The organism is Bradyrhizobium sp. Ken51 (assembly GCF_055807435.1).
The window spans coordinates 1-57,354 of sequence record NZ_JBVVPB010000022.1 but is presented as its reverse complement, the minus strand read 5'-3'; the positions used below and the strand labels follow the sequence as shown (position 1 = coordinate 57,354).

The following is a 57,354-nucleotide window of genomic DNA, read 5'->3' as shown; positions in this document are numbered from 1 at the left end:
CGCTTCCCTGCGGCAGCGGCGCGTCTCGCGTCGCCGCTCTGCCCTTGACGTTGCCCCCAAGTTTTTTCAGTTTTGAGTTCGCTCTTGCCGGCGGATTTGCCCGGTTGGGCGGTGCGAGCGACGGGAGCTGGCGCGGAGCCTTTCGGGTAGCGCAGCGCCAGATCCTGGCGCGGGCGGCAGGTCATGGCGAACTCGGACGGGTTCTCCATCCGAGCTGCGAGTGCAGGCGGCGTTCGTGAGCAATCGCCCTTAGGCGCTGGCGGCGGTTAGCAGCGTCAGCCTGGGTTGTCTGATATCTCTTGGTCATGCGGCAGCAGCCGCTTTACACGCCCGCCGTTCGTTCATCCCGTGAGCATCCACCAGATGAGCGACAGCTTTCCACTTCCCCGCGAGTGTCACCATTTCCTCCCAGGAGATCCTTCAGTGCCGCATTGTCAACATGGCGTCAGCCAAAAGCCGCTTCAGCATCGTGTTCGCTTCCTTGTTGCCGTCTCGCGCTTTTCTGTGCATTACGCGCGGCCATGGCCCCGCGCCGTCACGCAAGAGCGGCCCCGCAAAAAAGCCTAATTTTACTCACCAACCACGCCGAGGCGCGTGTAAAGCGAGAACGGGCATCCACTCTCAGACGTCGTCGAACATCTGCTGCATCCCAGCTTTCGGTAGGGACGCGGATTTGGGCTAGGGTGCCGTCCATCTCGACCCTTTGCGCTCTGGCTCCGCAGCCGATTTCCACAGCACCTGGCAAGCGCATGAGCCTCGAAGTAGCTGACGTGCACGACGGACGGGTCGGATCGACCAGTTGAGACTTCAGCGTCATCGTCCCGTGCTGGCCGTTCGGGGTCTGCCACTTACGCGGCCCGACCAGCCCTTAGGCTGCTCATGTTACATCCGAGCTCGATCAGCTCAGCGACCTCCCCGGCCCGGGAGCAACCAAGTTAGCGACGCTCGGGTCGACATGCGCGCGCTTAGACTTCGTCCATTGCCGGCCCGCGTGATCATGCCGCGCCGAGGACGCTGCAGCCGCGCCTCAGTGTCTCGTACTAGGCATTGAACAGGAATGTGAACCGCTCATCGAATGGCCGTAGTCCGTCAGATCAGCGAGAGCAATCGCCACAAAAAGCAGGTCGCGTATGTGAGGTGCCAGTTTCGCAGAGCCCGCATCGGTCATCGACTGCGTCCGTTGCGCCCGCGACGGAAATCGGTTCTCCGTCCTACTCGTTCGTGTGCCGGACTATCGCTAGAACCGCTCAAGGCCACCTGAGCACGAGCGCCGATTGGAACGGATCCGCAAAGGCAGTTGCAAGTCCTCACGATGAATTCAAATCGGCCATTCAACGCGCATAGACTCGCGCACGCCAAATGTCATGGAGTGATCCAGGGCCGAGAATCTGAGGCCTTCCCCGGCCGTCCAAACCTCACCACCTTGTCGCGTTCTGAGCGACCTCGCGGGAGCGGCGAGAGCACTTTGCAAACGCTTACGACACACCCGCCGCGGGGCTGCGCGCGCGCCGCATGCCACCGACAACGCAATCGCCCGTCAGGCGGCGTTCTTGCGCGGCAGCTTCCATTGTGGACGAACACGATGGCAAGTGTAGCCGTTCGGATAGCGTTCCAGGTAATCCTGGTGCTCTGGCTCCGCCTCCCAGAAATCGCCAGCGGGCGAAAGCTCGGTCACCACTTTGCCCGGCCACAGCCCTGAGGCCTCGACGTCGGCGATGGTCTCCTGTGCAACGCGGTGCTGATCCTCGTTTATGTAGAAAATCGCCGACCTGTAGCTTGCACCCTGGTCGTTTCCCTGCCGGTTGAGAGTCGTCGGATCGTGGATCTGGAAGAAGAACTCAAGCAGGTCGCGGAAGCTAGTCTGACTCGAATCGAACCTGATCTCGATCGCTTCCGCGTGTGTGCCGTGGTGGCGGTACGTGGCATTCTCGACGTCGCCGCCGGAGTAGCCGACCCGCGTTGAGATCACACCGGGCAGGCGCCGCACCAGCTGCTGTATCCCCCAGAAGCAACCGCCTGCCAGGATCGCGCGTTCTGTAGTCCCTGCCATTTTCAGGCCTCCTGCTTTGCAAAGAACCTCACGTACTTGCCGGATCGCTCACACCCCAATTGGTCGCGGTGGATTACGCGAAGGGGGGCCGAGTTGACGCAGTATCTCAGCCTTCCTTTTGGCAAGGCCCCCGTCAGGTAAAACATGGCCGAGGTGGCTGTCTCCGTGCTTGGAGCGGACCTCTGTCTCCGTGTATGCCTGCGAGCTGTCACCGCTCTCGAGGACACTTGCGGCCTCGAGATGCCGCGTTTCATTTCGAGCGCGGCGCAATCATGAACATCGCCGGTCATGTCAGCGCTCCCGGCATGAAGCAGCGAATGTGCGGTTGGTCGGTCATCTGAAAACCGGAGCTGTACCACACCCATACCAACGTGCTATGGTCCAAGTTCGGCTCGGTAATGAGGGCATCGTCGGGAACATCAACCCACTCGGTATCGCCCTTCTTCATGTCCTGACCGTTGGAGGCGGATCTGTAGAGGTCGGCGGTCTTGGGCACCATAACCCTGTAATGGCTTTCCTTCTTGTTTTGAGTGGTCCATTCGACATCCCGCAGATGTAGGGCGTCGGAGCCATCACAGCAGGGGCCAGACTTACTACGGAGCTTCGCAAACCACGGGTTCAGCTCCGAGTGCATTGCATCATGGCCGTTGGAAGATGGCAGGTTCATCGTCAACATTAGGGCGCTCGCGAGCACGCACCTGACGATCAGGTAACAAGCCGAAATGAGAGGACCGCAGTTCTCTTCGGGGGTAACACTCGACACTACGGTCCCCTTCATCCGGGGTTCCCAAAACCGGCTCCTTTGGATTGGGGCCGTCGGGGTGGAGTCAGTCTTGGGTGTGTCAACCATCCAATCACTCGGCCATACTCAAGAACGACTCACCGGGATAGTGCAGAAGCGAGCGGAAAAAGCCGACGTTCTGGTAGAGTGAAGTCAGGACCGCTGCTTGCATTCCGCTTTCGCGTCGACCAAGAAACGGCGTACGCAATGGGCACAAGACGACTTCAAGGGCGTGAAGTTCACTTCGGGCTTTGGCGGGCGCTCGCGCTTTCCGTGAATCTCGGTCATCCCGTTTCGCTGTCGAGCTCGTCGAAGCATGCGAAGAGCGGCTCGCTGGAAACGTCGACGCAGAGACCAGACTACCTGTTGTCCCAGGATTTGTTCCAGAAGGGAGCGCTCGATCCGATCAGTCTGCGTCTCGCGATACTGCTCGGCAGTCAACTTCGAGACCGCTTCGGGGTTGTTCCTGTAGGTCGGCATTCGCCGTACTCCGTGGTGTGCTACATTGAAGATATGTACCGGGTCGTCGTCCGTCCAATCACCTCCGGCTATCGAAACGATGCCATGAGGATCGACATTGGAGGTGTTTCAATCTGCAAGGTCCTAGGAGGCGGGTCCGAGACTGCTGCAACAGGACTTTGAATCGGGCTACGGCGAAGGCGTGTACCAGGGACTGCGGTACGGCGTCACCGGGCGGAAGTCTTTACGGAAAGCGAATCCAGCCCGTTCGCGCGAGCGGTCGCCGGCGGCGACGTCGTCAGCTTCAACCCTTTACCGGCCGAGGTCGGGTGAGGCTCTTTGCGTCCTGCGAAATACCAGCCAGGCGAGTTTGTTCTCGGGCATCTCCCCAGGGAGCGGAGAGCATCGACCCGCCGAGGAGAGTTGAAACGCATGGAAAGCTGCACTCGAGACCGCAGTTGACGTTTTTCGCTTCAGCCGGGCACGGCGACTTAGGATCGCTCCCGTCTGCGGTGAAGTGGCGGTCACCGCCGCGCTCCATCGTGATCCTGACGGCCTTCGCGCTCGCTTCTGATTTCGTGTAGCTCGCCACGAGCGCCTCGAGAGATAAACGATCGACTCTCGTCACTCACACTGTTCGCTCGACGCGGGGCACGCCGGCAAACTTCTCCAGTGCCGGTTGGGAGTGCGGCCTGTTGCCTCTGCATCCGAGCTGATCGTCTCGCTCGGGGAGGACGTCGGCTGTCGGCGCCAGGTACCGGGGAGCGCCCTCGCGGAGACCGCCACGAAGCTCCACGGCTCACCAAACGCGATCAGAGCGTGGCAGTTGCCTGGCCGCGTCGACCTCGCGGTCGAGCGGAAGGTGTGCTAGCTGCGTGGAAGACAAGGCGGGACGTCTCGGAGGCATGGAGCCGGCCGAGCAAACCCTGCTCGTCGACCTCAGACGAACGCGCCGCTCACGTCGGCTTCAGGATATGGATGAACCCACCGACGGTTGCGCTCCTGACTCCAGGGCAACGGATAGCGGACGCGGTCGCCGCGGTCATGGGACCGTGGACCTTTATCATCGTCCAGAGCGTTATCCTGTGCATCTGGGCATCGGCCAACCTGGTGGGCGCGATCAGGCGCTCGGATCCTTACCCGCTCACTCTTCTCAATCTCGCGCTTTCGTGCCAGGCGGCCTACGCCGCGCCCGTCATCATGATGAGCCACAACCGGCAGCAGGACATCGATCGCGAGGCGGCGGAGAACGAGTACCGGATCAACGTGAAGGCGGAGCTCGAGATAGAGTTGTTGCATGAGAAGATCGACCAACCGCGCGAGCGTGAAATCCTCAAGCTAACGGAGGCAGTCAGGATGCTGACCGTGCTGTTGGAGGAGCCGGCGTCCGGTGCACGCGAGTCCGATGCGGAAGGCGGAGGGCGGTCATAACCAGCGACTATCGACTTCATGGCGTGATGTCATTTTTCATTCGCCGCGCGGAATTGCATAATGGTACCTTGCTCATCCGGCGCACGGCCGCTTAGCGGGCTTACGCGGCTCTCGCCCGCAGAGAGCAGCCATACGCGAATGACTGAAGCGGTTCTCGCAACCCGGGCGATGGCAGAGCTGCGCGATGGTCGAGATCCCGGAGGACGCCGCTATGAAGAGCTTCTTTCGCATCCGTATCCGAAACGTCCGGCTCCACCAAGGGACAGCATGTTTCCGTGCGGCTGATGGGGCCAACGGCTACACTGCCGTGCTTAGATCCTCGATCGACCGGGCAATTCTACGTCGAAAATCGACTGCGTCGCAGCACTCTAGGAGCGAGGTACGAGTATGTTTTCAGTGATTTTTGAGATGCTCCCCAACAAAGAGAGCCTGGATGACTATTTCGACAACGCCAAGAGGCTGCACCCCGAGCTGGAGCAGGTCGATGGCTTCGTCGACAATATCCGATACAAGAGCCTGATTCGCGAGGGCTGGATCCTTTCGCTTTCAAACTGGCGGGACGAGAAGTCGCTTGTCCGCTGGCGCTCCCGCCGGCGTCATCATGAGGTTCAGCAGAAGGGGCGCGAGGAAATCCTAGCGGACTATCACCTGCGCGTCGGCCAGATCACTGCCGACAATCAGGTGCCGACGGGGTACGCAGTCACTGAGCAAAGGCTCGATGAGACCGAAGTCGGGGTGGGAACGACGGTGACGCTTATCAACGCGACTCGCCCCGGGGAGTGGAAGCAAACCGACAACCCGTACGATTGCGCCGAGTGGCTCGGCCTGAACCCGTGGGCTCCCGACACCACGTCCTGGGACATCTTCGAGGCCGTACTTACGCCCGGCGACCTGATTCTGCTCATAATCTGGAAGGACGCCGGTGCAGCGCGGGCCTACGAGGACGCTTACGCGCCGAATGAGACGGCACGGGTTCGGACAGTGCGGATCGTACGCGATTACGGCAAATACGACCGTCGCGAGGCACCTCAGTACTATGCAGAGGCCCAGGGCGGTAAGACCCTCTACGCCTGAGACCGCTCCGTCGTGAAGGCCGCCCTGCTACGAATTAGACCGTGCGTCGGCGAAGTCGCGAGCCGCGGAGCAGCCAGCGTCGCTCTCGCGAGGTGACAGCGGCGAACACGATCAAGGAGACCCGCCGAAATGAGGACGGGTAGGCCGAGGCATCGCTGAAATCCGGGTTCTGCTAACGCGTCGCTCGTCTGGCTCCTCATCGTGTTCCGCTCGAACATCATAGCGGCCTCGTTGCGCTGGATTGGGCACTCTCTCGAAGCGTCCTTCTGTCGTCCAGTGGTGATCAGGGCTAACGTGCTCTCGTCGTCAGCGAGCGTGAGCCGGAGGCGCGCGGAACGGTCCGTGTAAACCGATCGTGCACTGACCTGCTCTGGCTCGCCAGCTAAGACCCAAGTCAAACTCTGAAAGGAAAGCACGATGACGAATTCGAACGATGATGGACCTCTCCGCCACAGCCTGAGGTGGCCGGAGACCTGACGACGCTGGCACGCTTAACGGCCTGCCGGCGCATCGGTGTTCTCAATCGCGGGCCCGACAGCAGGGGCGGCACCGGGGGGGCGGCCCCGACGAGTTGCTAGGTGCTTCGCTCGCCGCATGCTCGGCGATGACCACACGGCTGCAGGCGCGAAGGCGGAAAATGCCGCTATCCGACGTCGCAGTAGCCGCGTCGTACCACCATGTCGGGAATCGCGGCTGCGACTGCTTCGAGCGCTCCATCAAGCTCGAAGGAACGCTTGGCGACGAGGCCGCGCACAACTGATGCAGGCTGCGAACATGTGTTTCGCCGGCGGACGCTGGGCCTTGCGCCGACATCCGCGCTAACGATAACGTCGGCATCGGGCCGGCGGCAAGCTATGACGACTTGAGCGAGCTTCCGATTCCGTACATCGCTCCCGATTAGCGGGCCGCGAGATAGTCCGCGAGCACTACGGCGTTGTTGCGCTTGGTATCGTGCGCGCCGAAGAGCAGCGTGACTTTGCCCGTCAATGCAAGATTTGTCAGGTGCTCGACTGCGGCGCGATTGGCGCGGAGCTCCTCGAAGTATCGCTTGTGAAACTCGCGCCACCGGTTCCGGTCATGACCAAACCAGGTCCTGAGGCCGCCGCTCGGAGCGATGTCCTTCAGCCACACGTCCACGCTGGCATGCTCCTTCGTGAGTCCGCGCGGCCAAATGCGATCGACGAGCACCCTCGTGCCGTCCGAGCCCTCGGGCAGCTCGTACACTCGTTTAACACCAAGGCGACAGGAGTGTCGAGACATTGGTTTCTCCAGTCCTCTCCTCCGTAAAGGAGGGCAACTCGCATTAGGTCGCCTTCGCGGGACTGACCTCGGGAAAATCGATCGGGGTCTGCACCGCATTGTTGATGAAGTTCGTCAACAAGAACTGAGCAGTCAGCGCGATCATCTCGACGATGTTGGCGTCTGTCCACCCCGCATCCCTGACGGCCGTAAACTGGGCGTCGGAAACTTTGCCGCGCGTCTCGATGAGCGCTTTCGCGAAGGCGACCGCAGCCTGGCGCTTGGGATCGGTTGAGCGGCCCTCCCTGTTCAACTCGATTTCGTCCGCTGGGATTTTGGCTAGATTGCCCGCCATAAAGCTGTGCGCGGCCAGGCAGTAGTCGCACCCGTCCGCCTCAGACACCGCCAGCGCGATTCCGTCTCTCGTCTTGATGTCCAGCGTCTTCGCAAGTGATGCCATCAGGGTAGCCCAGCCGGAGAGCACGTTCGGGCTGATCGACATGAGGCGGTGCAGGTTGGGCACGAAGCCCAGCATCTTTTCGACGTTGTCGAGGATCGGCTTGGAGCCCACCGGAGCGTCCTCGCGTTTCGGAATGGAAATGCGTGGCATTTGATCCTCCATTAGACCGCCAACGATTATTCGGTTGGTGACGAAGCAACCAACGCCGACGTTTCAGCTACCGGTAGCGACCGGACTGCCTCGAAGACTAGGACGCGTCGCACCGCGGCGCTCATGCTTGTTGATCATGCAGTCCATAACGGCAGGTCATCGGCCGAGCGCCGATCGGGCACTGATCTCGCAGTCCCAGACTTCGTGCTCAGCTGCTCGCCGCGCTGACCGGGGTGGAACCGGCGGCTCTGAACGCCCCCATCTCGCCTTCCAGTCTAAGATGCAGTACCTGACCGGATCGAGCGCTTGCTCGAGCTCGCGCAAGCGGGGTGATGTGCTGCGGGCACTTTAAGCCGCAGCAACACCCCGTGACCAACCTTCGCTGTTGCCAAGTGACGCGACGCGCCGCGCCAGATCGGCGTCGTGTTTCAACTCTCTCAATTCCGCGAGCGCTTTAGATCTCGAGACGCCGGCGGTTGGGCTAGTCCATCAACATGACGGCGGCACCGTCGTCGGCCCCGCCATTGCCGATCCTGTACTGCGCGTCAGCCCTTTGCATCCGTTACTGTTGTTCAGGCATGCCGGCACGTGATATGGACCGCGGCGGCGCTCGCCTCGGTCACCGCTTTGATGGCTCTGGCACCGGGCTCGGAATGATCCTTCAGAGCATCAGGGGGCGAATTGACCCCCGCGCTCGCTGCGCGGGCGGTGCGCAGACGTCGCACGAAACCGCGCAGCCTTTCCTAAACCCGCGGTGAGACCGGGGGACATGCCCGAGAACAAACGCGACAACCTTCTCGGCCGGTACTTCGCAGGACGCAAAGAGCCTAACCCGACCTCAGCCGGGATTGAAGCAGACGCTGTCGCCGCCGGCGACCGCTCGCGCAAACTTATGGCATCGTTTCGATAGCTGGAGGTGATTGGACGGTCGACGACCCGATACATATCTTCAATGTAGCACACCACGGAGTACGGCGGATGCCGACCTACAGGAAAACCGCCGAAGCGGTCTCGAAGTTGACTCCGAGCAGTATCGCGAGACGCAGACTGATGGGACCGAGCGTTCCCTTCTCCAACGAATACTGGGACAACAGGAAGTCTGGTCTCTACATCGACGTTTCCAGCGAGCCGCTATTCGCATGCTTCGACAAGCTCGACAGCGAAACGGAATGACCGAGTTTCATGGAAACATCGTGCGCCCGCCAAAGCCTGAAGTGCACTTCACGCCTTCGAAGTCGTCTTCTCAATATACCCAAAGCTTGAAGGACTACCGCGTGCGTACGAAACAGCAACGGCCCGTCCGAAAAGCCGCAACGCTGACACGGCGCGGTCAGTCTAGCGGAGGTCGACGTGACGTTTTTCTATAAAGCTGTTGAAGCACCGGGGGACCCCCTCAAACTCATGAGCCACAAAACCTTAGCAGTGGCCTTGGAACACTTCGATCTAAAGCGCGTGCGCCTTGGCGAACTCTTGGAGGCTGTTGACCACCCGATCCTTGAGCGCGCGGAGGACCAGCTCAGCCATTTCTCGGCGGTCACACGGAGGTCCTTCCACATCGAGCCTCGAACTCGTCGGCTCCGCATTCCAGAAGGGCATCTGGAAGGCACTGCTAGTGCTTCACTTCGCCAAGACACGCTGATACGCGATGATCGCAAGTGCCGTTGGCGATCCAAAGGCGGTCCGCGTCGTAGGTGCGGCAAACGGCAAGAAGTCGCATCGAAGTCAGCATGCTCGGCGGTTCAGTCATACATAGCGCCGCTTCGCCAATGCGTGGTGAGTATCAAAAGCAGATGCAGCAAGCTCCTCGAGACCGCCTGTGACCCCTTTCGGACCGAACGTCATTATATGCTTGAGCCTGGCCCTAAATGGCTGGGTACGCATGGCGTGGTAGCTGAAAAGCGCTCTCCACGCCAGCGTCCCAATGGCTTTGATCCGAGACCGTACCGGTTCCGGGCGAATGCCCGCCACTACTGGACGATCGAGCCAAACTCTTGCTAACTAGATAGGAGAACTATCATGACAAAACGTTCGCTTATGATCACAGCCACAAGCTGTTTCATTGCATTTGCACCGGCAGCATATGGGCGCTCGGCCTACGACGGCTCTTGGGACCTCGTCTTCGTGACGCAAAGGGGAACCTGCGATTCCAGTTACAGCTTTACTGTCGATGTGACCAACGGAATTGTCACGCATCCCAATCTCGTAAAATTTCAAGGTTACGTCGCAAGGTCCGGCGCGGTTCGCGCTTCGGTAACGGTCCAAGACAAAGTTGCCGCCGGTGCGGGCAAATTGTTCGCAACGTCCGGTCGGGGGACCTGGAGCGGCCACTCAGGAATGGCACGATGCTCGGGCTACTGGACCGCGCGCCGCAATTGAAGGACGCGACGGGGCACGCGACGGGGTGCGAGTGCGCGAATGCTGTTAACGCCAAGTCTTACGCAAAGGAGCATTTCCTCGGTGAACTGGAGACCGTAATGCAATGACATTTCCCAGAATACTAGTCGGCATCGCAGTCCTGCTCGGCTTGTTCTCAACCGGCCTCGACAGGACAATGCGGTTGGAGACGCCTCGGTCTATGAGCGCGCCCATTGGGTCGGGTGAGTCTGCCCCCTTCGGTACTAATCGGCTAGCTCTAGTGATTGGCAATTCAACCTATCCCGATGCCGACTCTCCTCTTTCTCAAATGACACGCGATGCGGAAGGTTTGACAAATGCTCTTCGCAACGACGGTTTTCTGGTCGACGCCGTTGACAATGCGGCGCGTCCCGACATTACCCGCGCAATTGACCGTCTAACGGCAAAAGTACATTTGAACTCAATTGTTTTAGTGTATTTCGGAGGTTACGGTGTCCAATCTGACGGACAGAATTATCTGATTCCGGTCGATGCGAAGATCTGGACTGAAGAAGATGTCCGCCGACAAGGCGTAAGTATTGACCGCCTGCTTTCGCAACTCAAGACTTCCGGAGCACGCGTACGGCTCGTAGTGATTGAGGCCTCGCGGCGCAACCCCTACGAGCGACGCTTCAGGAATTACTCACACGGACTTGCGCCTTTCCAAACGAGTGAAAACGCGCTCATCCTGAGCTCAGCGGCGCCTGGCCAAGTCGTCGAAGACATGGACGAACTACATAGCCAGCTGATGACCGCTCTTCTTGAGCGCATCGGGTCTTCGAAAGGAATCGAGGAGGTCTTCAACAACACGCGAAACGCCGTGGTGGCTGCTACCCAGGGCCAACAGATTCCAGCTGTGTCGTCTACGCTGACCGACAACATTAACCTTTCGCCGATACGCAACGGCGCGCTGCCGTGTGCTCTGTCAGCTCCGCAGCTGGCCGCCGCCGCGAGTCATCAAACAGAGTTCTGCTGAGATCTAAGGATCAAAGGGCTCACTTTTCCTGGAGTGCACCATTCACTCATCTCCGCGTTGTTTGGGACCTTCAACGCGCTCCGACGCCGTCCCGTATCGACGACGCCGCATCACCGGAGGTCTCTTGCGCTTCATGATCGTCTGCTCCTGCAATGTCCTAAGCGACCACGATGTTCGCCACGCCGTCAACACGGCCGATGACGCGCCGCGCAATGCCAAGCAGATCTATGACTGCCTTGGTTGTAGCGCTGAATGCGGCCGCTGCGCCCGCACCATCAAGACGATCATCAACGAGGCATACAGGGAATGTGCGCTAGCCTGTCAGGCCGGCTGCCCGCATAGCCAGATCATGGATGACGCGGGGGATGAGCCCAAAGTCGCGTCCGCAGCGCCCTGACTTCGGTGGATTTGCCGCTCGGTTCGCGCTTGGAATGCCTGCTTGCTTGTTTTTTGCCAGAAGCATTCTAAACTCCTAGGCTCCAGACCCGCCTCAACTGTTGGAGTTCATCATGCAGGGCGACCCCAAAGTCATCGAGTATCTGAACAAGGGATTGCGTCACGAGCTCACTGCCATCAACCAGTACTGGCTGCACTACCGGCTGCTGGCCAATTGGGGCCTCTCGGCGATGGCCAAGGTCTGGCGCAAGGAATCAATCGAGGAGATGCAGCACGCCGATCGCATCACCGACCGTGTAATATTCCTAGAGGGCTTTCCCAACATGCAGATACTCGATCCCTTGCGGATCGGCCAGAACGTCAACGAAATCATCGAGTGCGATCTCGCCGCCGAGATGAGCGCGCGTGCGCTGTACCAAGAGGCGGCGACGCATTGTCATTCCGTGAAGGATTATGTCACCCGCGACTTGTTCGAGAACCTGATGACGGACGAGGAACACCACATCGATTTCCTCGAGACGCAGCTTGATTTGATCAACCGGATCGGGATCGAGCTTTACACCCAGAATCATGTCGGTGAGCTCAAGAGCGAAGAGCACTGAAATTTACGTCGATATTCCCTTCTGCCAGTCCTAAGTTCGCGTTCTGCGCCTGCTTTGCCTCCGCGTAGGCTGCGAGCGGTTGCTTCAGCTCACTGGTTCTACTGGCGGAGCAAGGAGAGAACCGGTCCAGGGTCCCCTCCGTGACGTTTCCGCGTTCACGGAACGTGAGTTCATGGCGAGGCAAGTGCCATTGGCACTCAGTGGTGGAAAATCGCTGCTCAGCCGGACCAAATTCATCGGGTCGGCCGAGTCTTTCGGTCATAGATGGTGAAGGTGGGATCGAACGGTATCCGCTCGTCACATTCTCGCAAAAGACAGGGGATGGCGTGGACAGTTCCGACTATCGCTACGCTCAAGAGCGATGGATTGCTTCCCGAGCTAACCGACAAGACGTGAACTTGGTCGGCCATCTCTGTAGCCGCTTGTCGCGAGAAGGTCATTGGGAGTCTTCGGCTCGGATCCGCGCCGTTGACAATAAGGTGTGCGACACGACGAGCTAGCGTGTTGGCTTTGCTCCACGGCGCTGCTCGGGATTGAGTTCACCAAGATTTGTTGCGGCTGTCGGCAGGCTCGGCTCCTTCAGAGAGAATTGGAAGCCTACGCTGGAGGACAACGCTCCGCTAGCCTTAACGCTCCGCGAAGGAGTGATCTGCGTCCGATGACAACGAATCGCGGTGTGCCACCGGTGCGGTAGTGGGCCATGGTGGTGGTAAGGACTCCCCGCGACGAATGGCCCTCGTGGGCAACGGGTCCGGGGCCGTAGCGCTACTGGTCGAAGGGCAACTTGTCGCGCGCATTGACGTAGGCCCCCTCGATGCAGTCTGGACTGCGGCGTTTCCGAGGTCCTCATTTGCGGGGATCGTGAGCCAATCCCTGGAGAATTGGAAATCGGTGCGAGTGGTAGCCACTGCACCAACAGCGAAAGAAGAGAGAAGCCTGTGGCGCGCGGCGAGTTCCTCGTGAGGGGCGAACGTTCCTTTCCCCGAGCTTCGATCCAGTAGGGCTCGAGTTCAAGGGCAGGCTGTCCTGCGATGCTTGCGCATGGCTATACTCCCAATTCTAATTGCGGCGGGTGTACGGCGGCGCTTCGGCCTCACGACCGCGCTCGCGGCACCAATGTCATTGCCATGGAATGGACCGGTAAAGCTATGATCGTCTCGATAACCGCTTTAGGCTTATCCAGATAGGCACGTGGAACACCTTTTCGGTGGCCGAGAGTTCTGGTCGGGCGAGGCGGTGCAGAGGGCAGCGCTGCGCGCCCGCGGTGGCGCCAAGCGTCTCTCTCGAGCCGATAACGGTCGGCTATCGACTCCATGGCAAGAGGTGATTTTCCTTTTGACCGACATGGACTCAATCTTCGACCCATGGTCGCCGGCCCTCGGGTAAGAGCCGAAATCGGCCTTCCGTTGAACAGTCGCAAGCCAGGAGGTCCGACATGCAGATCAAAGAGACAACCGGCGTTTCATTCCCCGGCGCGGTCGAAAGCCCGCCGCTGGAGGATGTCGTCGTGCTCAGGGACCGCGCCGGGCTTGCGCTTGGAGTGCAGCGTGCGAGCAACGCAAGCGTGCGGGGCGCACGCAATGACGGTAGCGGCCTCATCGCGTCCAGGTACGTTGAGATCCCGCTCGTCGGGTCCGACGGCAAGATCTCGGGAATTTTGTGCCGCACCAGTCCGCGGCCCGACACCGGAGGGGCGGTCGCGGCCGGCGAGCGGGCAGGGGTGAGGGCAGCGGACCTGAAGCAGTTCCTCCACGACATCAATAACCTTCTCGCCGTTATCGGGAGCGGACTGCAGCTGCTGGAGTGCCAGAGCGAAGCCGCGCACCGAAAGGCCACCGCCGACAAAATGCAGGAGGCGATCACGAGAGGCGCGTTGCTTTCCCGGCAGCTCCTCGACGCTGCGCGACCGCGCCCCAAGTCGACCGATGAGTTCGTCTCAGGCAGTCGCCTCACAGCAATAGCGGGCACGCTTGACCGGGCGTTGCGTTCGGATATCACGGTGCGCACCGAGATTGCCTCTGATTTATGGAACTTCAACGCTGATCCGGAAGAACTGTACTTTGCGCTGCTGAATCTCTGTCGAAACTCGGCCGATGCCATGCCGGACCTCGGCGTGATCACCGTCGCGGCGCGGAACGTCGAACCTTCCTCCGGTGGGGCCGCGGCATTCGTTGAGATCATCGTCGCCGACGACGGGGAGGGCATGCCTGAGGAGGTCCTTTCGCAGGCATTCACCCCGTATTTCTCCACAAAACCCATGGACAGCGGCACCGGTCTCGGGCTCCCCCAGGTCCAGCGCTTCGCCGAAGGCCGCGGCGGCGCGATCAGTATAGAGAGCAAGCAGGGATTAGGCACCTTGGTGCGCCTCTTCCTCCCGCGCGTACACGCGGCTGGGCTCCCCAGCAGCATCGTCGGCACGAAAATAGCCTACACGCCGTCACCTGACGGCGGTGTATTCCACGTCATCAAACCGGCGACAGCTGCGCCGACGTCGTAGCCGGCGCGAACACCCGACCGTTCAGTGATGCAGCTCATGATCCCCCCGCGCCGTCTCGACCGTCCGGTCGACCAAGAGACGGACCACGTGCTCGGCGCCGTGGATGCTGAGATCTCGCTCGTCGAGTACGGCAGCTACGCCTGTCCGCACTGCAGGGCTGCCAACGAGCGCATCGCGCAAGCACGCGACCAACTTGGCAACCGCGTCTGCTATGCCTTCCGCCACAAGCCGCTCGCGGACAACAGCATTTCCTTTCGGGCCGCCGAGCTCGCTGAGCATGCTCAGACGCCCGAGGCGTTCTGGTCCGCGCACATCAAGCTGATGACGAGGTCGATGCAGCTCACAGAGGACGACCTCGTCGCGGTGGCCGCGGACCTCGGTGTGAGCGCCGATTTCTCGCTTGGCAACAGCGACGCCTTACGGCGCGCGAGGGCGAGGGTGGAGGCGGACGTCGCAAGCGCACGCGCAAGCGGGGTGAGAATCACGCCAACCTTCTACATCAACCGTCGACGCTATGACGGACCCTGGGACGAGAGCTCTCTCGTCGACGCGATGCTTGGCACGCTTGGCCACCGCGTCCGTACGGCAGCCCTGGAGTTCGCGAGCTGGGGCCCGTCCGCCGGCATTTTGCTAGTTCTCGCGACCTTGACGGCCATCGTCTTGACGAACTCGCCGATCCGGCCGGCATTCGAGGCGCTCTGGCGCCAGGAGTTGGGCGTGAGCTTGGGTGAGGCGGCCTTTCAGATGCCCATCCTCCGTTGGGTCAACGACGGCCTGCTGACGGTGTTCTTCCTCGTCGTGGGGTTGGAAGTGAAGCGTGAGATGACAGTTGGCCACCTCGCAAGCCGCCGCTCCGCGGCGCTTCCGATCGCCGCCGCGCTCGGCGGGATGGTCGTGCCGGCGCTTCTCTATGCGCTGGTCATCCCTGCGGGGCCGTGGTCGCACGGGTGGGGCATTCCGATGGCGACCGACACTGCGTTCGCGATTGCCTTGATCGCCGTGATGGGCGCCCGCGTTCCTGTTGGGCTGCGGATCTTCCTTACCGCGGCGGCCATCGTTGACGACATCGGTGCGATCGTCGTCGTCGCCGTGTTCTACTCCGGCGATATCCAACTGGGCTACTTGGCCGCGGCCGCGGCCGTGGTCCTCGCGCTGGCGCTGCTGAGCCGGTCGAAAGTCTACCTTCTCTCGCCTTATGCTCTCTTAGGCGTCGCGTTGTGGGCGTTCGTCTACGCGGGCGGCCTCCACGCGACGGTGGCTGGCGTGGTACTGGCGCTATTCGTTCCGACGCGCCCGCCTGCCAACCTGGCTACCCTGACCACGCAGGCCAGCACGATCATTGCCTCCGAGGCCCAACACGAGGGCGAGGTTCTCAGGCACGGCCCCTCCACCCCGGCGCTGCACGCGCTCGAAGCGATCTACGACCGACTTGAATCCCCCGCCGACCGGCTGCTGCGACACGCCGGCGCGCGGTCGAGCTACGCAGTGCTCCCGATCTTCGCACTGGCGAATGCGAGTGTGGCAATCAACCCCGGCGTCTTCGTTGGGCATAACTGGCTCATGGCCGCGATCATTGCGGGCCTCACCATAGGAAAGCCGGTCGGCATCTTCCTCGCGGCCGCTGCGGCCGTGCGCGCCGACATAGCCGTGAAGCCGGCGGAGTACACGTGGCGGCAGTTGGCCGGGGCGGGATCCCTGGCTGGGATCGGCTTCACGATGTCGCTGTTCATCGCCGGGCAAGCGTTTCCAAGCGCCACTGACTTCTCAGCCGCCAAGATTGCCGTGTTCGCTGCGTCAATTCTTTCCGCCGTCGTTGGGATTGCCCTGCTCTGGGGAGCTCCGCGCCAAGAGCTTATCGAAGAGGCGCGGCAGAGCACCGGCATGCAAGTGTCGAACTCCGCGGGTGCTTATGCGGAATCGCGGATATTTTTGGATGATTCTACCCACGGAAATGAGAGTCGCAGTCGCTGACGTCCAACTCCGCGAGACATCATCGATTCCGTCGGTCGTATCCCGCCGTCGAGGCCACCAACGCGCTGAGGTATCGCAGCGAACCGTCACATTTGAAGGAGGTTGACCATGACTCAGGTATATTTTCACTGTTCGAACACGAAGACGGTTTTCGTCGATCGCCGCGGCGCTGTGGTGGACGATCTTGCTGAGGCACGCGATCACGCAACCCGTGTCGTCCAATCCTTAACCCGCGAGCGAAGTCTCGAGGATTGGCGTGACTGGGTCCTGCATGTCAGCGACGACAGCGGCGATGAGCTCTTCGTAGTGCCCTTCACCTCCGTGCTCGGCAAGCCGAATTGAGGGCGCATATATCAGACGGCTGGAGGCCCGCGACTCGTCAGCCTCGTCGGGGTCGGGTCAACAAAGTGCACACCTTACCGGCCGCCTCCGTCAGGCCCGACGGAACGGCGCCGGATCGGGTGGGAAGCGCTTGAGACCGGCATCGCGAGCTTGTCAAGTTGCTACCGAACTATGTGACTTCTCGGACGTCTTGCACAATAATTGATCATCGAGCGCGTGCGGCGTGCCGAAGTGGAAAACAAGACATAGCCGCACAAAACATCGGCCCCAAGGACGGCGGGAGGCCCTCGAGTGGCCGAGGCTGATGTGTTAGAGGCTCGCTACTCGGGACAGCGACATCTCATCAGCGAACCGCATCTGCGATCTCTCGGGGAATAGCGCAACTCGCCGCCATGACAGCCGACACGCACATTGTGCGGGCGGTGATCCTGAGAAATGCAGGAAAGCACACGAACTCCTGTCGCCGAGCACGGCATTTAGGATGCACGCGCTTAGGATAAGCTGGAGCAACCTCCCATTTTACCCAACAGCCATTAAACCGAAGACACTGAGCTTTTCAATGCCGATACTGCTCATCGCAGGCTAGAATTAGACCAACGTATGATCAGACCATTCCGATTGTGGAATGCGATCCTCCCTCAGCACGATAACGCGATACAAGCGTGCCATGGCCTAAGAAATCGTTCTGAGATAGCAGTGAGTCCAACGGCTCAGTGCCGAGAGTCGCAACGGAACCGGACCCGCGAGCCGGCAGTTGCAAGAAGAGGTCGGCGGCGTAGCGCCCGTCGGCCTTTTCTCGGCTCGCTTCCGATCACTGAAGGGTCCCAATTATGGATAGCAACGACCGGTAAGAAGAGGCTCCTGAATCACAAACACTGAATGGCGCCGGTTCCGGGAGGTCGCAATGCAACAGATCTATCTCACGATTACTGTTAGCAGTCTCACGTTGCTGGTCGGCGTGTATTTGCTCGCCGTCGTGCTTCTGTGAAACGGTCGAATCGAGATTGCCGTTCGCGCATCACATCTGGCGGACCATCACATCTTGAAGCCGACAGGTCTCGGAACCAGTAGGGTCGAGCTAGAACGTCCATCGCATGTAGGTGCTATCGTTCGCATGAGGAGCGTAGCGCGGCCAGACGGAAGTGGATGAACGTCCCTCCCGGAATGACACCCGAGCTTGCCGGCGAGTTCATGCAGCGGCTCAACGCAGGGGAGACGCTTCGAAGGATCACGTATGGCGACAAGCGATGCGGCCCTGCATTGGTCACCCTCAGCGTTTCAGGAAGCATTGCGAGCTGCACCCCGAGTGGGCTGACGAGGCGAGGCGGCTTGCCAAGGCCAATGAACAAGCCGCGGCGCAAGTCCGAGTAACCGTAACGTGGTGGCTCGCGATACAGCGGTCGGCTGACAATCGCCGAACAGCGGAAAGATGCAAGAACGGCCATATCAGGACGATGGACAGTACATTTTATGAGCAGCATCTGGGTTACCTCGTCAGACGCTGCAAGGATTGTATGAAGACCCCTCGTCAACTGCTTATGCCCAGCGCAGAACAGGTGAGATCTTCCATCTCAGTGCTTCATGAGGGCGGAACGCTGAGTTCGAGTCTAACGTCGCAAATGCAGCAAACGATGAGGAATTTCATGAGGGCGACTCCCAACCTGGGTACTCGGCTGCGTGACCTCTCCGATCAGAATGCGTTCGCAAAGCGGAGCGCTGCTCAGAGGGCCAGGCGTCGGTTTGCTGCGGCGTCATTGACCCGAAACGAGGGTGAAGATGCCTACGAAGCGGTACGGCGAGCTACCGCCCATCTTTCTAAGTACGAGCGCGGAGACGTCATGTCTCGGATGCTTGTTGCGATAGCGGAGGGGCGCCTCAGGTTGAGTGACGCGAGAGCGCGTGTAGACGAATTCTTGGCTGATCAGCGGCATCGACCTCGGGTATACGGCGATTACAGCCTGAACAGCCCGGTAGGTGACGAGGACGGCGTGACGTGTCTCGACACCAAGACCGATGCGGACCGCCTTTGGGCGCAGGCCCTGGGGCCGCAGGACACGCCTTCCGGCGCCTGCGGCCTTCCCACAATCGGCGCCCCCGCTCACGCCGGCGGCTTCCCTTGGAATTGGATGTTGCATTTCTTCTGAACGCTCGCCTGCTCGATCACGACCATTTGGCCTTTCATGTTGGCGAGCTCCGCGGCAGTGTGTTTGTCACCGCCGACAAAAAATGCGGCTGGCCAGAACACCACGGTAGCAGCCGCCGTGACCAAGCCGTCTTTCGTCCGCTGGCTGCCTTAGGCGCCGGAAAGGCCGGCCGCTGGCTGCGGAATACCCTGAGCCACAAGCCCCAGCTGCTAGCAGTTGTAGGATTGGTACACGACCGGCGAAACGTACGACGGCGCGATATCTGACGATGCTGACGCACAGCCAGCCAACGCGGCGCCAAGCGCCACGATTCCAAAATAACGCATTTGAAAAAGCCCTCCAGCCAAAAACAACACGGCGCACTGAACTTCAACCACTGCGCGAGATCAATAGGTCGCGCGCGTAAATTGCCGCAACTTGGGAAAATATGCAGCAGCGTCGCACTTAGCGCAAACACGACCCGCCGGCCTCGTCCATTGGTGCCTCGCAGCAAAACGACCCCCGCGGGGGCACGCGGAGGCCGCTGTTGGAGCTCCAAGCCCCCGGGGGAAGGCCTGAAGCAACTTGCAGTAATGGGGGGAGCGCAGGATGGTTCCTGCCTGAATAAATAGAAGTCAGGTTTCCCGCTCTAGGGTATCTTGACGAGCAAGGCGGCGAGACCCGTCGTTGTGATCCGATACTTCGCGGCCGTGCTCCCGCGCTCGATCCAGCCCTTGGAGACATATTTAAGACGGTGCGCTTGCCGGTAGGCTCAAGAGCTCTCGGCGTTAGCTCACGTCCCGCGCGCAGCTTCTGCAACGCATCTCGCTCCGGGCTGGTCGGCAGATGGCTCGCCCGGGGTGGCATCTATTTTTAACCTTTAACGCTCGCCGCATCAGCGTCCGAATAGCTTGATGTCGGCTCCTATACACCGGGCCCTTCTTTTTGCGGTAGGCATTCTTAGCCGACGATCAGCCACGTCACCCCGGCGATCGTGCCGTAAAAGCCCGTGAGTGCAATAAGCACGAAAGCTCGCTCGATCTTGTCCATTGAATTTCCCCCGCAAGAAACCCAATCGGAAAAGACGAAGGTTACTCCCGCTCAGGGCCAATTCAAGCGCTGTTGTCAAGTTGCGGCAGCCTAGAGACTGTGGATAACGGGGAAATTCCACGCCATCTTGGTCGCACCTCGGCCTGGACAGCCACCCTAGCCTTGATCCATTTCACGTTCGTGACTCAGCTTTGCGAGCGTCGCGCGGAAGTTGGCGAGATCGCAGAGCAACTGGTCGCGCTCGGGATTCTGCGGAAGCGCGAGGGCTTTCGTTTCCGCGTCTTCGGCTTGCTTTTTTAGTTCGTCTAGCACCTGACTCATTTTTCTGCCTTCGCCCGATCTCCACCAGCCCCGTGAATTGCGTCTGGCCGAGAGGGAGGTTCTGCTAGGCTAGTCTCTTTTGGATTCCGTTTCTCGGTCCGCCGGGCCAGTATTCCGATTTGTTCGAAATCCAGTTCATGGCATCCGCTTCCGTCGCGAAGTCGGCAATGTGGGACCAACACCAGTTTTCACAGCCACAAACCAACGTCCGGTTTTTGCTATTTGGGGAGCAAAGGAGGGGAACGACTTTGGGCGCTGCATGACTTGCCCGGTTCGTGAGTCGTCGGTCATTTCTTCTTCAGCCCGATCTCGACTAGGCGCTGCGGGAGACCTCTTCTGCTGCGGCTCAGTCGTCTACCCTTATAGCACACACCGCCCCGCCTCAGCGATAGGGCGGGCTTCTTGGCCATCCGCGACGCCCCTTATTTTCGTTGCTCCTTCTCGTACTCTGCATGCCGTTCGTCAAACCATAGGCGAAACACGGTTTCCTGCATTGACCCTGGCTTGATCGCGAATGCACGACTCGCTGCCCGATAGCGCTCGACGTGGGTCGGGTACTTTTCGAAGATGTCCCTCAATTGAGTCTCGGCGTCAGGGGCGTCCGGCATCGCGTGAGTATAGACCGGGATTCCTGCGCGTCAGAATCCTGGCAAAAAGGCCGGCCGGTTCACGCTGGCGGGCCACTGTGCTAGCACCGCGGGTGCCGTGCCGATCGTGCGGAACTTCGCGGCGTCGGTCGCAGGAGCAGCCTTTTAGCCGTTCCTGCGATCTTCACTTTGAGGCTCCCGCGCTCCGATCCTCAATTAAATCAGCCTTCGTTTCCAAACTCGCGAAGCGGTGGCTAAGGCCGGGGCGAATCGCGTTCCTTGAGCAGCTACGCCGCGAACCGCGGCCTCGGTCGGCCTTGATGCGCTCAGTTTCCGCTTCCGCTAATCGCGCGCCATAACCCACGATAAAGCCGCCTCAGTTGGCGGGCTCTTTCATGGCTGCAGGGCTATCACCTCGTACTCGAAGGCCAGGCCTGCCCACCGGAGCGCCTCAAGCGTGTCTCTGCCGATAGCGATCGGCTATCGACTCCATGGCGAGAGGTGATTTGCCTTCGACCCGTCATGGACCCAATGTTCGAGCTACCTCGCGCGCCTCCTGTAAGGGCCAAAGTCGCCGTTCCGATCGCGTAGACCCCCGGTTGCAGAGTGCGTGCGACTCAGGCGTCGTCGGGAGACCGAAAATGGCAATCGCCTTGCAGGTTAGCTTCGCCTTGTGGGGAATGATCATTTGCGCGGGTCTGGAGATCGCCCAATGGGCAAGCTAAGGCGCGCCATCGCACCGAGCTTGCCTTTAGGTCCGCCTATCCTGACCATGTACCACTCGCCACATCGGATCGAAGGCCGGAAGCGCGTCCAGGAAAGGGAATGAGATGCGTACACTGATAATCGCAGGCGTCGCCCTTGCATCGCTGGGCGCAGCTTGGGCCGATGACAGTACGGCAGAAAAGGCAAAGAAAACGGACAACTGCAGCTACATGCTTATGGACGGGCAGTTGGTGGATCTACCCGTTGGCGCAAACGTCTGCGTACGCTCACCCGCGCCATATACAAACGAATACGCGCTGCTTCACTGTTATCCGCCCCTTCAAGAAACTGATCTCGTAACCCGGGGCGATTCCCGCTGTAGTGAAAAGTACGAACATCGCGAGCGGAAAAAGTAGGACCTGCAGCGGGATCTGGAGGGTGAGGACCCGGGCTCCTAGGCACACCGGGCCCGCCGCCGTGACCAGCGGGCCTAATTCCAAAGCGCGGGCTAGCCGTCTTGGCAGGGAATACCGAAGTCGTCACAAGCGACAGCGAATGACTCTTTCGCCTTTGTATCCTTGAAGCAGAAGCGAGTGCCGACTTCCGCGCGATCGATCCACCAATCGACGTTATTACTTTCGTACTGTGCTCCGTCAGTTCGGCAATAAGCCTATCCTTCAATGGCCCTGCCGCATCCTCTTCATCTGCTTCGGACGGCGACGCGCGTTGGCACGCGCGACCTCGATTGGGCCAAGGGTGGCAAGTCTCTGCAGATGCAGCTGGTGGCATTCCTCGCTCGGGCATCACGTGGCGCGGCGGCAATAACGATCGTCTATCGACTCTATGGCGAGAGGTGATTTCCCTCTCCGGCGTTGCAAGGTCATTCTTGTCGGGTGGTGGATAGTCATCTTCAAAGCGAACAGGAGCTACCGTGACTATTCAAGTCCGCGGCCTCGCGATTGCGCTCGCAATTGCTGTTCCTATCGCGGTGGCTGCAACGGCCGAATCGTCTGCTGCTCCGATCAATTGCACGTCGATCAAGGCGGCGGTACCAGCCGCGACGACGGACGTGCGCTATCCGGTGCGGCGAGGTTATCCTACTGATAATTCGTACCGCGGCTATCCGACCTATGACTACTTCCATCCCGGTGAGGCCAAAGCTTGGCCGTGCGCGGCTCCCTCGAGCTGCCGCTAGCCAACATGTATTTGAGACATCATAGCGTTCCTCGATCATTCGCACGTCGTTCTTGGAGCAAGCTGAAAAGAGTTCAGCGCGAGCGTATGTTTTCTGCCTTATCCTTGCGCATTTCATCGAGCTCAGTGCTGGTTATTCACCGAATGCGGGATGTTCAATTGGCCGAGTGGTCCAAAGAGGATATCGCAACAAAGAATCAACGGAAGCTCATCACTGACGGTGACGACGTAGTAGCTAACGGTGAAACAGGCTTATTGGTAAGCTCACGCGCGCATCCCGGTCCTGTTGCGAGGGTTTGGGATAACGACAAAGGAGCGAGCAAATGACGCTCCAAGACAGCTTGACGGGCAAATCAGCTCATGAACGCGCCTTCTCACCCACGAATACGGGAAGCGCGAGTACAGAGCATTTCTACGCCAATCTGAAGCCGTTCGATAACTTCTCACAAATAACGCATTTCGACCGCTATCTCCCCTTACCGCGCGATTGGTTCATCGGAATTGCCGATGTCGTCCAATCGACGACTGCGATCAAGACCGGCCGATACAAAGCCGTCAACACGGTGGGCGCTGCGGTGCTGGTCGCCATAACCAACGCGTTACCTGAACTCTGCTTTCCCTATGTTTTTGGCGGCGACGGAGCGACCGTAGCGATCCCCGGCAAGTATCTTGACGAAGTGAAGTATGCATTGGCGCGAACTGCGGCATGGGCAGACGATACTCTCGATCTTGTACTTCGAGTCGCGATCGTTCCGGTTTCTGCAATCCGCGCAGCCGGTCACGATGTTCGTGTCGCGCGATATGCCGCGTCCGAGAACGTCTCGTACGCCATGTTCACCGGCGGCGGCATGGCGTGGGCGGAAGGACAACTCAAGAAGGGAGAATTCAAAGTACGCCGCGCACCGTTGAATGCCAAGCCCGATTTATCAGGGCTCTACTGCGGATTCGGGCCAATCCCTACCGAGCAGGGCACCATCCTCTCTATCATCGCCATTCCGGTCGAAGAGCAAAGGTCGTACGCGGCTTTGGTGGCGGATGTTTTGGCCTTGATCGAATTTTCCTCGCGTCGATCGGGCCATCCGTTGCCGGAGGGCGGTCCGTTGCCCGCCTGGCTCGGAGGCAAAATCCAGAGATTGCTTGATAAGCACTCCTCACACGCGCACCTTCTGACGGCCATCGCAGATGCACTACGAGCCATCAAGACGCGATTCGTTCTTTCGGCAGGTATTCGCATGGGCCAGTTCAAACCCCTCAAATATCGACGAGAGATTTCGAACAATACGGATTTCAGAAAGTTCGACGATGGCCTGAAAATGACGGTAGACTGTTCGCCGGAAATCGCAGACGCTATCGAGGCTCGACTGGTTTCGGCCCAGCTCTCTGGCGTTTGTGTAGCGGGCACACATCGTCAGACGAGCGCGCATCTCACCTGTTACGTGCCTTCAAACATCCGGTCAGATCACGTCCACTTCGTTGATGGGGCCGACGGAGGTTACGCCGCGGCAGCGGCCAAACTCAAAGCAGGCAAGACCGCTGTCATGGCAGGCATGGCAGCAGCGCGAGCAGTTGATACTCCGGCGGCACCTTGACACTTGCGGGCCGTCACAACTTGAAGGACGAGGTCAGCCATGACCATCAAACGTCGTGAATTCGTTGTTGGAGCGGGCGTCATTGGCGTCGTCGGCGTAACTGGCGGATCAGTCGCCCCAAAACCCGCATCGGCAGAGCAGGCGATGCAGATGGGCGCGAAGCAGACTGCTCATGCATCCTCACCCGCACAGACGGCAACTTCCGCACCACCCGAGAAGCGCGCTTACACGTTCCTCAATCCCGATGAGGCCACCTGGGTCGAGGCGGCGGTCAATCATATGATTCCGGCCGATGACTTGACGGCCAGCGGCGTCGATTTGGGCATTGCCTATTTCATCGATCAGCAATTGGCAGGCGGTTTCGGGCAAGGCGGTAAAATGTTTATGCAAGGTCCATGGCATCCTGGGGTGCCCCAACAAGGATGGCAGGTTCGCCTCTCTCCTGCGGAAGCTTATCGCGCCGCCATCCCGGCGATCAACGCATACTGCACCAAGGCCTTTGGCAAGGACTTTTCAACGATCACGGAAAGTCAGCGCGATGAGGTCTTAAATGATCTCGGCACAGGCAAAGCGGATTCGGGACCGCTTCCTGCTGGCCTCTTCCTTGATCTGCTTTATCAGAACGTGATGGAGGGCTTTTTCAGCGATCCCGCTTACGGCGGCAATCGCGATAAGGCTGCGTGGAAGATGATCGGCTATAGCGGGGCAACCGGGAACTTCGTCGACCTGTTCGAGACGACTTACAACAAGCCTTACACCGAACCAAGCCAAAGCATCGCTGACTTGAGCTGATTTTCAGGCCGAAGGAGAATTCCGATGGCGACGAAGTTGAAACCTGTCGACGCAGTTATTGTTGGTTTTGGCTGGACCGGGGCTGTGCTGGCCAGGGAACTCACAAAAGCGGGACTCAACGTGCTGGCGCTTGAGCGCGGCGGGATGCGCGACACTATCCCGAACTTTGCCGCGCCGATGATACATGACGAATTGCGTTTCGCCATTCGTCATGACCTAATGCAGGACGCCTCCCGCGAGACTCTCACCTTTCGCAACAACGTCGACCAGACGGCGCTACCGATCAGGCGCTGGGGATCGTTCTTGCCGGGAAATGGTGTGGGCGGCGCAGGCGTCCACTGGAACGGCCAGCACTATCGGTTCGCGCCCAGCGAGTTCAGGATCCGCAGCCACTATGGCGAACGATACGGCAAAACGTTCATTCCTAAAGAAATGACGATACAAGATTGGCCAGTTACGTACGACGAACTTGAGCCCTACTACGACCGCTTCGAATATCTCTGCGGCACCGCCGGGAAGGCCGGCAACATCAAAGGCGTGATCCAGGAGGGCGGGAATCCTTTCGAAGGGTCCCGTGCGCGCGAATATCCGAACCCGGCGATGAAGCGCAGCTTTCAAATGAAGATGTTCGAGGATGCTACGCGGGAAATGGGGCTTTACCCCTATGTTCAGCCATCCTCCGACGTTACGCAGGCCTACACGAACCCTGAGGGTGTGGACATGGGCTCCTGCGTGTACTGTGGGTTCTGCGAGCGCTTCGGTTGCGAAATGTCAGCGAAGGCAAGCCCGCAATCGACGCTTCTGCCACTTCTGCTGAAAGACCCTAGATTCGAATTACGCACGCTTTCTCATGTCACTAAGGTCAATCTTGACTCCGGCCGCAAAAAGGCAACCGGCGTTACCTATATCGACTCGCAAGGTCGGGAGTTCGAACAGCCCGCCGATATGGTACTGCTCTGCGCATTTGGTCTGCATAACGCACGGCTGATGATGCTCTCGGGAATCGGTCGCATCTACGATCCTAAGACCGGTAAGGGTAGCGTTGGGCGCAACTATGCCTACCAGATGTCCAGCAGCGTCACCGCGCACTTCAACGATAAAGTCTTCAATCCGTTCATGGGCGCCGGTGCGTGCGCCATGATCATAGATGATTTCAACTACGACAACTTCGATCATGGGCCGCTCGGCTTCGTGGGTGGTTCTTACATCTGTGTCGAGAGCAAGGGGCAACGGCCGATCGATTTCCGCAACCTGCCACCAGGCGAGCCTCGCTGGGGCAAAGGCTGGAAGCAATCGGTTGCCCACTGGTATAACCGAACTTTCGTGATCGCGTCTTTCGGCAGCGTCACAGCCCAGCGCAGCAACTATCTTGACCTCGACCCGAACTATAAGGACGGCTTCGGCAATCCCCTGCTGCGGATGACGTTCGACTTCAGCAAAAACGATCTGGACATGTCGAAGTACTGCACCGATCGTGCAGCCGACATTGCCAAGCACATGAACCCGGACAAAATGGGCATCAACTATCGCAAGGGCCCTTATTCGATCGTCCCTTATCAGACGACGCACACGACAGGCGGCACCATTATGGGAGCCGATCCGACAACCAGCGCTGTCAACCGCTATCTGCAAAGCTGGGATGTTCCCAACGTGTTTGTTATGGGCGCCGGCGCCTTTCCTCAAAACCCGTCGCACAATCCGACGGGCACGGTCGGAGCTCTGGCCTATTGGGCGGCCGATGCAATCACAACGAAGTATCTGAAATCGCCGGGGCGCCTGGTCCCGAGCTGAGCACGTCGGACCCGGGCCGATGGCGCCAGCCATCGAGTAGAACGCGACCCCATGGAGCACGATCTGAGGTTATTCCGGAGCGGCCGATGTACGCCAAGGTTGGGGCGCTTACGGCGCCTTACCGTCACACGCGATAATATCACTGGTGCGGAATGGCATATGTTCTCACGGTAAACGGCAAGCCGCATACGATGGACGCTGACGGCGACACCCCGCTGCTGTGGGTGCTTCGCGACATGCTCCAAATGACTGGCACCAAGTTCGGATGCGGTATGGCGCTGTGCGGCGCGTGCACGGTGCATCTCGAGGGCGCGGCGACAAGAGCCTGTATCACTCCGATTGACAGCGTCCGGTCACCGAGTGATCACCGCGGAGGTTATTGCGGTCCGGGCATGCGAAAGCATTGGTCCGTATCCGCGATGCGGAACGGTTTCCCAACGTGCCCAAACCTGATATCAGCGCCGCGAGAACGATCTGCTTGCCTTCGTGGCGGATCGTAGAGCGCCTGGTGATCGCGCGCCGCTTCCGCTGCAACGTCGTCCTGCGCGGTGGTCAGCTCTTCACCGAAAGTTTCGCGCGGGGAGGCCGGACTTCATCGTCTATCGCCTCGTTTGGCGCTCGGCCGGCTGATGCTGCCCGGATAGCAAAGACACACTCACGCGCGTAGTTCGCCACCCAGCTACCGGTCGACCTACTCACGATTATCGACATTGATCTTTGGTCTCTGCGGCGCAATCACCCATGCGCAGCAGCATCTGCAACCTGGAAAGCGTCGGTCGTTAGGCCTTTGCGGGGCGAGAGGCCCCCACCGGCCAAGCTCGGTTCCCTGATTTGACGAAGCTGCGGGAACTGCCCTGCGGCACAGGTGCAGTTCGTTGATGGAGAACGCCAGCCAGGCCGTTGCAATTCGCGCAACAGTAATCGGTTCCACACTGCTCAAGAAGGCCGAGCGCCTGCGCTATGCTGGCTTCCCAAGAGCATAAGTCGTCATGTCAACTAGCGAATTCAGATTGTCCTTTGCTCTTCCACTGTACGGAGCGCAGCCTTCAATATCTCTTCGGCGCCTTGCTGAAGAAGTTTATGCCCGAGACTTCTGCCTATTGCGTCGGCTTGATCGGCCAGACCCACACTTTCATCGGCGATCTTCCTTTGGCCATCCGGATGAGTCACTTGTCCTCGAAGTGTTAATGTCCCGGCGAGCCATGTGGCAGAGACCCCGACGGGGAGGCTGCAACCCGCATCGAGACTTCTCATCAATGCGCGCTCTGCATCCACTTCGGAGCGCGATTGCCGGTCTTCAATCTTTTGAAGCAGCGCTATAAGCGCCGTATCCTCTTCGCGAGCTTCGGCCGCGAGAGCACCTTGACCGACTGCATACGGGAAAACACGAGCGTCTAAAATCTGTGAAGCCTCATGCAGCAATCCTAGTCGCGACAACCCGGCCGCCGCCAATAGAGTCGCGTCTATTCCCTGTCGGTTCTTTGCCTTACACAGCCTTGGAGAAACGTTCCCTCGGATAGGTCGAATATCGAGACCATTGCATAACTCGAGAAGTTGAGCTTTACGGCGAATTGATCCAGTGCCGACGCGCAGCCCCGGACGTAGCTGACTTAGTGTAACGCCACAAATCGCGTCCCGAGGATCCTCTCTTTTGGGAACGGCTGCCAATACCAAGCCGGGCTGCAATTTGGTTGGAAGATCCTTGAGGGAATGAACGACCAGGTCAACTTCGTTGCGCAGAAGCGTATCTTCGCTCTCCTTCGTGAACGCTCCGATGCCGCCAAGCTGATGAAAGGCCGACCTTCGATCTTTATCGCCAACCGAGCTCACGAAGACCAAGCGTACCTCAGCGGCCGGCTCGACGCCACGAATAAGGTCGGCGACGTGACTGGCTTGCCAGATGGCCAAATCACTACGCCTGGTGCCTAGCCGAATTTCCACGATGAAACCTCTTGCTTCTTCAGCAGTTCGCGAACCTATAGCGCTGCGCAACTAGCTATGATCAGCGCCTGCTCATTTAGCCGCACAGCGTGACTCTGGTGTGGCAGTCTTTGCATGGGCATCTTCCCTCACGCCGTATTCACATCAATCCACAGTCGCCCGAAAACGAAGAAGCAGCCAATCGCTCGCAACTTTATAAAGGCACTGGACTAGGTCGAAGAGTGCGGTTCCTCGAGAATGGAGGTTGCGCACCTTTCGGAGGTCAAGCGCGCTGAATGCCTCCCTACATCGCTTCAACTTCATGCGGTCGAGCTCAAACGCCGAAGCGAGCTGCCGTCAGCTGTGTTTATACCGGAACGATCAAGATGATCGAACGGTGTCGAAACTCTACGTGCGGCATCACGCTACCCTAAGTGGACGCCTTCGTCGTCAAGAGCGAACGCCTGTCGATGAGACCGCGTCCCTTCGCCTCACGCAATGGATCATGCACGAGCATATTCGTCTTCACTTGCGGAGATCCGGATGGGTCAGCAGCCACAGCGTTGACTCGTTTGATCTTGAGGCGCGCTATTTGAATGGATTCATCGACGAGGAATAAGTTGGTGTTTTCGCGTAATCCGCCGGAACGTTCCAAAGGGTTGCGACATACCAAGCGGTCCAAGCAACGATCAGTAACGTCAGCACCCACACCCAGACCGGCATTGGGGAGGGCGATTCCGCTCGGTGCGGCTCGAACGGCTCTTCCGCTCCAAACGCGTTGACCATGAGGCGCACGGTACCGTGGACCACGGCACCATCACCAAGTCCGGTGACCGTAATCCCGGGGCCGTTGCGGACTTGGAATCGAAGGCGCCGGACCCCGACCTGGCCGGTGGCATCTTGGGCTTCGATGCGCAGGCCGTGCTCGCCGTCGGCAAGGCTCTTGGTGTCGAGCGCTATCTCGGTCGGCGGCCGCTGATCGGCGACCGGATCGGGCGTGTCGTCTAGATAGATGCGGATGCGCGGGTCGGGCACGTGTTGCATTCCTCTAACGGTCGGTGTCCAAGACGCGATATTTTGGATGATTGGGATCCCGTTCGCCGGGGTCAATGAGCATCCACAGCGCCGCCACGATGCAGCTGATGGTCACGAGCCCAGCCCCGCCCGCCACCAGCACGTTGCCGAGTAGTGGTCCGGTAAGACTATGATCACCACCAGCATTAGCGATCGCAGGCGTAGTGCAGATATAGCCAAGCGCCGAGAGGATCCAAGCGGTAATCGTTTCAGTCATCATCGCCTCCTATTTCTTGGCGCGGAGCTTCGTGATGTCCGCGAGCGTCACCAGCGGCCCGTGGTTGCCCCATGACGTGCGCTCGTGATTGACGATATCAGCGATCTGCTGATCAGATAGTCTGTCAGCGAACGGCGGCATCTCTACCTCGTACTTCTGGCCGTTGATCGCCTTCCCACGAAGGCCGCGCAGCATGGTGGTGATGTGTTCGGCAGGGTCAGGGGCGTTCACGACCTGATCGCCCGCAAGTGGCGGAAACGTGCCGGGCACGCCTTTGCCCTCTGCACCGTGACAGGCGGCGCAGTTCTCGGCGAACAGCTTCGATCCTTCCGCGGGATCGAATGTGGGTGCCGGGGCCGCTATCGGCGAGATCTGTTTTGGCGGCGTCTGCTGCTTCTGCAGTGGTTCGTTGGCGCGCGCCGCGACGACATCAGCCGCGCTGATCAAGGCACCACGATTGCCCCAAGAGGAGCGCTCGTGGTCGATGATATCGGCGATCTCCTGATCCGACAATTGATCCGCGAACGCGGGCATCGGAGCTTCATATTTTTGGCCATTGATCACGTGTCCGCTAAGTCCATGCAGCACAGCGCCGATGTGTGCCGTCGGATTCGCGGCGTTAACCACGGGATCTCCGGCGAGCGGCGGAAACGTTCCCGGCACACCCTTGCCTTCCGCGCCGTGGCAGGATGCGCAGTTGTTGGCGAACAATGCTGCACCTTTGCTGGCATCAAACCCTAGCGGCCCGCTCGAGCGACTCAACGGCACGGCGCCGGGTTGCGTTGGAGCGAGCGCGGGCTGCTTCAGCGACAACAGATAGGCCACCAGCGCCTTGCCGTCTTCGTTCGGAATCACGGTACCGCCTGGCGCGAACTCAGGCGGCAATGACACCGCTTTCTCTGCGGGGGGTACTTTGTCCACAACGCTGAATAGCCAAGGGAACGCAGGCATGATCGATTGCGGCACCACTGCGCGCGGCTGATAGAGATGGATGAACTGCCATATGCTGCTCGATTGCCGCGTGCCGATATTGCTCAAGTCCGGACCGTTGCGCTCCGAACCTAGCAATTCCGTGGTCTGGTAAGCATAATCGCCCGGTGCGGACGGACGGCCAAAGGGTTTATCTCCAGGGAGGGGGCGTACTTGCTGGGTATGACAATAGAAGCAGCCTTCGGAGACATAAACATCCCGCCCTCGCGCCTCTAGGGGGGTCAGTGGCTTAAGGCCCGGCGTCGGCGGTACCTTCGATAGCCAGATGCCCGGCAGCACGCCCATCAGAACCGCCAACCCGGTGTAGACCAGCGTTGAACCGCCGGAAATCGCCAACAACCTATTCATACCGACACCGTCTTGGCTGCCGCAAGCTCGGCGTAGGACCTGCCGTAGGTCATTGTCCAGACATTGAAAGCGAAGACGAGATGGCCGGCGAACATCATCGAGCCACCGACGGAACGCCACAACCAATATGGCGCGGCATCTTCGACCGACTGGATGAAGGTGAGTCCTCGAAACCAATCGAGTCCCTGAATGGTTCCTGCGGCCGACAGCGCCGCAACGTAGATGACAACACCGACTGCAGAAAGCCAGAAATGGATGCCCATGGCCAGGTTGTACGGATACTTGCCGGTGGCGCGCGGCAAGAGTGCATAGACTCCGCCCCAGATCGCGAAGGTGACGAAGCCGTACATCGTCAGGTGCGAGTGCCCTACCGTGTAATTGGTCAGATGCCACAGCTGCTGCAGCGAGCGGAATGCCTCCAATGTGCCTTGCGTCGAACCCAGTAGATAGCCGTAGACGGCGACCAGGATGAACACCGCGGGCGAGCGATATATCCATTCGTGAGTCCCCCGGAAGGTGAGAAGGAAGTTCGCGGTGCCGCTCAGCACAGGAACCAGCATGGCCACGCTGAAGACGATGGCCGTAGTCTGCAGCCACCACGGTAATGGACTGAATTCAAAATGATGGGCGCCAACGATCGGATAGAAGATGAGATTGGTCCAGAATGCAAAGACGCCAAGAGAATACGAATAGATCGGGCGGTTCAGGAGCTTCGGCAGCGCATAATAGGACACACCGAGCGATAGGGGCGTGAACCATAGTCCGACGGCGTTATGCATGAAGAAGGCCTGTACCGCGACCTGACCCAGTCCGAACTGGTACCATGGCAGAAGCGACACCACGACCATGACAATCGTCCACAGCGTGCCTCCGATAGTATACCAGTTAGAAATGTAGATATCCTCGGCATCCCGCTGCTCGACAGTGGCGATCATATTCCAGACCGCAGTGATCAAACCAAGCCCGAGGATAACGCGAATCCACCACAGCCACTCGCGATACTCCTGGCCGTAATTGAAACCGAAATCGAGTGTAACGGTGCCCAGTACAGCGGCGAGATTAAGGAGCGCAAGACTGATCCATGCGAGGCGCTCGCTGTAGAGCCGCGCGCCCGAACTGCGCGCTGCCACGAACAGCGCAAGTCCGATCAGCGCCTGGCTCGCCCAGGCATAAAATGTTCCGTTGGTGTGGATCGCCCGCAGCCGTCCAAACGACAGCGCCGGCGTCGTCGCAAAATCCGGATAGGCGAACTTAAAGCTGACTAAGAGTCCCACGGCCGTGGTCAATACGAGCCAGATTGTCGCCGACGCTACGTAAGCCGCTAACACCCGCGCCAGAGCGGGGTCATCCGGAGCGGCTGTCCGAAGCGGAATGGCCTTAGCGGTGTATGACATCATCCGACTCTCCGTCCCCTCGACGTCGTTGTCCAGCGTTGCTCCAAAGCGCGCCCGACCTGCAGAATGCCCTTGCAACGCCGGCGAAGGAAATCACCTCTCGCCATCAATTCGATAGACGATCGTTATTGCCGCCGCGCCGCGTGAATCCGCAGCGAGGAACGTCACCAGAGGCACATGCAGAGATTTCCGTTGGCTGCCTGGGAGCAATCCAGATCAAGGGTGGCAGCACGCCGCCTCCTCGACCATGACGCCGCTCCTACGGTGGATTTCGCGCGCCACGATCAAGCCGTTTTTGCATCCCCAGGTCTGGTGTGGTGGCACAGCTATTCGCCGGGCCCGCCGCTCGATCTGAGCTGATCCGACGAGTTAGGTCGTCTTTTGGCCCCAACCGAGACCTTCAGTTCACTCTGACGAATATCCGTTTAAATGACATTTTCCGCGAAGCTTCGAATACAAGCGTCGCGACCGGCCAGGTCGCATCTGCGCGGCTTGCGCGATGCACGCATTCACAAGCCTGTCACCGTTCGTTCCACGTATCGGCGCGAGTGGGATGTCTCACTCAACTCTCCTTTGGCTCGTCCTCGTTTTTCAGCGCGGGCGACCATCGGACTCTCTGCAGGCGGGACTGGTGGCATTCCCCGTTACTACATCACGCGGCGAGACGGCGCTAACGATGGTCTATCGAATCTATGACGAGAGGTGATTTCCTTCGCCAGCGTTGCAAGGTCATTCTCCAAAGCATCGTCCTACCGACGGTCAGTGCCGCCATCGAGACGGGATTGAGAAGCCAGGAGGCTCAATATGCAACGCGACGAGATAAATGCCGCCGCAACAATTTATAAGGAGGCCGCCTATTTTGATGTGCCGTGGGAAGATGCCTACGGGTACGCACAGGCGATCAAGGTTGGTGACACCATCCATGTCTCCGGTCAGCTCAGCCACGACGAGAAGGGGAATCTAATCGCGCCTGCTTCTCTCGATGAATCCGGCAAACCGGCCGAGTTTTCGATGATGGAACAGCAGATGCGGGCGACGTACGCCAATGCCGCCAAGCTTTTGGCGCGCTTCGGGGCGACGTTGGACAATGTCGTCGAGGAGACGCTGTATGTCCTCGACGTCGGTGCCGCATTCGCCGTTGCGGGCAGGGTGCGCAAGGAGGCCTACGGCACGGCACGACCTCAGTGCGCCAGCAACCTGATAGGTGTGCTGAGACTGGCCTCTCCTGAACAGCTCATCGAGATCACCTTTACCGCTAGGCTGTCGGAACAGAAGCGAAGCCACCATGATAACTCCCCGATGTCCCGAGTTAACGAAGCATGACACAAGGACCTGAAACGGCGATGCCCGACATCCTGATCGAGCCGAAGGACTGCACCTTGGTGCTGGTCGATCAGCAAGCCGGGCTTGCTTTCGGCGTCGGGTCGATCGATCGCCAGACGCTTTTGAACAACGTGATCGCTCTAGCGCGCACTGCCACCGTTTTCGGCATGCCGATCGTGGCTTCCACGTCCGCCACAAAGGTCTACAGCGGTCCTCTGATGCCAGCAATCCACACTGCGATTCCTGAAGTAGTCGCGATCGAGCGCCGCAACATGAACATGTGGGAGGACCACGCTGCGCGCGCTGCTATCGTGGCGACGGGACGACGGAAGCTGATCTTTTCGGGGCTGTTGACGGAAGCGTGTGTGACTTTTCCGGTGCTCTCCGCTCGCGCGGAGGGGTATGAGGTGCACGTCGTCGGTGACGCTTGCGGCGGGCTCACTCCGGTCAGTCACGATCTGTCGATGCGACGGATGGAAGCGGCGGGCGCGAAGCCGACGTCGTGGATCCAGGTCCTTCTGGAACTCCAGCGCGACTGGACCCGGCACGAGACCTATGACGGAGCGCGAGCTATCGTGGAGGCTCACGGCGGCGGATACGGTATCGGTTTGGCCTATGCACGGGATATGATCAAGCCTACGTAAGAAATGCGCCGATTATCCATCGGCCCGCGCCACGAGCCTGGGCTGCCGCCCACGCCCCGCGAGAGAGCGCGCGTGAATTAATCTTGATCCCCGAAGCCGCAAATCAGCGCAACCAGCAAGCGACCCCTTCTGGCCAGATCAACCGCTTGGCTGCCTCGATCTTCAAGTCGGAAAGAAGCTTCTTGTGAGCCACACTGTTGGTGTCCTTGAAGGCGGCCGCGAAAGGACTGGCCGTGAGCGGCACAGCAGTTGTCGATTGGTTTCGGTAGCTAGCCGTCCACTTGGCCGAGTAACCGCTGGGCTGGAGCTCGCGAAAAAGCTCGCTAGGGCGGCTGAGCGTTCCGGCGGAGACCCTGAGCGGGTCTCGAAAGTTGCAATGCGGATACCAACCCTTCGGCTAATTGGGGAGGGCTGCTGCCGCGAAGCAATCGGCATGTGCACCCGCTTAATTCGCCGCGGTAATGGGCACGGAACGTCGGAACGTTGTTCGGGTAATCGGGGGATCTGTTGATATGAGCGCTAGGGTCGACGTCCAGCGAGCCGCTCACACGACCGAGACTGTTTCGGAAATCTAGCGTGAATATTCCGTTCGCTTGGTTGGCTTTGCTGGAATTCCTCAATCGGTCCCCAACATGGTACCCGCTAGTCTTGCCCAAGCGGGCCCACCGCGCTCACGCTGCCCGCGGGCCCCATAGCTTCAGCCGACTTGGTCGATATTGCCGGCTCTGGATTTGTCTTGGTCGCGACCGCGCTGCTTACGAAGCGCCCCCGCACCGGTTTGGGCGTCAGCTCGACCACCGCTGCCTTGTTGCCCGGCTGATCAAGCATACGGGTCGTGACCAGCCCGGTGAGTCGCAACTCCTCCTGCGACAGTTCATGCAGATCTTCCCAGGGCGGCACGTTCAGCGACAGCGACAACAAATCACCCGCGCCGCCCATGTCGAAAGTGTATTTCGCGAGACGACCGATATCGCGTTCCACGATCATCAGATCATCAGCGCTGTAGGTCGCGGCTTTGGCATCATTGGCGCGGTCACCGATCCAGATCTGATGCACCCGAACATGGGCGGTCTCGGGCACGAAACGCGTCTTGCCCGAGAGCAGCAGGAACACGCACATCGATTCGCAATAAGCCATGGGAGCCTTGTCGGAAGGAGCGCCCTGTGCAGTGTTGGTCTGAACGCTGACGCCAACGGTGGTCAGCGCCCCCAGATCGCGCCAGCGCCGCCCGAGCGCGATCGCTTCATTGACCGCACCGCCGCTGGAATCCAGCACGATGGTCGCGCCGTCAAGCTGTCGACCTAGCGCGAATTCGTCGAAAACCCTCGGAGTATCGGCGGTCACGATGCCGACCGCGCTGACCCAACCTTGGCAATTCGGCTGGCAAGCAATCCAGCTAAACTTCATCGGCAATTTGCGCAATTCGAGGGTGACCCCGGCGCCCGCCGAACCAGCCGGCATCGTCGCCGGGCCGAGCAATACGATGCAAATGGCGGCGACGCCGTGCCGCATCCAGCCTCGAGTTGCCACCCAACTATCACGGGCAGAGGTTACAATACATGTCGCCAGATTAATCGAGAGCGAGACGGCAAACAGGATACCCCATGGGACGAACATGTTAGAACCTTGGGCCGGGTTATCGAGCCGGGTTTGCCGCGTCGCAGGGGCGTATGTACACCGGCGGCGGCTGATGCTGCCCCGGCAGCGGTACGGCTTCAGAATCTACTAGCCAGGCCTGATGGTTGGTGCGCCGTTTAAGGCCGGGGCCGCGCATGTAGTGCAGCCCGGGCCGGTAACAGTCGCGCACGTCCATGAACAGATTGTGAACGACCTCGGCGATGTCGGAGGCTGACTTAGCCGTCTTGAGGACAAAACCAAACAACGCGGAGTCATCTATGATTGTCATGGGTGAACTCTTGGCCATCGTCTTGCGGTTCGATAAATCGGTGCGGCTGTAGCCCAAGCGTAGTCACAAGGAGATTGCCAACACCATTGCACAGAAGGTTGATCCGTGTGGTACTTCGGCTGAGAAGAGCATACCTAAGTGTAGGAGATGCGCTGCACGTCCTACCTCGGCCGAGCGAAATCGGTCGATCAGCCGGATGACGCTGTTGAAGTCGGATGATTAATCAGAGGCCCGCGCGCCGCATAGAGTCATGAGTTAGCGATCGCTGCAGCTTGGCGGGCCGTGGACTGATGCTTGATGTACGTGAGCTTGCCACAACCGAGTTAACGCAAGGCCTTGAAAGCCTGCGCAATCGCGTAGCGACGGACCCATTCTGCGCTCCGTTTGCTCGGGCTAGCTGGCCGGGAGATGCAGGTTTGCAATGCAAATACTTCGCTTCGTGTCGACGACATTGGCTTCAATCATCGTGGGCTGGCCGTTGTGGCGCCCGCTATCGGCCCGGCATACAACACCGAATGCGACCAGATAGGTTGATCGAGATAATTGATCCCGACGGAATATACCCATTGCCTTCGACCAGCGGGACGTCACCAGGTCGAACCCTGTTGAGTAAGCCCCTCGCGCGCATCTTCAAGATGAGCGGCTGATGGGAATGTCGCAGCTGCCCGGCAGCTGCCTTTACACAGTAGGGGCAGGCGGCTTTCGAACCTCGGTGTCGCAGTGTCAGGCGACCTGCTCGATCACGAGTCCCCTTCCGTTGAACGAGCTCGCGGCGCCGGTGCCGCGCCAGCTCAGCAAGACTCTCGGTGGAGGTAGTAAAATGTCGATCGAGACGAAAACCTTGCTCCTTTCCCACCAAGGGTTCGGTGTCGACGATGGCGGGCACTTTGCGTTGGAGGTTGACGGTGGGAATTGACAGCGGTGTTGCTCGCCCCTGCTCGTGTCGACTTCGATAGGAGCCCATACGACGACTTTGGCTGATTGGGCGTCGTGTGGGACTAGAAGAACTCATCGCGCTCACCTTCGGGATTGCGGACTGTTGGCACGCAAGCGCAAACACGCGGCGAGTCGTGGGGCAGGTGGTTCAGGCATCCTGCGCGACACTGCCTGCGCCCTCCTCACTGGCGCGGGGTGGCGCTATCGATTTCATTCCGTCTGTATGAGGCCTGCAGCATTTAGTCTAGATTAGTGAGCTGCTCGAAGGTCCGCGGCTTTCCGAGCGGGCCTTCCGAATACGCGCCGCTGGCATCAGACGGCAGCGCTTGGGACGTGCGGTGTCGACGCGTCGCGCCGATCGTACCGCACCGTCGGAGTCCGCATTGCGACGATCTCCTCACCTACCGTCGGGTGCACGGCCATAACTGACGCGAAGTTTTTCATGGTAACTCCGCTGCGGATCGCTATCGCGAGCACCTGGATCATCTCGCTGGCCTCTTCGGCGACGATATGGACCCCGAGGACCCGGTCTGTTGCGCAATCCACAACGACCTTCAGAAGCGCGGTCTCGCAATCGCCCGTCACGGCGGCCTTCAGTGGCCGAAAGCGAACCTTGTAGACGTCGACGGCAGGGTACTGCGCCCTCGCTTCCAGCTCCGTCAGGCCAACGGAGCCGATCTCCGGGCTGGAGAAGACCGCGGTCGGCACGTTGGAATAGTCGACCTGCCACGCTTTCTTGCCGAACAGGCTGTCGGCGAACGCGTGGCCCTCGCGAATCGCGACGGGCGTCAGGTTGAACTGGTTCGACACGTCACCCACAGCGTAGATGCTCGGAATATTCGTGCGGGAGCTCGCGTCGACAATGATAGCGCCGTCTGCCCCAGTCTTGACCCCGGCGCGGTCGAGCCCGAGCACGGTCGTGTTCGGCGTGCGGCCGATGGCGAGCAGCACCTGGTCGGCCATCAACCTTCCGCCCTGTTCAGTCGTAACGTCGATCCTTCCTGCATGGTCGCCGTCGCGGACGTCCCCGTTCCGCCGTTCGAGGCGGCGGATGCTGTCGCTAAACATCAGCTTAATGCCACGGTTCGTGTAGGACCCAGCGACCGCCTGGCGCACGTCCTCGTCAAAGCCGCGCAAGACATTGCTTCCGCGGCAGACGACAGTGACGTCGCTTCCCAGCGCAGCAAACAGGCTAGCGAACTCCATTGCGATGTATCCGGCGCCGCCGATCACAAGTTTCCTCGGGAATGTCTTCAAGTCGAAAACGGCATCTGAGGTGATGCCGAGCTCGATGCCGTCGAAGCGAGGCAATTCGGGCCGTGCGCCTGTCGCTATCAGGATCGTGCGTGCCCGTACGCGACGGCCGTTTTTGAGGAGGCGCACCGAATTTGCGTCCTCGAGCACGGCGCGAGACCTCACCACCTCGACGCCTGCACTTTCCTGACCGGTGCCGTAGAGCCCTTCCAGGCGTGTGATCTCGCGGTCCTTAGCGGCGATCAATGACGGCCAGTCGAAATGTGGGACCGACAAGCGCCAGCCGACTCCTGCGGCCTCCTCGAACGTGCCGCTGAAACGGCTCGCGTAGACGAACAGTTTTTTCGGTACGCAGCCGCGGATGACACACGTTCCTCCCAGCCGGTACTCCTCCGCGAGCATTACTCTCGCGCCATGTCCCGCCGCGACGCGCGCAGCGCGGATCCCTCCTGACCCACCACCAATCACGAACAAATCGACATCGAACTCCGCTTCCCGAGAAGGCTCTGAAACCTCGGCGGCCTGTCTCGACACGCCTGGGGACTCCTGAAATGCTTCTGTATCGCTCAACTCAGGCATTCAATCTTCTGTGCGGGACCGGAATGCTCTCATGTCCGCGCAGGCGCATTGCTGACGCTTGTTTCAAGAAGCTGCTACTTCAACGTAGCAAGATAGGCAACCAGGTCTGCCCGGTCCCTCGATTCCTTCAGCCCCGCGTAGGGCATCCTGTTTCCGGGAACCACCTTCTGTGGCGATTCCAGATATGCATCGAGGATCTTTGCCTCCCAAACGATGCCGGAATTCTTGATGGCGTCACTGTAGCTGAAGCCGGGAACCGTGCCTGCCGTTCTGCCTATGATTCCTTCCAGGCCCGGCCCGATGCGATTATCATGATCCGTGGCATGGCACGCAGCGCAGGCTTTGAAGATCGCTTTGCCGTGCTCGGCGTCCTGTGCGTAGCCGGGATTCGCTGTTGCTCCCGCAAGTACGAGCACCGCAATAAACGCGCCGATCTTTCCTGCGCTTTCCATTGGCAACATCCTTCCTTGGATCGGGTTCAGAAGTAGCACGGCAGCGCAATGTAGTTGTCGCCTGCCTCGGTGATAGGCGGCGATTCTTGCTACAGCGGACGAAATTGGAAATTCCATTTGGATATGCATTCGATAGGCGCGAGATATCGTCGCCCAAGAGCGCTATGCGCGCCGGCGTCCGGCGAGTGTGGTACTGCACTCGGGATGTCGGGCGGTGTAGAGGACATGAAAGAGCACTTCGCGATGACTCAATGTCGGGTCGCAACGCCAGGACAACACCATGCGTCGCGCCGCGATCCGTGCCCCGGCCGGATAGCTCTTGCGGCGTCCTGTGGAGCGGGTGACGCGGCTCCTAGTCCGTGACTGCGAGCGCGCCGTCGTCCCGGGGCATTTCAAGCCGGCTCGTTGTACGTGTCGTCCGAGCACCCTAAGCTTTCGTATCATCGCAACGCCCTGTTTGGACTTCCTGAGCTCAACCTGTGCTCAATTGATCCGTTAGCGGCGATCCTCTTAGTGTTGGAGCATCCGACTTGCACACAGGCTAAGGGGAAGACAATGCCTTACCGCTTCGAGCGTCTTGGGTCTGACAAGGGCAGGCAATGCGCCGTCTGTGAGGGCGACTTTGGTCTCGTCCGGCATTGTTCATGGCGAACGCCGCTTTGCTCTAAGAAGTGCATCGATCGCTTCAAGGCACACCGCAAGAGTGACCACAATGGATTCCTGATCGCTTTCGATCAAACGCCCGAAGACCGCACGAGCGCGTCATGAGGAATCAGATTTCGCGACGAGGCAAGGAATGCTTGAAGGCAGCGCAGACTTTGCTGCGCACTGCCGAAACCATCACCGACCAAGCGGTTGCGATTCAGCTTAAGGCGCTTGCCGACTACTACGAGCGGCGAGCCGAGAAGGCTTCGCTCGACGATGCAGCCAAGGCACTAGCTCGATCCGCAGACCGCTGAATGCGACGGGCATACATGAGCTGATGGGCAGCTTCTCCAGCGGCGATCGCGCCCACGGGATCGCAGTCGAGCCGAAAGCCGAGCGTGGGGCCACGCGAACAGCACATCGCGCAACAACACCTTGGAGGGATGCCACGTTTTCCACCGCGAGCTAGCTGCGGCAAACGATCATCTTCGTCACGGGTGCGGCGACATACCGACGTCTGCACACAATGAGCCGGGGGAAGATCGCCCGGCGATGCGGCGGACTCCACGTTAGACGGATGGTAACGCCGCTTGCGCGTTATCGTGCCCCTGCTTTCCCAGCGATCGCACGGATCGACGCCGACGGCAGAGCAGGCGCGTATGCTCGCGAGCGCGCCAACTTGAGACCGAACTAACAACCGCTTCGTTGCAACAGCGGTCCCGTCGCCGGGCTTTTATACCCTCGTTACGACGGGCACGAGGCTTCGAAGCCGGGGTCAACGAACGACCGCTGCATGCGTCGTCCCGGCCGAGTGCTACGCGAATCCTGGGCCCCGGGGCTGCCCTGCCCCTTTTGGAGGGCGGGTCTTGCACGCCGCGAGCCTCGATCTTTAGGCGCTTCGAGTGTGTATCAAGCGTTATTTGATGGGAGTGGTGAGCGCTTTGTCATTGGTATCGAGGACGAAAACAGCGAGCAGCTTCGCCGGCTCGGTCGTGCTCGCGTTGCGGCTGATCGAATGGGTCACACCGGGCGGTTCGGACCAGCTCTCACCTGCCCGATAGATACGCATCTCGCCATCGTTCACCTTCGACTCAATCGCGCCCGAAACCACATAGGCGTAGATCAACGCTGAGCTCGCGTGGGTGTGGGGCGCGGAGGCTGCGTTGGGTGCGTAGTCGACTTCCAAGTCGATCAGCGACTTGCCAGGTATGTTAGGAATTGCAGCCTCGAAGTTCTTCGTGATGGTTTGCGCTTCGGCATCATGGACGTACATGAGGCCGGCCATCAAGATGGCGAGGGCGGCGCAGTCGGCGGCGATGATGGTTCGGATCTTCATGGGCTTTCTCGCTTTGGGTTTCGGTCGCTTTCGTTAACGCCATCATCTAGGTCCTGGGGGTTTCACATCGTACTTAGGATAGTAGCTATTCCTGATTTCGTCCTGACTTCGAGGAGGGCAAAGACATGGGCTGGAGATAGCAACGGGGTGATCGAAGCTGTTTCGATTTTGACAACGTGATCAACAGGATATTCTTGGCCATTCGTCACGCGAACTGGGTTGGCGAAAGACTTGTCATGGTCAGGCGGCAGTATCAACACACGGCCCTTGAATTGATAACCGCGCCTCTGGAAAGATGTCGACCACGTTAATTTCGATGGCGGGATTGCATTTCAAGGTTCAGCATGGTCCGGGGATGCGATATCGGAGAAGTAGAGAACGCCGTCTGTGACGGTCAGAGACGCCTTCGGCAAAAGATTGGGCGTTCCGCCCTCGTTGGCTGTCGCAACGAACGACAGTATCGCCTGCTTGGTGATCGTCTCCACGTCGGCGATGATTTCAATCATAGATATCCTCGCTTCGATCTTCGGGAACCCTCCCTAGCGCGCGGTCCGCGCAGTACCGCCGCGGCGCGTGGAGCGCCGGCCGGCCAAAGGGGAGGGCGCCAACAATCCATTTGGGAGAGGGGAATCCTTCGCCTTTTCTGTTTCCTCACGGACGAACTCGGATGATGGTTTTCCCGCTGGTCCGCTTGGTCGAATTCAAAACGGCGACGGCGTCCTCGATGGTCGCGATGTTGCCGATGTTTGTACGCAGTCGTCCGTCCCGCACCCGCCGGACGATCTCACCCAGTTGGCGGCGATCGGACACGAGGACAAAATCGATCGCCAGGCCGTCGACGGGCCGCGCCTCGGTCGGCCCGGCGATGGTTACCAGCGTTCCTCCGGCTTGAATCAGGTCCACGGAGCGCTTCCCGATGTCGCCGCCGATGACATCGAAAACCAGATTGACCCTGCCGACGTCTTCGAGGACGTCGTTCTGGAGATCCACGAACTCCTGCGCGCCGAAGTCGAGCGCCTTCTGGCGGTCGGCAGCGCGTCCGGTGCCGATGACGTAGGCGCCGGCCTCACGTGCGAGCTGCGCCACCATCGAACCGACTGCGCCGGCCGCGCCGTGCACGAGGACGCTCTGCCCCGCCCCAAGGCGGCCGTGCACGAATAACCCCTGCCACGCGGTGAGGCCCGGCATCGCTACGGCCGCACCCACCGTGAAATCGACGTCGCCCGGAAGCGGCGCGAGGTTGCGTGCCTCCACGGCCACATACTCCGCCAGGGTCCCTCCGCGATACGAGTCCGACAGACCGAACACCCGTTGTCCCACCGACAGCCCGGTCGTGCCATAGCCGAGAGCGGTGACGACACCCGCCAGCTCCTGGCCGGGAATTGTCGGCGTCCGGTCACGGTCGAGGCGATCGGTCCAGGTCGAAGGCCATGTCAGCTCACCGGAGGTGAATCCCGACGCATGGACCTGAACGATGACCTCGTTTATCGCCGCGTACGGCTCGGGCTGCTGCATCAGTCTCATCCCGGCCGTTCCCGCAGCCTGGTCAGTCACAACGATCGCCTGCATGATAATTTCTCTCCGATCATTTGTCTCTTTACTGGATGTGCTCCGGCGAGAACTTGAGCTCGCGCTCGGCGGTCCGGTTCGCCGCTACACCGGGGCGCGGCGGATTGCTGCTCGATTGTGGCCCATCCCACTACGCAGCCTTCTTCACCGATCGTGGCGGCAAGGCCAGCGACCATTCTCATGAGAGCGTTCGCTGTTTGACGAACCGGTCGCGTTCGAGCTGTCGCAGGTGCTGCTTCCCGTCGTATCGGTATACGGATTGCGTGCGCCGACGACAGTGAACAGAGTTGCGACGGCGGCAAGTCCGCCGTATCCGAGCGTGATCTGCGGTAGCGAGAACGTGTTCGAAAGTTGGGCGGAGACAAGGCTAGGGAAGGCGGCACCGCCGTAGCAGATAAGGTAGATCGCGCTGAAGATCGGCGCCCGTTCGGCTGGCGTGCTGCCATGCAGCAAGCCGCGGGCGGCGGCGCTAATGGCGATTCCCTGGCCGGCTCCGGCGACGATGGTTGCGATGATGAACAAAACCAGTGTGCTGGCGGTGACCGCCGTGCAGAGGCCGATCATTCCGGCCAGAAAACTGATCATACCGACGCGTTGGGCTTGCGCGGATGTGAACCGGCCCCCCATGGGAGCGCCAAGAACGCTGAGTGTCATATAGCCGGCGAACACCAGTCCGAGTATGAGGGGGCTGCGGGTATGGAGTTGATCTTCGACTAGCGCGGGCACAAATGCTTGGTAGAAGCCCGCAGTTGCCCATGTGGCCAGGAACACCGCCGCCGCAACAGGGAGCAGGTGCCTGACCCGAGCGGGTACGCTGACCCGCGGTAACAGTGATCGCCAAGCGCCTGGCGTCGGAGTTGCTGTTTCGGGGCTGATGGCAATGAGTGCGGCAGACAATAACAGGAAGCCGATGCAAACTAGGTATATGAGGTCGCGTGGCCAGGGACCGAACTGGACCAAGGCACCGGAGGCGATGACGCCGACAGTAAGGTCGAGCATCGGTCCCTGGCTGGAGGCGACGGACGCCAACCATTCCGGTCTACTGGGTGCGGCGTCGACGATGTAGGATGTCAGGCTGCTGCTGGCCGACCCGGTACCGAGACCCACGAGGAGCCGACCGAGCAGCAGGGTAGCGATGTCGTGCACATTCAGCAAAAGCACACAGCCCAGTAGTACCAGGCTCAGGCTAAAGATCGCAGTGAACCGGCGGCCCAGATGATTGGACAGTCGTCCCAGCGCCAAGAGTGCGGCGATGGTGCCGATGGCGTAGGCGACGACAGCGATCGAGATGCCGACATTCGTGAAGCCGTCCTCCGCCCGGTAGATGTTGTAAAGGGGAATCGGAGCGGCCGCCGCGGCAAACGAGACCACTAGCGAGACGACTGCGGATACGAATGCGAGCCGGAGCGTGCCGCCCCGGTGAGCCTGGTTGATCACTGGTGTCAGATGTTGCAGCGAGCCGTGCATCCGTTGTCTCCCGGAGATTCGGGCGCGCAGGTCCAAACTCTCCAATTAGGTATTTTCACCAACCGGCTTTAATCGTCGACGCCAGGCCGACGAGCGGCTGCATGGGTGAGAGCTGCCGTGCCGCGCATATATCCGTCGGCCTTTCGAACTAGCGTCCCTCGAATATTGTCGATCAGGTAGCGCAATCGTCGATCTCCGGCGCGGCGCATGATAAATCTCCGAGCCCCCGAGGGCACGTGCTTGCCGTCGTGACCTGTGCCACACAATTGAACGGTCCAGCACGATCCGGGCAATATCGCCAGCAACGAACACATGTCGCGCCTTGGTCTTCACCATTAGACAGACCGTGAGATCGCGCTCGAGTCGAGTGGCGATTTCGGTGTGATCAGTGATGGTTCCCTCTTACTCGCGATGAATACGGCCTCTGCGTCGTACGGGGGCATTATCGCGCTGATCTTACCGGAGTGAAATCGCTTGAGCAGCGGCGCGACAATGCCTTCGGGTTCAGTAGGGAGCGAATAGGAGCCGGACATCACGGATCCCTGCTTCGTGTTGACTGAAATGGTAGCCCTGGCGTTATTCGATTAATCCGCGGCGGTGAGTTGTTATTGGTCGCAGCGCGGGACGAAAGTTTCCAATATCCGATACGAATAGTTTTCATACCCGCGGGGAATTGTGCTGCGACAGTCCTCTCTTCCATTCATAACCGAGGTACGTTGCGCAGCCGGCGACCGCGTCACGGCGCGCGGCGAGCGGCAATAACGATCGTCTAGCGATTCGACAAGTGAATGGTGATCTCTTTCGGAGCCTGTACTTGGCTTCCAACGCTGGAGGAAACCAGCACACGCGTCGCACACATGACCGCAGTGTTGATCCACTTTCAACGACCGCTCGGATAAATCAATCGACATCGAGGCAAATCCATCCTGAATGACCGGTTCGTCAGGGTCGATCGCAACGGACCGGGGAGGCCGACTCGTAGCTTTGGACCGTGGGTTCGGAGGACGGTTTTTCCCGGAGGAACAATGGCTGGAAGGCTTAAACCACTCGACGTAGAGCGCCAAAAAAAGCCCGGCAAATATGCCGACGGCGAAGGCCTGTGCTTGATCGTCACCGGACCAACATCGAAGAGCTGGTCATATCGGTATTGGAAAGATGGCAAGGAGCGCTGGCACGGTCTTGGCTCCTTTAAGAAGGTGTCTCGCTCAACGGTGCGCGGCTCGCCCGTGATGCGGCGCGGTTGCGCGTGAAAGGCGATCGCAACATTGCCGGCGTCACATTGTACGAGAGAGGCAAAAGGCATGCGAAGAGGCGAAAGCTGTCGACGCCAAGGTGGTGTTATCGACGTTCGAGGAACGCGCGGAAGCCTACATCCGGGTGAACTGGTGGACCTGGAGCGAGAAGCATCGCGATCAGTGCCGTCTTCCCTAAGCGCTACGCCTATCCTACCATCGGCAGGCTCACGGTCCCGGAGATCAAGCCGAGTCACATCCACGATCTGCTGAAGCCGATTTGGGTGGAGAAGCTCGAGACCGCGAACCGTGTCCGCGGTCGGATCGAAACGATCATCGCAAAGAACGTCAATATCGACGATGCAGACTTCCGCAAACCCGCGTGAGAAGCTGCCAAGGCGACCCAAGAGGGTCGTCCGTCCGTCATCATCCAGCCCTGCCGTACATCGAGGCACCGGCGTTCATGAAGCAACTTGCCGGTGCGTCCGGGACGGTAGCCGCCATGTTGCGCTTCCTCATCTTCACCGCTTGCCGCACGAACGAGGCGGTCGAAGGACATTGGTCTGAGATCGATCGCTCGGGCTCGACCTGGAAAATCCCCGGCGAGCGTATGAAGATGGACCAGGACCACCACGTTCCCTTGACGGATCCCGCATTGGCGGTCCTCGAAGAGATGCGAGATGGCAATCAGGGTGAACTGATCTTCACCAATCCCGACGGCGGTGCATTCTCCGAAAACGCCATGCTCGCGGTACTTGAGCGCCTTGGCTACGGACACGTAACGGTGCACGGTTTCCGGTCGACCTTCGCCTCCGCAACCTGGGCTGAGGAATGCGCGGACTCTCCGGACGGCGTACGCGAGGCCGCGCTGGCGCACAAGTACAAGAGCGAAACCACCGCAACCTATCAGCAAGGCCAGAAGTTGGCAAAGCGCCGCGCGTTGATGAAGGATTGGGCCGTATTCCTGGGCGGCGCCAATGTGAGCCGATTGTACGAGCAGAGAACAGGGGTCCGTGGCAACCCACAGGACACTAAGGCTTGAAAGCGTTGGTTGCGCACAGTCTCGATTACGTCCGGTCTGCCCCAAAAAGCGGACTCAGCAACGCGCTGGGCAAATGGCTCGCTAGGGGCCAAGAGGCGACGTAACGGGTCCGGGTCAGCTCGGAGCGAGTGGCGGGTCGGGGACTTGGCTTCACCAGACCTGAGTGTGCAAGAACAGCTTGCGAACTCGATTGGTCCAAGGGCGGCAACGGGAGTCTCTGCAGATGCGGCTGGTGGCATTCCTCGCTGCGGCACACGCGGCGCGCGGCGATAACGATCGTCTATCGTCTCTATGGCGAGAGGTGATTTCCCTCGCCGGCGTTCCACGGTCATTCTCCAAAGCATCGTCGTACCGAAACTTTCAGTGTCGCCACCGAGACGCGATGCCAGATTGAGAAGCCAGGAGGCTCGATATGCAATGTGGGGTGATGGCTGAGTTGGTCCCAGGTTGACGTGGGCGATCCTTTGAAGACGACGTCGACCGACTACAAGACCGACTGCCCGTCATGCCACCTCCCGGCTGACGCCTCGGATTGAATCTACGTCCGGGGATGCACCAACATAGGAGAACTATATGGCTCGCCCGCGTCTCATTTGTATCGCGCTCGTGCTGCTTCTCGTCGGGGCTCTCCCAGTAGACGCGCCAGCTTCGGACCTCGTAGGTCATGTCTACCTGCAGACCAATGAGACCCAGAACCGCATTATGCACTTCGGTCGCAATGAGGATGGGCAACTCGAATTACGCAATAGTATCCCTACTGGGGGCGCTGGCTCGGGCGTCTTCAAGCCGATCAGCGGTCAGGAGAGCGCGCCCAACGCATTCGAGGGCGCTGGTAGTGTGATCCTAGCCGAATCCAACACCCTGCTGTTCACGACGAACGGCGGCGACAACAGTGTGACGAGCTTCCGAGTGAGTCCAGACGGCAATCTGACTATGATCGATCGGCAATCGACGGGCGAACCTGTAACCGCGCGCTCCGGAACGGCCAAGTCGCTCGTCTATCGCCGCCAAAGCCGAACACTATATGTACTCCATGCCTTCGGCCCCAACCACCTCCGCTCCTACACTGTCGCTAAGAACGGCAAGCTTAAGCTGCGCCCGGAGCGTCATTCGGTAAACACCGCGAAAAAGACCGATCGGGTGTCGACACAAGCGGTTCTGTCGCCCGACGGCCGCTTCCTGCTGGTCGACATCCTCTTCGACGCTCGTCCAGCGGCCAATCCGGACGGGTCACCAAATCTGGTCGTGGCGAACGCCTCCGACCCAGACGGGCTCGTGATATTCCCGGTGCGCGACGACGGCACGCTCGGCGAGGCTTCGTTTGCCGATGCCGGCGGCGGGGGGCCATTCTACGTAGCCTTTCTCAAGCGGAGTCGTGATACCTTCCTGAACGGTGTCGCGGTAGGGGACGGCGTGCTAGTGAGCCGCATTGATGGTGAGGGTCGGGTGACCAATGGTCCGTTGACCCCGATCGACACCTCGCTCGGGAAGCCGTCTGAGCTTTGCTGGCTGCAGGTAACCTCCGACAACTCGCTCGTGCTTGCGACCAATTTCGGCTACGGAACGGTCTCGACCTACCGGCTCGTAGAAGGCCGATTGAGCCTTCTGCAGGACCCGGCCAACAACGCGATACCGGGTGACGGTACCTTCCGCGCCGTGAACGGGCTCGTCAGCAGCGGACCCAGCGACAGCTGGCTGACTCCCGACGATCAGTACTTTTACCAGATCTTTGGAAATGCCTCGACGCTTGTCAGCTACCGCCTCGACAAGACGAGCGGCCGACTGACGGAGATTGGTCGAAATCCGATTCCTTACAACAGTCCCCAGGGTCTCGCGGGATTCTAGGCGTCTACCGGCGGAGCGCGCTTCGACCAGGCAAGATCCACCTCGCCGCCTCATTCGGTCCAGCGCCGTGGCTCAATTTGAACGTAGGTAATGCGCCGGCCATCCAAAGGGCCAGGGAATGATACGAAGGCTTAGGGAGCGCTGCCCTAAAGCCGACCACTTCCAGCGGGTCAAAGGCAGCCCTCGCGCAGCTTGCAGGACGTTGGTCGGCTAACCTTCCGGAAGCGGCCGTCTCGCCGTTCTGAGCTGAGGTCAGTAACGGGCCAGACTCGGTCCTGCAGGGCTGTCCTTGCTGCAGTCCGGTCTTCACTCAGAAGCTGTTGTTCGGTCCGGTCAAGGAGCCGCGCCGTCCCGTCATTTTCGAGAGGCGAGCTTCGAGGCAGAGAAAAGGTCAAGGCTTCGCTTTGAGAAGGGCGAAGCGCTGACTATCTCTTGGTAGCAGATGGTTGGCGCGATGGCACGTGTCGGCTGTTCGCCCGAAGGCGAAGATCGCAATCGTGTCCGGCACGTCGGCAGTCGGGGCCAGAGCGGACATCGAGAAGACGCGGGCAAAATCGACGCGAATGACCCAACTCCGACTCCGCCGAACGATCGCGTTGATTTAAGCGACGCGATCCTTGTCGGACTGTTCCTCGACTGCCGTCACGGTTTCTTCGAATCCCTTTTCGTAATTGCCCGCAAACCTTTCGATGCTGTCGGCCCACATCCTCAGAATTGAGACCTGAAAATGCATAATTGGCTTCAAGGCAATCATACCGATTTCTGTCGCTGCGGTTGTGCGCTTTTGGGCGTCGCGCGCGAAACGGCCTGAGTTAGAGATGTTGTCTGCCATGGCTGCTTGCTCCTTCTGCTCGGGTGATTAAGCCCAAAGCGACCTGCCAGGTTGTGCACTACGTGATGCTAACCCCTCGGCTAAAGCCTGATCTGCGGCGAGTCTCGCATGTCGGTCGTCATGCAGTTCGTCCAGCTTTTTCAGGTAAGCGACCGCTGCTATTTGCAAGAGATCGAAATCATATTCGCCAGCATCGCGAAGATTGGTGACGTAGCGAAAGAGGGCGGAACGCCTGTTATCGTTCTCACTAATACCACTATGGAGCAGCAAGTAGTTCCGCCAGGCGAACGCACATGCGCCTTCTATGGCTTGAGAAGTCATGGGCACCTCCCGAAGGTCAGAGAAAGACTGATGAGCCGTTTCGTTCCGCGAATTTCACCGATGTAATGCTGTTCCGTAGGTGCGCCGCAAGGCGGTGTTTCGCGAAGAGCTCAGTGCCGTGGCAGTGGCGGTGTGCACGTCATCGTGCGCTCTGTTGCGCCTAAAGCCGGCGAATCTCCTTGACGATTTTTTACCGCAAATGACAAGGTCAAAGAACCTACCGCTCGCGCGGCGTTAACGTTGCAATGCGATGGCTTCCGGATTGATCACGAAGTCAGCCCCACGGCTTGAACGAAAGGAGAGGACACGCAACTTTGGGCGAAGCGGGGGATTTACGCCGCCGATCTTTCCCTTGTTCCACAGACGTGCTTCGAGACGTTCTCATTGATTCTTGACATCGATCATGATGACTTCCTCGTTAATGAGGTTGGCCATTCTCAAGCCGATGACCTTCCGAACCTGCGTTGGCTTTCAGACGATTGGAGACGTAGCGCCTAAACGCGCCCGCGCGGTAATCCGGATTGGATCAGCAAACACCCTTCGGAATTATTTCTGGTATTGGCCCTTTTCGTCCGCGCTAGACGCTTGGCTCGACGTCGGCTCTCGGGGCAATCCGGACGTCGGGCGCTGGTTGAAATCGACATTTCATGACCCGGAGCGGAACTCAGAGCCGAATTGGATTGACGCCAATGGGCGCTACAGATCAGGTGTTAGACCAGTCGTCCGGCCTACGTGCTTCGCCCTCGCGACCCTTGTGTTGTGGAATTCCTGAGCATGAACTTGCCCCGGGAATTCTGAGCGACAGGGCTCGATCAGCGGTCCTCTAACATCGGCGCAGCTCGTCGCCTCAAGCCGATTCGCGGCCTTGTCCATCTCCCGGATGGTCTCGCGGATCACCGCGAAGGCTGACCGATCTTGCCGTGAATTTCGTGACGGGACATCTAAATATGACCAGTGCCCTCGAACGCCTCCCGACTTAAGGTCAACGAGCAGATCACCGGCCGGGATTTTCGGCCGCTGAGTTTCGCTCGAATTCAAATCAGGCTGCTCGCTTCATGGTCTCGGTCATGTGTGTTGCGGCGTCATCCACCGCCTTCACCGAAACGTCGGCAATCCGGCGAGTGCTCTGTAGCGTACGCTCCAAACTTTCCCGCAGCAAATCAGTCTGCATCGCTGCAAAGTCGTGAGGCGTTCGGCACTGCCAAAGTTCGCTCATTCCTTTCATACTCCTCTCGATCTGATATCGCGCAAGCTCAAGGCACTCTCGAGAAGCATCGTTAAGACCTTTGCTCATTGCTGTGGCCGAATAGAGGATGCTCTCAGCGTTCCGGGCAGATCTCTTGGTCGCATCCTGAGCTTCGTCTCCCGACACACCAAGGGCTCTGCCCATGTGATCTGCTGAACGCCCCAGCATCGCCGTCATCATGTCCAGGCCAAAGCGCCACGTGTTCCGGAACATCTCTGCATTCTGCAGTACAAGATTAGCGCCTGTCTTCACTACTTGCTCGTTTGTCTCAGCCGCGGCCAATCCGATGCGCCGGGTCTGCTCAGCTGCTCTCTCGGCAGCACGAGAGGCTTTATCCTCTGGGTTATAGGGAGCCCTGTCCTCGTGGCGTTCGTGGGCCATGTCCTTCTCCATTTCTCATGGGCATTTTCGGGACTGCTTTGCGTCTCCCTAATCAGAGCTGCATCCTAAGCAAAAAAACGTGGTCAGTTTACGTCCGTTCCGGAAGGAATGAGATTTCGCGTGCGGCTCGACCGAGCTTGGAACACCAATGGCCCCGTGGAGCTGGTTACAGTGCGATGGACCGATTGCCTCAAGTGGATAGGGGCGCTGCGTACCACAGTCAGGCGAACTGACGTTTCGCACCTAGGCTCGAATCGGGCGCGTGGTGCTGACCAACCACGAGCAGAGCGCCATAGACGCCAGTTTCAGACGCTGCGGGGGACGAGCTTTGTGGTCAACGGCGCACGGCAGACGGTTGCTGACCGGTCCGCCGAAATGAAATGGATCAACGGCTGGTCGAGGGCCCCAACCTTCGAAGGGGAGTTCTCCAACGTGACGCGCAGCTACGCCGAAGAGCGTGGTGCGATATGCTTGCTAACATCGCGACTTCAGCTGTTGGCCCGTGGCTGCCCTTCGCTCAGAAAACTGAGGGGGTCAGCTTTCGGAAGGCGAGCCGAACAGCGCGATTCGGCTTGGCCGAGGCAGCCTTTGACCCATGGCCGACATCGCGGTGTTGAGCTATATTGGAGCAGGAGCCAACGTCACTTCGCGATCATCTGATGAGTCAGCAAGAAAGTGGCAGGTCGGCGCTAGTGCGCCCGAGGTGTACCAATCGTAATACTGGCAGGACCCTGTTCCTCGAAACCGGGCGACCGCGCGATCGACGTTGCGTAGGAGGGCGGAGGTAAGCCTCGTCTCCATCCGTTATTCTAGGGAGGCATCAACAGCGGGAGCCAACATCATGCGGGCATTGGAGCTGTATGTTTCTCACTATTACTGTCGGCAGTTCCTGCGACTGCAGCAGATCAAAATCTCAAGGAGGAAATTGGGAAGATAGCTTCAGCATACGAGCAGCACTTCGACAAACAAGATGCTGCCGGATTACATCACTTATACGAAGAACTACCTGCGTGTTACTCAGAATGGAATTGAGCTCGATAATACCAAGTTTTACGAGGACGGTTTCAAAGCTGGACCTTAATCGCCTCGAGCTGAAGGTAATCGAAGTTCAGCCATTGTCAGAAAACATGGCTCTATCACCGAACAACAGCTTCTGAGTGAAGCCGGGCTGCAGCAAGCACAGCCCTGCAGGACCTAGTCTGGCCCTAAGCCGAAGAGCGGTTCAGCCGTGATGTCCGCTGTCGCTGGTACAGGGGCAGAGCAGGTCCGCTCTGCTCAGCCAATTCAGACGTCGACCTGCCCTGCTATTGCGAGTGCATCGTCGACTTCAATTCCCAGGTACCGGACGGTGTTCTCGATTTTGGTGTGCGCCCGGCGTGGGAGCACGCCGAACCTGTTTCCGCTTGAAGCCCTTGAACGCGCTGGCCCTTGGGCTTGCGATGATCGAGGCGAGTTTCGCCAGGAATTTGCCTGGCGCGCGACGATGCGGCGACCGCTCTCGACGTGATGGCGCGCCTGCGAAACTGTTCGACGGTCATTGGATGCATTCCCAGTGGCCGGGGAGCGCAAGCGGCGTGCTCGCCGGATGGACGCCAAAGTCCAAACGGGTGACGCTCCCATTCTCCGATCTCGCGCTCTTGGGCGCGGGTATATTCGTTCCATCCCTTGAAGATTGCCCGGGAACATCTACTTGACATCCATGCACCATCCAGACGGATGGTAAAATGGATGTTTAGCTATGGCCGATAATGTGCGCGAGTTGCGACCCAAGGTCCCCGACACCGAGAAGATCACGATCAACCTAGGCCATGTCGACCTCGGTCATGTCGATCTTATGGTGCAGGAAGGGTTCTATTCGAACCGGACCGATTTCATCCGGACAGCAATCCGGAACCAGCTCGAGCGACACGTAGAGGTCGTCAGACAGTCCACGGCCCGGAAGAACCTGGACCTCGGGCTGCGCAACTACACTCGCGAGGATCTCGAAGCGGCGCGGCGCGCCGGCGAAATGCTGCAGATTAATGTTCTGGGCTTAGCCACCATCGCCCAGGACGTCACTCCCGAGTTGGCTCGCGCCACAATCGCGTCGGTCTCGGTGCTGGGGGCCCTTCACGCCACTCCCGCGGTCAAGGCCGCTCTCGCCGACAGAACGAGGTGAACAATGCTGAATCAAGACATAGTCCGCGAAGCAACACGCCTCACGCGTGCCGGCCAACTGGTCGAGGCCACCGCGCTCCTGCAGCGCATGCTCCAGGGCGGTAGCGCTCCAAGACCGGAGTCTCGCAGCGCCGCTCAGGTTCGGCTCCCGCGGCTCGATCCGCTTACCATCGATGCCACGGCCGACGTCGTCGAGGAGCGCGAAGCTCCGCAGATTGCGACGGCGCGCTCTGCTCAGGGACGCAGACGCTCCTTACCGCTCGACGGCATGCGGGATTTTTCCGGGCTCGGCCTGCGAAGTCCGATCACGCGCGCTCCTCTGTCGCCATCGGACATCGTGCCCGAAAACACACGATTTATCGCCGGTACCTTCAGTAACGCCGCGGGAAGCCGGACCTATAAGCTGTTCATCCCAAGCCGCTGCCGGGGACAACGGCTTCCCCTGATCGTCATGCTTCACGGCTGCACCCAGTCGCCGGACGATTTCGCGGCCGGCACCCGGATGAACTTCCTGGCGGAAGAGCAGAATTGCTTCGTGGTCTATCCTGAGCAGCCGAGCGGAGCCAACCATTCGAAGTGCTGGAACTGGTTTCGTGCGGGCGATCAACGCCGCGGCGGGGGCGAGCCCTCGATGATCGCCGGCATTACCCGCCAGATCATGCGCGACCATGCGATTGATCCGAAGCGCGTATACGTCGCGGGTCTGTCGGCCGGCGGGGCCGCCGCCGCCATCATGGGCGCAACGTATAGCGACCTGTACGCGGCCGTCGGTATTCATTCAGGTCTCGCATGTGGAGCCGCGAGCGATCTTCCCTCCGCGTTCGTAGCCATGCGGCAGGGAGGCGGCTCCAAGGCAATTGCGGACGGCAAAACTTCTGTGCCGACCATCGTTTTCCATGGCGGTCGCGACACTACGGTGCACCCAAAGAATGGCGATCAGATTATCGAGCAGTCCGCCAGGGCAACGAGGCCAACGACGAAGGTACTTCGCGGACGCGTACCCCACGGCCATGCCTACACTCGCACCGTCCTGATCGATGGGGCCGGTCGGGCGATCTCCGAACATTGGACCATCGATGGCGCCGGACACGCGTGGTCAGGCGGCAGCCCCGCCGGGTCCTACACTGATCCGCAAGGGCCGGATGCGACGAGGGAAATGCTGCGCTTCTTCCTCGAGCATTCGCTCCGTGGGTAGGTTGTCCTCGAGCACGTCGCCGAGCGTCCGGACCGCTTGGCGGCGCCGAAGCCGGCCTCTATCCGCCAGCGCTGGGCGCGACGCGCGAGAAACAGGTCGCATAGATCAACGGGACTTTGGGATAATCCGCTCGGCGACGTTCGGTATGTGCCATCCGTCGATGTCTCCGGGCGGCTTGACGTCCGTGATGAGAACGTCGGCGATAAAGCGGTTCTTCGGAGAGCGCAACGCGCGGAGGCCTGATCGTTCTCAGACTGACGCCGTTGAGCATAGGTCTGGAAGATCGCCAGCTAGACGTTTGTTGGTTGGAGTTGCTACCTAAAATCATCCTCGACAGCGCAGACCGTCCGATTAATCTCAGTTCATGCGGGACTCCAACAATGCACAGGGCTTGGAACGCCACGTCACAAAGCCTGTTGTCCTTTCAGAAATGATTATTGTGGTCGCCCCCCATTTTCTTGGAGTGTCAGATGAGCAAACGCAAGCCGGCGACAGCGCCGAAGCGCGCCCGGAATCCGAAAATGGCCGCGCGGGCCCAACAGAACAAGCAGGCCATTGTTCGAAGCCCGAAACAGGATTTACTTCGCTCTGTTGCGGCAGTCTCGATTGAACCGCCCCTTGGGCTTTATGATGACTCTAAACACGAGGTTCCTTTCATTGAGCCTCGGGTGGATGCCTTACCGGATGACCTCAGTCCGAGAATCACGGATAGCGATCCAACGAAAGGCGTTGCTTTAGCGACGGCAAACATGCAGGCGTATCAATCGAAGCTTCTTGAGATAGCCGCGGCCAACGCGCAATTTGCTTTTGAATTCGGCCTCAGACTTGCGACGATCAAGTCACCGACTGAATTTTTTGACGTCATTACGGAGTTTACAAACAGACGGCTCGATATGGTCGGGCTGCATTCGAAAGAACTGGCGGCTTATCCGTTCTGGCGCATCGACCCGCCCCAAGAGCTCACCGCTCTGTCGGGACGATAACTGCGCCGTATCCGCTGCGGCAAAGGATGGAAGCGACCGCGGATCACGCACGCGCGGTTGCTTGCTTTCGGCTGGGCAGCGCGGCTCACAACGAGGGAGCCGAATCAGCATCGGCCTTAAGCGGCCTCGGTGCCGCCAATCCGAGGTACCCGCCATGGCGCATATAGGTTGACACCATGTCCACAACAGAAGCCGTGCTGATGATCGTTTTGGCAGGACTTGTCGTTTTGATCCTCGGCAACATCGCGTTTCAGGTGGCAGCGGAGCGAAAGAATCCCCCGATCGGCGTCTTTACCGAGTGCGACGGAGTGCGCCTTCACTATATTGAACGGGGCGATACCGCCGCCCCTTGCGTGGTCCTGTTTCACGGGAACGGCACCATGATTCAGGATCTCATCCTAAGCGGTTTGGTCGACCGCCTGGCCCAAGACTATCGCGTCGTTTGCTTCGACCGGCCAGGATTTGGCTACAGCGACCGTCCGCGCACGCGCATCTGGACGGCCACAACGCAAGCTTCCTTGTTCGCGAAGGCTCTTGATCAGCTTGGAGTGCGCAATCCCGTGGTGCTCGGCCACTCCTGGGGAACGCTGGTGGCAATCGCGCTGGCGCTGCGAAGCGGTTATGCCGTGAGTGGGCTCGTGCTTGTGTCCGGCTACTATTTTCCAACCTTTCGGATGGATTTTTGGCTCATGTCAGGTCCGGCACTGCCGCTACTCGGGGATCTGATGCGCTACACTATCTCGCCGATCATATCGTGGGCTATTACGCCGAAGCTGATGCGCACGCTGTTCGCGCCGCGTGCCATTCCGCCGAAATTCAAGAATGAATTTCCGTTCTCGTTGGCTCTCCGGCCCAAGCAGTTGAGGGCGGCCGCCGAGGAGAGCGCGTTCCTTATTCCAGCTGCCGCGCAGTTGCAGCCCCAGTATCAGGGCATCCGGTCTCCCGTTAGGATCCTGCATGGAAAGGGTGACCGGCTCATCGAGGCCGACCAGTCGCGCCGCCTGCACGAGGTGTTGCCCAGCTCGGTGCTGCATCTGGTCGAGGATGCCGGTCACATGGTTACCTATGCAGATGCTGCGGGAATAGCGGATG

At 59.7% G+C, this 57,354-nt stretch carries 48 protein-coding genes and 4 pseudogenes; 28 read left to right on the top strand and 24 right to left on the bottom strand.

Going from position 1 to position 57,354, the window contains the following annotated elements; genetic code table 11:
• Nucleotides 1-226: 226 nt before the first annotated feature.
• The 4 genes and pseudogenes from AC0L27_RS29595 to AC0L27_RS29580 form a co-directional block, all read right to left on the bottom strand.
• Nucleotides 227-483 (bottom strand): annotated as a pseudogene (locus AC0L27_RS29595) (IS3 family transposase); the annotation flags it as partial.
• Nucleotides 484-1,537: 1,054 nt separating this feature from the next.
• Nucleotides 1,538-2,050: a peptide-methionine (S)-S-oxide reductase MsrA gene (msrA, locus tag AC0L27_RS29590; RefSeq protein ID WP_473321288.1), complete on the bottom strand. Its 513-nt coding sequence runs from the start codon at nucleotides 2,048-2,050 to the stop codon at nucleotides 1,538-1,540.
• A gap of 48 nt (nucleotides 2,051-2,098) precedes the next feature.
• Nucleotides 2,099-2,320 carry a peptide-methionine (R)-S-oxide reductase gene (locus tag AC0L27_RS29585; RefSeq protein ID WP_473321285.1) on the bottom strand — a complete coding sequence of 74 codons (222 nt, stop codon included), beginning with the start codon at nucleotides 2,318-2,320 and terminating at the stop codon, nucleotides 2,099-2,101.
• Between the two features lie 16 nt (nucleotides 2,321-2,336).
• A complete protein-coding gene (locus AC0L27_RS29580) occupies nucleotides 2,337-2,726 on the bottom strand; it encodes a hypothetical protein (RefSeq protein ID WP_473321283.1) in 390 nt (129 codons plus the stop codon).
• A 1,542-nt stretch (nucleotides 2,727-4,268) separates the two neighbouring features.
• Here AC0L27_RS29580 and AC0L27_RS29575 point away from each other — a divergent pair.
• The 3 genes from AC0L27_RS29575 to AC0L27_RS29565 all read left to right on the top strand — a co-directional run bounded on the left by AC0L27_RS29575 (nucleotide 4,269) and on the right by AC0L27_RS29565 (nucleotide 6,555).
• Nucleotides 4,269-4,721: a DUF1003 domain-containing protein gene (locus AC0L27_RS29575; protein ID WP_473321282.1), complete on the top strand. Its 453-nt coding sequence runs from the start codon at nucleotides 4,269-4,271 to the stop codon at nucleotides 4,719-4,721.
• Nucleotides 4,722-5,108: 387 nt separating this feature from the next.
• Nucleotides 5,109-5,795 carry an antibiotic biosynthesis monooxygenase family protein gene (locus tag AC0L27_RS29570; RefSeq protein WP_473321279.1) on the top strand — a complete coding sequence of 229 codons (687 nt, stop codon included), beginning with the start codon at nucleotides 5,109-5,111 and terminating at the stop codon, nucleotides 5,793-5,795.
• 637 nt (nucleotides 5,796-6,432) lie between these two features.
• Nucleotides 6,433-6,555 carry a hypothetical protein gene (locus AC0L27_RS29565; RefSeq protein WP_473321277.1) on the top strand — a complete coding sequence of 41 codons (123 nt, stop codon included), beginning with the start codon at nucleotides 6,433-6,435 and terminating at the stop codon, nucleotides 6,553-6,555.
• Nucleotides 6,556-6,692: 137 nt separating this feature from the next.
• Here the strand turns inward: AC0L27_RS29565 and AC0L27_RS29560 are convergent, their stop codons facing one another.
• A complete protein-coding gene (locus AC0L27_RS29560; protein WP_009859355.1) occupies nucleotides 6,693-7,055 on the bottom strand; it encodes a DUF488 domain-containing protein in 363 nt (120 codons plus the stop codon).
• Nucleotides 7,056-7,098: 43 nt separating this feature from the next.
• Nucleotides 7,099-7,644 carry a carboxymuconolactone decarboxylase family protein gene (locus tag AC0L27_RS29555; RefSeq protein WP_028141266.1) on the bottom strand — a complete coding sequence of 182 codons (546 nt, stop codon included), beginning with the start codon at nucleotides 7,642-7,644 and terminating at the stop codon, nucleotides 7,099-7,101.
• Nucleotides 7,645-8,694: 1,050 nt separating this feature from the next.
• Here AC0L27_RS29555 and AC0L27_RS29550 point away from each other — a divergent pair.
• The 5 genes from AC0L27_RS29550 to bfr all read left to right on the top strand — a co-directional run bounded on the left by AC0L27_RS29550 (nucleotide 8,695) and on the right by bfr (nucleotide 12,012).
• Nucleotides 8,695-8,817: a hypothetical protein gene (locus AC0L27_RS29550; protein WP_473321274.1), complete on the top strand. Its 123-nt coding sequence runs from the start codon at nucleotides 8,695-8,697 to the stop codon at nucleotides 8,815-8,817.
• An 843-nt stretch (nucleotides 8,818-9,660) separates the two neighbouring features.
• On the top strand, nucleotides 9,661-10,020 hold the full coding sequence (locus tag AC0L27_RS29545; protein WP_473321272.1) for a hypothetical protein: 360 nt from the start codon (nucleotides 9,661-9,663) through the stop codon (nucleotides 10,018-10,020).
• Nucleotides 10,021-10,219: 199 nt separating this feature from the next.
• On the top strand, nucleotides 10,220-11,014 hold the full coding sequence (locus tag AC0L27_RS29540; protein WP_473321269.1) for a caspase family protein: 795 nt from the start codon (nucleotides 10,220-10,222) through the stop codon (nucleotides 11,012-11,014).
• A gap of 133 nt (nucleotides 11,015-11,147) precedes the next feature.
• The gene (locus AC0L27_RS29535; protein WP_473321347.1) at nucleotides 11,148-11,411 is read left to right on the top strand and encodes a (2Fe-2S)-binding protein; all 264 of its coding nucleotides are present in this window, start codon (nucleotides 11,148-11,150) and stop codon (nucleotides 11,409-11,411) included.
• A gap of 112 nt (nucleotides 11,412-11,523) precedes the next feature.
• The gene (gene bfr, locus AC0L27_RS29530; RefSeq protein WP_473321266.1) at nucleotides 11,524-12,012 is read left to right on the top strand and encodes a bacterioferritin; all 489 of its coding nucleotides are present in this window, start codon (nucleotides 11,524-11,526) and stop codon (nucleotides 12,010-12,012) included.
• A gap of 233 nt (nucleotides 12,013-12,245) precedes the next feature.
• On the opposite strand, the pseudogene AC0L27_RS29525 reads toward bfr, so the two are convergent.
• Nucleotides 12,246-12,512 (bottom strand): annotated as a pseudogene (locus AC0L27_RS29525) (UvrD-helicase domain-containing protein); the annotation flags it as partial.
• Between the two features lie 935 nt (nucleotides 12,513-13,447).
• Here AC0L27_RS29525 and AC0L27_RS29520 point away from each other — a divergent pair.
• The 3 genes from AC0L27_RS29520 (at nucleotide 13,448) to AC0L27_RS29510 (ending at nucleotide 16,822) form a co-directional block, all read left to right on the top strand.
• Nucleotides 13,448-14,509, top strand: coding sequence for a two-component system sensor histidine kinase NtrB (locus AC0L27_RS29520; RefSeq protein ID WP_473321264.1), 1,062 nt, complete (start codon nucleotides 13,448-13,450; stop codon nucleotides 14,507-14,509).
• 27 nt (nucleotides 14,510-14,536) lie between these two features.
• On the top strand, nucleotides 14,537-16,480 hold the full coding sequence (nhaA, locus tag AC0L27_RS29515) for a Na+/H+ antiporter NhaA (protein WP_473321262.1): 1,944 nt from the start codon (nucleotides 14,537-14,539) through the stop codon (nucleotides 16,478-16,480).
• A gap of 108 nt (nucleotides 16,481-16,588) precedes the next feature.
• On the top strand, nucleotides 16,589-16,822 hold the full coding sequence (locus AC0L27_RS29510; protein WP_009859344.1) for a DUF6894 family protein: 234 nt from the start codon (nucleotides 16,589-16,591) through the stop codon (nucleotides 16,820-16,822).
• A 2,098-nt stretch (nucleotides 16,823-18,920) separates the two neighbouring features.
• Here AC0L27_RS29510 and AC0L27_RS29505 read toward each other — a convergent pair.
• Nucleotides 18,921-19,091 carry a hypothetical protein gene (locus AC0L27_RS29505; RefSeq protein WP_473321260.1) on the bottom strand — a complete coding sequence of 57 codons (171 nt, stop codon included), beginning with the start codon at nucleotides 19,089-19,091 and terminating at the stop codon, nucleotides 18,921-18,923.
• A 3,448-nt stretch (nucleotides 19,092-22,539) separates the two neighbouring features.
• On the opposite strand from AC0L27_RS29505, the gene AC0L27_RS29500 reads away from it, so the two are divergent.
• From AC0L27_RS29500 to AC0L27_RS29480, 5 genes and pseudogenes are all read left to right on the top strand, one after another.
• The gene (locus AC0L27_RS29500) at nucleotides 22,540-22,803 is read left to right on the top strand and encodes a hypothetical protein (RefSeq protein WP_473321258.1); all 264 of its coding nucleotides are present in this window, start codon (nucleotides 22,540-22,542) and stop codon (nucleotides 22,801-22,803) included.
• 322 nt (nucleotides 22,804-23,125) lie between these two features.
• Nucleotides 23,126-24,391 carry a DUF3095 domain-containing protein gene (locus AC0L27_RS29495; RefSeq protein WP_473321256.1) on the top strand — a complete coding sequence of 422 codons (1,266 nt, stop codon included), beginning with the start codon at nucleotides 23,126-23,128 and terminating at the stop codon, nucleotides 24,389-24,391.
• A 39-nt stretch (nucleotides 24,392-24,430) separates the two neighbouring features.
• The gene (locus AC0L27_RS29490; protein ID WP_473321253.1) at nucleotides 24,431-25,183 is read left to right on the top strand and encodes a gluconate 2-dehydrogenase subunit 3 family protein; all 753 of its coding nucleotides are present in this window, start codon (nucleotides 24,431-24,433) and stop codon (nucleotides 25,181-25,183) included.
• 24 nt (nucleotides 25,184-25,207) lie between these two features.
• A complete protein-coding gene (locus tag AC0L27_RS29485; RefSeq protein WP_473321249.1) occupies nucleotides 25,208-26,974 on the top strand; it encodes a GMC family oxidoreductase in 1,767 nt (588 codons plus the stop codon).
• 152 nt (nucleotides 26,975-27,126) lie between these two features.
• Nucleotides 27,127-27,324, top strand: a pseudogene (locus tag AC0L27_RS29480) ((2Fe-2S)-binding protein); the annotation flags it as partial.
• Between the two features lie 655 nt (nucleotides 27,325-27,979).
• Here the strand turns inward: AC0L27_RS29480 and hemC are convergent.
• The 5 genes from hemC to AC0L27_RS29455 form a co-directional block, all read right to left on the bottom strand.
• On the bottom strand, nucleotides 27,980-28,915 hold the full coding sequence (gene hemC, locus AC0L27_RS29475; RefSeq protein WP_080670110.1) for a hydroxymethylbilane synthase: 936 nt from the start codon (nucleotides 28,913-28,915) through the stop codon (nucleotides 27,980-27,982).
• Between the two features lie 567 nt (nucleotides 28,916-29,482).
• A complete protein-coding gene (locus tag AC0L27_RS29470; RefSeq protein WP_473321247.1) occupies nucleotides 29,483-29,938 on the bottom strand; it encodes a cytochrome C in 456 nt (151 codons plus the stop codon).
• 4 nt (nucleotides 29,939-29,942) lie between these two features.
• Complete coding sequence (locus AC0L27_RS29465; RefSeq protein ID WP_473321246.1) at nucleotides 29,943-30,185, bottom strand: hypothetical protein; 243 nt, start codon at nucleotides 30,183-30,185, stop codon at nucleotides 29,943-29,945.
• Between the two features lie 9 nt (nucleotides 30,186-30,194).
• Complete coding sequence (locus AC0L27_RS29460; RefSeq protein ID WP_473321244.1) at nucleotides 30,195-31,523, bottom strand: c-type cytochrome; 1,329 nt, start codon at nucleotides 31,521-31,523, stop codon at nucleotides 30,195-30,197.
• Nucleotides 31,520-32,920, bottom strand: coding sequence for a cbb3-type cytochrome c oxidase subunit I (locus tag AC0L27_RS29455; RefSeq protein WP_247297972.1), 1,401 nt, complete (start codon nucleotides 32,918-32,920; stop codon nucleotides 31,520-31,522). Before AC0L27_RS29455 ends, AC0L27_RS29460 begins: the two co-directional genes overlap by 4 nt.
• Nucleotides 32,921-33,721: 801 nt before the next feature.
• Here AC0L27_RS29455 and AC0L27_RS29450 point away from each other — a divergent pair.
• Both AC0L27_RS29450 and AC0L27_RS29445 read left to right on the top strand, forming a co-directional pair.
• Nucleotides 33,722-34,240, top strand: a complete 519-nt coding sequence (locus tag AC0L27_RS29450) for a Rid family hydrolase (RefSeq protein ID WP_473321242.1) — start codon at nucleotides 33,722-33,724, stop codon at nucleotides 34,238-34,240.
• Between the two features lie 20 nt (nucleotides 34,241-34,260).
• A complete protein-coding gene (locus AC0L27_RS29445; RefSeq protein ID WP_346771005.1) occupies nucleotides 34,261-34,884 on the top strand; it encodes a hydrolase in 624 nt (207 codons plus the stop codon).
• Nucleotides 34,885-35,526: 642 nt separating this feature from the next.
• Here the strand turns inward: AC0L27_RS29445 and AC0L27_RS29440 are convergent.
• From AC0L27_RS29440 to AC0L27_RS29425, 4 genes are all read right to left on the bottom strand, one after another.
• Nucleotides 35,527-36,396, bottom strand: a complete 870-nt coding sequence (locus AC0L27_RS29440; RefSeq protein WP_473321240.1) for a COG3904 family protein — start codon at nucleotides 36,394-36,396, stop codon at nucleotides 35,527-35,529.
• 124 nt (nucleotides 36,397-36,520) lie between these two features.
• Nucleotides 36,521-36,847, bottom strand: coding sequence for a hypothetical protein (locus tag AC0L27_RS29435; protein ID WP_473321238.1), 327 nt, complete (start codon nucleotides 36,845-36,847; stop codon nucleotides 36,521-36,523).
• 1,191 nt (nucleotides 36,848-38,038) lie between these two features.
• Nucleotides 38,039-39,559, bottom strand: a complete 1,521-nt coding sequence (gene gorA, locus AC0L27_RS29430; RefSeq protein ID WP_473321235.1) for a glutathione-disulfide reductase — start codon at nucleotides 39,557-39,559, stop codon at nucleotides 38,039-38,041.
• 74 nt (nucleotides 39,560-39,633) lie between these two features.
• Nucleotides 39,634-40,011, bottom strand: coding sequence for a c-type cytochrome (locus tag AC0L27_RS29425; protein ID WP_049824144.1), 378 nt, complete (start codon nucleotides 40,009-40,011; stop codon nucleotides 39,634-39,636).
• An 800-nt stretch (nucleotides 40,012-40,811) separates the two neighbouring features.
• Here AC0L27_RS29425 and AC0L27_RS29420 point away from each other — a divergent pair.
• Nucleotides 40,812-40,970: a hypothetical protein gene (locus tag AC0L27_RS29420; protein ID WP_247334835.1), complete on the top strand. Its 159-nt coding sequence runs from the start codon at nucleotides 40,812-40,814 to the stop codon at nucleotides 40,968-40,970.
• Between the two features lie 602 nt (nucleotides 40,971-41,572).
• Here AC0L27_RS29420 and AC0L27_RS29415 read toward each other — a convergent pair.
• The 4 genes from AC0L27_RS29415 to AC0L27_RS29400 form a co-directional block, all read right to left on the bottom strand.
• Nucleotides 41,573-41,992 carry a cupin domain-containing protein gene (locus AC0L27_RS29415; protein WP_473321229.1) on the bottom strand — a complete coding sequence of 140 codons (420 nt, stop codon included), beginning with the start codon at nucleotides 41,990-41,992 and terminating at the stop codon, nucleotides 41,573-41,575.
• A 332-nt stretch (nucleotides 41,993-42,324) separates the two neighbouring features.
• On the bottom strand, nucleotides 42,325-42,498 hold the full coding sequence (locus tag AC0L27_RS29410) for a hypothetical protein (protein ID WP_473321228.1): 174 nt from the start codon (nucleotides 42,496-42,498) through the stop codon (nucleotides 42,325-42,327).
• Nucleotides 42,499-42,643: 145 nt separating this feature from the next.
• Nucleotides 42,644-43,561, bottom strand: a complete 918-nt coding sequence (locus AC0L27_RS29405) for an NADP-dependent oxidoreductase (RefSeq protein ID WP_473321224.1) — start codon at nucleotides 43,559-43,561, stop codon at nucleotides 42,644-42,646.
• A 144-nt stretch (nucleotides 43,562-43,705) separates the two neighbouring features.
• Entirely contained in the window at nucleotides 43,706-45,028 is a 1,323-nt protein-coding gene (locus AC0L27_RS29400) for an MFS transporter (protein WP_473321221.1), read from the bottom strand.
• Nucleotides 45,029-46,053: 1,025 nt separating this feature from the next.
• Here AC0L27_RS29400 and AC0L27_RS29395 point away from each other — a divergent pair.
• The 4 genes from AC0L27_RS29395 to AC0L27_RS29380 all read left to right on the top strand — a co-directional run bounded on the left by AC0L27_RS29395 (nucleotide 46,054) and on the right by AC0L27_RS29380 (nucleotide 49,147).
• A complete protein-coding gene (locus AC0L27_RS29395; RefSeq protein WP_473321219.1) occupies nucleotides 46,054-46,278 on the top strand; it encodes an Arm DNA-binding domain-containing protein in 225 nt (74 codons plus the stop codon).
• Nucleotides 46,279-46,433: 155 nt separating this feature from the next.
• The gene (locus AC0L27_RS29390; protein ID WP_473321345.1) at nucleotides 46,434-46,646 is read left to right on the top strand and encodes a phage integrase central domain-containing protein; all 213 of its coding nucleotides are present in this window, start codon (nucleotides 46,434-46,436) and stop codon (nucleotides 46,644-46,646) included.
• 77 nt (nucleotides 46,647-46,723) lie between these two features.
• Nucleotides 46,724-47,302, top strand: a complete 579-nt coding sequence (locus AC0L27_RS29385) for a tyrosine-type recombinase/integrase (protein ID WP_473321217.1) — start codon at nucleotides 46,724-46,726, stop codon at nucleotides 47,300-47,302.
• Between the two features lie 573 nt (nucleotides 47,303-47,875).
• Complete coding sequence (locus AC0L27_RS29380) at nucleotides 47,876-49,147, top strand: lactonase family protein (RefSeq protein ID WP_473321215.1); 1,272 nt, start codon at nucleotides 47,876-47,878, stop codon at nucleotides 49,145-49,147.
• Between the two features lie 601 nt (nucleotides 49,148-49,748).
• Here AC0L27_RS29380 and AC0L27_RS29375 read toward each other — a convergent pair.
• The 3 genes from AC0L27_RS29375 to AC0L27_RS29365 all read right to left on the bottom strand — a co-directional run bounded on the left by AC0L27_RS29375 (nucleotide 49,749) and on the right by AC0L27_RS29365 (nucleotide 51,927).
• Complete coding sequence (locus AC0L27_RS29375; protein WP_007595383.1) at nucleotides 49,749-49,979, bottom strand: hypothetical protein; 231 nt, start codon at nucleotides 49,977-49,979, stop codon at nucleotides 49,749-49,751.
• Between the two features lie 27 nt (nucleotides 49,980-50,006).
• Nucleotides 50,007-50,300 carry a hypothetical protein gene (locus AC0L27_RS29370; protein ID WP_083869852.1) on the bottom strand — a complete coding sequence of 98 codons (294 nt, stop codon included), beginning with the start codon at nucleotides 50,298-50,300 and terminating at the stop codon, nucleotides 50,007-50,009.
• Nucleotides 50,301-51,339: 1,039 nt separating this feature from the next.
• Entirely contained in the window at nucleotides 51,340-51,927 is a 588-nt protein-coding gene (locus AC0L27_RS29365; RefSeq protein ID WP_473321213.1) for a phasin family protein, read from the bottom strand.
• 303 nt (nucleotides 51,928-52,230) lie between these two features.
• On the opposite strand from AC0L27_RS29365, the pseudogene AC0L27_RS29360 reads away from it, so the two are divergent.
• The 5 genes and pseudogenes from AC0L27_RS29360 to AC0L27_RS29340 all read left to right on the top strand — a co-directional run.
• A pseudogene (locus AC0L27_RS29360) lies at nucleotides 52,231-52,405 on the top strand (autotransporter outer membrane beta-barrel domain-containing protein); the annotation flags it as partial.
• Nucleotides 52,406-53,665: 1,260 nt separating this feature from the next.
• Nucleotides 53,666-54,085 carry a CopG family transcriptional regulator gene (locus tag AC0L27_RS29355; RefSeq protein ID WP_473321211.1) on the top strand — a complete coding sequence of 140 codons (420 nt, stop codon included), beginning with the start codon at nucleotides 53,666-53,668 and terminating at the stop codon, nucleotides 54,083-54,085.
• Between the two features lie 3 nt (nucleotides 54,086-54,088).
• The gene (locus AC0L27_RS29350) at nucleotides 54,089-55,279 is read left to right on the top strand and encodes an extracellular catalytic domain type 1 short-chain-length polyhydroxyalkanoate depolymerase (protein WP_473321209.1); all 1,191 of its coding nucleotides are present in this window, start codon (nucleotides 54,089-54,091) and stop codon (nucleotides 55,277-55,279) included.
• Between the two features lie 470 nt (nucleotides 55,280-55,749).
• Nucleotides 55,750-56,262 (top strand): phasin family protein, encoded by a 513-nt coding sequence (locus AC0L27_RS29345; RefSeq protein ID WP_473321207.1) that lies wholly within the window; start codon nucleotides 55,750-55,752, stop codon nucleotides 56,260-56,262.
• 176 nt (nucleotides 56,263-56,438) lie between these two features.
• On the top strand, nucleotides 56,439-57,354 hold a 916-nt coding region (locus AC0L27_RS29340), incomplete at its 3' end, for an alpha/beta fold hydrolase (RefSeq protein ID WP_473321206.1).

What these genes read in the sequence shown, in the direction of transcription:
- AC0L27_RS29555 (WP_028141266.1), bottom strand. Translation starts at nt 7,644, where the DNA reads ATGCCACGCATTTCCATTCCGAAACGCGAGGACGCTCCGGTGGGCTCC.
- AC0L27_RS29460 (WP_473321244.1), bottom strand. Translation starts at nt 31,523, where the DNA reads ATGAATAGGTTGTTGGCGATTTCCGGCGGTTCAACGCTGGTCTACACC.
- AC0L27_RS29400 (WP_473321221.1), bottom strand. Translation starts at nt 45,028, where the DNA reads ATGCACGGCTCGCTGCAACATCTGACACCAGTGATCAACCAGGCTCAC.
- AC0L27_RS29570 (WP_473321279.1), top strand. Translation starts at nt 5,109, where the DNA reads ATGTTTTCAGTGATTTTTGAGATGCTCCCCAACAAAGAGAGCCTGGAT.
- AC0L27_RS29405 (WP_473321224.1), bottom strand. Translation starts at nt 43,561, where the DNA reads ATGCAGGCGATCGTTGTGACTGACCAGGCTGCGGGAACGGCCGGGATG.
- AC0L27_RS29395 (WP_473321219.1), top strand. Translation starts at nt 46,054, where the DNA reads ATGGCTGGAAGGCTTAAACCACTCGACGTAGAGCGCCAAAAAAAGCCC.
- AC0L27_RS29550 (WP_473321274.1), top strand. Translation starts at nt 8,695, where the DNA reads ATGGGACCGAGCGTTCCCTTCTCCAACGAATACTGGGACAACAGGAAG.
- AC0L27_RS29370 (WP_083869852.1), bottom strand. Translation starts at nt 50,300, where the DNA reads ATGACTTCTCAAGCCATAGAAGGCGCATGTGCGTTCGCCTGGCGGAAC.
- AC0L27_RS29575 (WP_473321282.1), top strand. Translation starts at nt 4,269, where the DNA reads ATGAACCCACCGACGGTTGCGCTCCTGACTCCAGGGCAACGGATAGCG.
- AC0L27_RS29490 (WP_473321253.1), top strand. Translation starts at nt 24,431, where the DNA reads ATGACCATCAAACGTCGTGAATTCGTTGTTGGAGCGGGCGTCATTGGC.
- AC0L27_RS29365 (WP_473321213.1), bottom strand. Translation starts at nt 51,927, where the DNA reads ATGGCCCACGAACGCCACGAGGACAGGGCTCCCTATAACCCAGAGGAT.
- AC0L27_RS29345 (WP_473321207.1), top strand. Translation starts at nt 55,750, where the DNA reads ATGAGCAAACGCAAGCCGGCGACAGCGCCGAAGCGCGCCCGGAATCCG.
- AC0L27_RS29565 (WP_473321277.1), top strand. Translation starts at nt 6,433, where the DNA reads ATGCCGCTATCCGACGTCGCAGTAGCCGCGTCGTACCACCATGTCGGG.
- AC0L27_RS29440 (WP_473321240.1), bottom strand. Translation starts at nt 36,396, where the DNA reads ATGCGGCACGGCGTCGCCGCCATTTGCATCGTATTGCTCGGCCCGGCG.
- AC0L27_RS29425 (WP_049824144.1), bottom strand. Translation starts at nt 40,011, where the DNA reads ATGGAAAGCGCAGGAAAGATCGGCGCGTTTATTGCGGTGCTCGTACTT.
- AC0L27_RS29415 (WP_473321229.1), bottom strand. Translation starts at nt 41,992, where the DNA reads ATGAAGATCCGAACCATCATCGCCGCCGACTGCGCCGCCCTCGCCATC.
- AC0L27_RS29580 (WP_473321283.1), bottom strand. Translation starts at nt 2,726, where the DNA reads ATGTTGACGATGAACCTGCCATCTTCCAACGGCCATGATGCAATGCAC.
- AC0L27_RS29535 (WP_473321347.1), top strand. Translation starts at nt 11,148, where the DNA reads ATGATCGTCTGCTCCTGCAATGTCCTAAGCGACCACGATGTTCGCCAC.
- AC0L27_RS29510 (WP_009859344.1), top strand. Translation starts at nt 16,589, where the DNA reads ATGACTCAGGTATATTTTCACTGTTCGAACACGAAGACGGTTTTCGTC.
- AC0L27_RS29495 (WP_473321256.1), top strand. Translation starts at nt 23,126, where the DNA reads ATGACGCTCCAAGACAGCTTGACGGGCAAATCAGCTCATGAACGCGCC.
- AC0L27_RS29385 (WP_473321217.1), top strand. Translation starts at nt 46,724, where the DNA reads ATGAAGCAACTTGCCGGTGCGTCCGGGACGGTAGCCGCCATGTTGCGC.
- AC0L27_RS29445 (WP_346771005.1), top strand. Translation starts at nt 34,261, where the DNA reads ATGCCCGACATCCTGATCGAGCCGAAGGACTGCACCTTGGTGCTGGTC.
- AC0L27_RS29545 (WP_473321272.1), top strand. Translation starts at nt 9,661, where the DNA reads ATGACAAAACGTTCGCTTATGATCACAGCCACAAGCTGTTTCATTGCA.
- AC0L27_RS29450 (WP_473321242.1), top strand. Translation starts at nt 33,722, where the DNA reads ATGCAACGCGACGAGATAAATGCCGCCGCAACAATTTATAAGGAGGCC.
- nhaA (WP_473321262.1), top strand. Translation starts at nt 14,537, where the DNA reads ATGCAGCTCATGATCCCCCCGCGCCGTCTCGACCGTCCGGTCGACCAA.
- AC0L27_RS29355 (WP_473321211.1), top strand. Translation starts at nt 53,666, where the DNA reads ATGGCCGATAATGTGCGCGAGTTGCGACCCAAGGTCCCCGACACCGAG.
- AC0L27_RS29470 (WP_473321247.1), bottom strand. Translation starts at nt 29,938, where the DNA reads ATGCAACACGTGCCCGACCCGCGCATCCGCATCTATCTAGACGACACG.
- AC0L27_RS29540 (WP_473321269.1), top strand. Translation starts at nt 10,220, where the DNA reads ATGAGCGCGCCCATTGGGTCGGGTGAGTCTGCCCCCTTCGGTACTAAT.
- AC0L27_RS29520 (WP_473321264.1), top strand. Translation starts at nt 13,448, where the DNA reads ATGCAGATCAAAGAGACAACCGGCGTTTCATTCCCCGGCGCGGTCGAA.
- AC0L27_RS29410 (WP_473321228.1), bottom strand. Translation starts at nt 42,498, where the DNA reads ATGATTGAAATCATCGCCGACGTGGAGACGATCACCAAGCAGGCGATA.
- AC0L27_RS29350 (WP_473321209.1), top strand. Translation starts at nt 54,089, where the DNA reads ATGCTGAATCAAGACATAGTCCGCGAAGCAACACGCCTCACGCGTGCC.
- AC0L27_RS29560 (WP_009859355.1), bottom strand. Translation starts at nt 7,055, where the DNA reads ATGTCTCGACACTCCTGTCGCCTTGGTGTTAAACGAGTGTACGAGCTG.
- AC0L27_RS29380 (WP_473321215.1), top strand. Translation starts at nt 47,876, where the DNA reads ATGGCTCGCCCGCGTCTCATTTGTATCGCGCTCGTGCTGCTTCTCGTC.
- AC0L27_RS29465 (WP_473321246.1), bottom strand. Translation starts at nt 30,185, where the DNA reads ATGACTGAAACGATTACCGCTTGGATCCTCTCGGCGCTTGGCTATATC.
- msrA (WP_473321288.1), bottom strand. Translation starts at nt 2,050, where the DNA reads ATGGCAGGGACTACAGAACGCGCGATCCTGGCAGGCGGTTGCTTCTGG.
- AC0L27_RS29485 (WP_473321249.1), top strand. Translation starts at nt 25,208, where the DNA reads ATGGCGACGAAGTTGAAACCTGTCGACGCAGTTATTGTTGGTTTTGGC.
- AC0L27_RS29455 (WP_247297972.1), bottom strand. Translation starts at nt 32,920, where the DNA reads ATGATGTCATACACCGCTAAGGCCATTCCGCTTCGGACAGCCGCTCCG.
- bfr (WP_473321266.1), top strand. Translation starts at nt 11,524, where the DNA reads ATGCAGGGCGACCCCAAAGTCATCGAGTATCTGAACAAGGGATTGCGT.
- AC0L27_RS29375 (WP_007595383.1), bottom strand. Translation starts at nt 49,979, where the DNA reads ATGGCAGACAACATCTCTAACTCAGGCCGTTTCGCGCGCGACGCCCAA.
- gorA (WP_473321235.1), bottom strand. Translation starts at nt 39,559, where the DNA reads ATGCCTGAGTTGAGCGATACAGAAGCATTTCAGGAGTCCCCAGGCGTG.